Source organism: Bacillus sp. EB106-08-02-XG196 (genome assembly GCF_013396335.1).
Taxonomy (GTDB): Bacteria; Bacillota; Bacilli; order Bacillales; family Cytobacillaceae; genus Neobacillus.
Map to the genome: position 1 here is coordinate 1 of NZ_JABWSY010000022.1, position 57671 is coordinate 57671.

Sequence of the window (57671 nt, forward strand, 5' to 3'; positions counted from 1 at the left end):
TTTGACACCCCGTATCATACCAAGAGGGCTCTTTGTTGTTCAAGTCCCCGAAAATCCTTCTAACAGGAATGCTCCTTGTAAAAACAATCTCATTTGAAATCCCTTACATTTTGTTGTTACTGAAATTTTAGAAGATTTGATTATATTTATCTAGAATAATAACTATTTGATTTTACCTTGATTTTTAGTAGGTTTTTATTGGATTTTAAATCTATATTTCTAGCTCCCCTAAAGCTAAGAGTGAATCTAAAATCAGCAGTAACTGATAGCTTTGTGATGAGTCTCGTAAATCTTTATTGATTAGATTTTCTATCTTGTTAATCCGATACATAAGTCCGCTCATTGATAAAGATAAATCATCCATCGTTTGTTGAAGTTTTCCACCATTTGATAAAAAAACATAAAGTGTTTTCAATAATTCTTTTTGTTTGCTCTCCCCTAATTTATAAAGAGGTCCTAATTCTTGTTTGGCAATTTTCTTAATCCCGCTAACATTTTTCGAATTAATCAAGATACCCACAATCCCCAAATCTTTAAAATGAATGATTTTTTTCTCCGTGGACATTCTCAGGCTGATTAGTGATTCATCTAAATGTTCCAAAACATGTTCAATTTCTTCAGATTTGTCACTAATTCCAATTTTATATTTGTAGGAAGGATGCGTCGTTTCAATATGTTTTAAGACTTTTTGCATATTAGGTAATAGATTTGACAACTCAGGTATCAGCATAATAATTTTACCGTCATATTGACCGATAAGTGCTTTATATCCTTGAATATCCAAATATTTTGCCATTGATTCTAAGATTTGGTCATAGTGATCGTTTCTATCTTTTACTGCCTTGCCATTCTCTATATAATCTATTGCTGCAATATAAAATGGAGATTCAAGATCAACCCCCATGTATCGACCGCGATTAATAATTTCTTCCCTGGAAGTATATTGTCCCTTTAGAATTTGTTCCAAAAAATAACCCTTCATTTTTTCAAGTGCTTCAAAGCTAGTCTTTTCATTTAAAAGGTATAAAGAAGCTGCGTTTGCTACCCTCTCAATAAACATAATATTATTTTCAGCACTTTTCTCTGTATCATTTAAATAAAGAAATGTACAATATCCAATTACCTTTTTTTGCACAATGATTGGAGTTACTAGTCGTTCCTGATTTTCAGTTTTTAGTCTAGTGGTCTCTTTAAAAAGGGGCAGTATGTTGTTTTTCCTATTTTTCCGAATTAAGCTCTCTTTCAATTCTTTACTCAGACTGCTATATTCTTCCTCGTTCATTCCCGAGTAAACAATTTTTTGAAAGCTTAAATCTTCGATTGATATTGGAATTTGTAATAACCCAAAAGTGGAATCGGCAATATCCTGCAAATTGCTGCCATTAGAAATACTTTCCGTTAGTTTTTTATGAAATTTGGATACCTTATCGATATAATTACGCTGCTCTAACAATTGTTCGTAAGTATACTCTAATTCTTCAATTATATTTATCTCATGATAGAGTTTTACCTCTTCCTGAATCTCCAATCCCCAATCCTCTTGGAGTTTCATTTCGAAACAGCATTCAGGGTCTCCTTTAGCGATACAACTAATTTCTTTGACAATGACACTCTTTTTACAAATCGTAGACATATAGCCACTTGCATATCCTGTTAGGGTGTGACATACAGGTGCATCTGATTTTCCATGATGTTTAAGATGCTCATATGCTTCAAATGAATGGATCCACTTCCCTTTTGCTCTGATTGTTTTTATATTTTCAGGATCAACCAATTCAATAAATCTTTCAGACTGGACATCTCCAATATGCCCTGTACTTAAATGGAGAAGGGAGGCTTGTTTAATAAGATATTCTATTGAGGTACTCGTTACCATTGCTTCTTCAGCGTCACTGACACCCAAGCTCCAGCCATAACGAAGCAAAAAACCCTTGGCTCTCTTTGACCCTAAGTTCTCTATTATTCCCTTACGTAATAGTCCAAAGGCACCAGCAGTGGTAAGAATTTTTTTATTTCCATCTTCTATGTAGTTAGGTTCCAATAGTTTGCCTGAGTTACCCTTCATAAACCCACCTTTTTCCCATTTAAGATTAAGTATTAAAAAGATTCTTTTCATATATTAGTTCTTAATTTAAAATAAAGACTCCTTACATTTTACATACAAGGAGTCTTAATCTTTTTTAGCGTGTTTCTATTTCTTGAAAGAAGCAGTTACAACGCCTATATTTTCAAATTCAGCTGTGAATGTATCTTCATCTTCAATCGGAATAGCTTTTGAAAGTGCTCCTGAAAGAATTACTTCACCAGCATTAAGAGAAATGCCGTAGCTGCCAAGTGTATTGGCTAACCAAGCAACGGCTTCGGCAGGATGTCCCATTACCGCTGAACCAAATGCTGAGTCTAAAAACTCACCGTTTCTTGTTACTGTCATACTAACCGATGCTAAATCTAAATCATCAAGTTTAGCAGTTGTACTTCCAATAATTGCACCGGCAGATGAACCATTGTCTGCAACTGTATCCTCAAATTTGATTTGCCAATCCTTTATTCGACTGTCAATAATTTCAAGCGCAGGGACGACATAATCCGTTGCTTCAATCACATCGGTCATAGTCACTCCCGGACCTATTAAATCCTTTTTCAGAACAAACGCAATCTCAAATTCAATCCTCGGCTGAATAAATTTATTAAGACGAATCGTGTCACCATCTCCATATATCATGTCATTTAGGAGATGTCCATAATCTGGTTCGTTAACATTAAGCATTTCCTGCATTGCTTTGCTTGTTAGCCCAATCTTTTTTCCAACAATAACAGCACCGTTTTCTACCTTTTGCCGAATTTGGTAAAGCTGGATGTTATAAGCATCGTCAACAGAAATTTCTTCTGTTGACGATGTGAATGGAGCAATCGGTTTTTTCTCATTTTCTGCTTCCAATAAAGCAGTTGCTGCTTTTTGAATATCCATTACAGCTTTCCCCTTTTCAATTAAAGTGTTAATTATACCGGTACTGCTTTTTCTTCAACTAAAGCTCGGTACTTTCCACTGTAAAATACAAGCGGTTCAGCATCTTCTAAATGAATATCTGTGACTCTTCCAATGAATAGTGTGTGATCGCCTTCAAGATGTTCGGCTGATACCTCACAGGCAATTTGTGCAACTGCCCCTTTTAATACAGGCTTTCCATCAAGTCGGTCAAACTCCACTTCGCGGTGTTCCTTCAACTGTCCTGCAAAAATCATCGAAAGTTCTTGTTGGTCAGCAGCTAAAATATTGACTGAAAAGGATTTGCTTTGTTTAATTTTTTCAAGAATTCGAGCTTTTTCTCCAATAGAGATTACAACCAGTTTCGGATCAAGTGACACGGACATGAAAGCATTCGCTGTCATCCCATGCACATCTCCTTCCACATCTGTAGCAATAACGGTTACTCCTGTTGCAAATTTCCCCATAGCAGTTCGAAATTGACGATCATCCATATCATAAGTACCTCTTTTCTGTTTAGTAATTATCGAGACGGCTGTCTAGACACTTGCCATTCTATTACGCTTCAATGGTTGGATTATTTTCAGGTAAGGTGTCTGTTTGGTCTCCCCAGAAGGTAAAGCCTACATCCATTTCATCTAAAGTCCATACAATCGGTTCCCAATCAGGTTCAAAGATTAAATAACCATTCGTGAACAATTCAACGCGTACTCCACTGCCTGGGTCGACAACGTATAAATACATCGCTTGGGAAATACCGTGCTTACCAGGACCTTTAAACTTAAGTCCATGCTCTGTTAAGATATCAGCGGCTCGAAGAAGGTCTTGGGCATTATCAAGCCAGTAGGACAAGTGATGAATCTGATGTGTTGATGGTGAGAATGGGTCATGGCTGACTGCAATATCATGAACCAGAGGTGTTACGCTTAACCAAGCACCTAGTAATGAATCATCTGGAGCTTGAACACATTCTCTCATTTTGAAGCCAAGCTTTTCCATTAAGTAATCTGAAATAACATTTGCCTTTAATGATGAAAGAATATTAACATGGTCAATTCTTCGCGGTGAACATCCTTTTGCCCAAGATTTATAAGTCTGATTCTTTAACACTGAACGTTTGGATGGCTCAGCTAATGTTTTTTCCATGTCATAGTAAATTTCAAACCGGTGCTCACTTGGCAATTTAAAGCGAATTGCCCTGCCTTGACCTGCTTCCACTCCAGACTCCACCCAGTTTACTTCTGTACCTGCTTCTTGAAGTAGATTAGCAAATTGCTCTACATCCTCCGGACGTTTTGTTCTCCATGCGATATGATCAACATATGACTTTTCACCCGCAGTTATGGACAACGTGTGATGTTCAAAATCTCCCCATGCGCGTAAATAATGGGTGCCATTCACTTCTTCTGTTTCTTCTAATCCGATTAATTCCTTAAAGAACCAAAGTGACTTTTCAAGATCCGCTGAAACTAAAGCGACGTGTCCTAACTTTGCGATTTCTGGTAAACTCATGTTTACTCCTCCTATAATTTTCTTGTAATTTTCAGAATATAGAAAGCCTTTTCATTTTAGATTAAACAAAATAGGTATTTGGTTCTTGACCGCAAAGAATTCTTCCGTATGTTTCAATTAAGCTTGATGGTGTAATGAAACCATGTAGGTGCATGGCGAAAAAGTCACGATAAACTAACTGTAACGGATTATTATGGTAGGTAAACATGGAACCGACTCCAGCAACTAGAAGATCAATCGCTTCCTTACATAATTGATTTACATAGCCGAAATCCGCCTTAACTTTTACAATTTCAGCAGAATCCATTACCTCTCCGCGTTCAGCATAGCTATCAATTTTATCCACAGCACGGTATAAAAACATTTCAGCAGTATCAATTTTCAATTGCGCTTGGGCAACTTGGTGATGTGTGATTGGTGCTTCATTTTGTTTATGATAAAAGGTGTTTCCAATTCCAGCTTTCGGAAGTCTTTCCATATATAGATCCATCGCTGCCTGTGCAAGCCCTAAAGCCGGCCCTACAATCGATAAGGTAAGAGATGGAACAAAAGAAGATTTGTATAAAGCAACATCCTTAAGCGGATCAATTAAGTAATGACCTTTGCTCGCTAGTCGATCCAATGATACCCTGTGTTCAGGTACAAATACATTTTGAATTCTACAGCTATTGCTGCCGGAACCCTTTAGTCCCATAACATGCCAGTCGTCAAGAACCTCAAGTTCTTCATGCGGAATAACCATAATGGCCATTTCCATTCCGCCTTTTTCATCCACCAATGGGAATCCAAAGTAGCACCAGTCAGCATGAGGGCTGCCAGAAACAAATGGCCATTGGGCTTCTTCAATGTAATAGCCGCCATCTACTTTTTTGATATCACACTTAATCGGTTTGAAATTTCCTGCAAGGACTACATCTTTGCCAGTATTATAGATTTCATTCAGTGCTTTTTCTCCAAATGTGTAAGAGATCATATAATCACGAATATTACTTAGACATACGAACCAACCTGCTGAACCATTCCCGCGGGATATTTCGGTAACGACCTCTGTGAAAGCTCTCATATTTGTTTGATAACCACCAAACATATGTGGTCTAAGTACTTTCAAAAGACCCTGATTTTTCAATTCGTCAATAATAACATCAGGAATTCTGCTATTCTTATCAATGTCATCACTATACTCTCTCAGTTTAGGAATAAGAGCCCTCGCTCTTTCTACCAATTCATTTTTGGTTTCCAACACACTTTGTTCCATCTTATTACCTCCCGCAAAATAGTGGCAAATCCGTGTCTTGCACTAATTCTAGTTAAACATATGCTGATTTGAATCTATATCCTGGTATTTCAAGCCTACTGCTTCGGCAACCCGAAGCAAATGTTTTTCCATCAGCTTTTTTGCTAATTTAGAGTCTTTTTCTTTTAAACTATAATAGATTAACCAGTGTTCAGCTTGTGATTGCTTTCTTCTATCCTTTGAAAACAAAACTACTGGATTTCCAACATAATTAAGGTAATCCCAAAGCTGCTTAGCAAGACTAAGTGCATACGTTAACTTGGAGGCTTCATAAATAGTTCGGTGAAACTCAATATTGAGGGCAGAAAACTCATCCTCGGATAAATCTGGATTGTCCATCATCGTCAATGTCTCTTTCATATATGTAAGTTCATCTTCGTTGAGCTTAAATGCAGCACGTTCTGTCATTAAGGCATCCAGATTTGCACAAACCAATAACCGTTCTAAAACGTCACTTTGCTCTGGTCTTTTAACATATACCCCTACTTGAGGAATAATAGATAGAAATCCCTCTTGTTCAAGCCTCGCTAATGCCTTATGAACAGGAGTTCTGCTTATGTTCAGATGTGCAGTAATGTCATTAACATTAATTGCGGATTCAGGTTCCCATGTACCATCAATAATTTGCATTTTAATATATCGATATGCCTGATCTATTTTCATTTTTCTATACACCCTTTATCCTCTTTTTGTTTATGTTCCCTTAATAATAAGGTAAGGGATTCAACGGTATATTTAAATAGATAAATACTATCAATATATTAATTCTTATATTTCACCGTTGAAAAAATCTGATGTAAGTTTAATAAATCTCTCTTTTTGCTCCACCTGAGCCCAATGTCCACAACGTTTGAAGATATGAAGCTGTGCATTTGGCAAATAATCCATAACATAAAGACTGCTTTGAAGCGGTACAAAACGATCTTGATGTCCATGTATAAGTAAAATTTCATGCTTCATTTCTTTGAGTGCTGAAGGTGGAACCAGCATATCTGACAAATGGGTCTTTGAGAAATTTTCTTCATAAGATTTGCGAACATCCTGTCTTAAGAACAGCTCTAACCGCTCTGATACGATTTTCTCAAGTTTATCCTCAAGAATACTTTTATCATATAAGAACCAGCTCAATAAGTTTTTAAAGGCAACTGGATCCGGATCTTTGTGGAAGTTTGCCAATTTTGCCAACTCAGGAGTAGGTTCTGTTATCCCTCCGCCTGCTCCCATTAAAACGACACGGTCAAACCGTTCTGGAGCATACATTAAAAGGTGAAGAGCGATAACACCTCCAAGGGAGTTTCCAACTAAATGGGCTTTATCAACCTCTATAGCATCCATTAGCTCAATCACCTGCTTAACCCTGATGTTCATCCACTCTGCCCCATTTTTTGGGTAATTCTCAGGATGATCGGTATTTCCAAAGCCAAAGATATCAGGTGCCACTACATGGAATACCCCCTGAAAATGAGGTAATATTTCCTTCCAATTTGACTGAGCACTTACCCCTGGGCCGCTGCCGTGAAGAAAAATAATGGTCTCAGATGACTGCTTATCTCCACCCTCATTAATAAAAGTTTGATAGTTTCCGGTTTGAATTTTTCTAGTATTAACATCCGACATCCTTCATAACCTCACTTTCTAAAAAACTTTAAAGCAGTAATGTTTCTCTTTACTAAAATTTTAGTTTTATGTTTTTAACCTATAAATAGTAAAAATATCAAGTTAAAAACGCTTTCATTAACTAACTATAATTTTAGCTTCACAACTTTACTCTGTCAATAAATTCTGAAAATTTTTAAATAATAATTTATTTTATTAATTTATCTTTTAACAATAAGGGGTCTTTTAACTGGTAATCCATTTTCGATTAGTTGAACCATTAATTTCATATATCTGTGAATATAATGGAAAACCAAGGCCCATTAAGGTTGGTTCTCCACTCTGCCATACAAATGGTATTTCATCAACATTTTGAGATTTAATGTATTGCTAATCATAAAAATAAAAGCCAGTAACGCAGATGATTGTTACTGGCTCCATTCCTTTTCTTCCAATGGACAATTTTTCTTTTTTATTGTAGTTGGTAAACTACTTTTTCAAGCTCCCCTGAAAACCCAAAATCCCCTTCATTTTCATAGACCGGACTCACAGGATAATGAGAATCTCTACCGATGTCCAATCCTTCAAAACTTATTTTAAATTTATGAGTTTGATCGATTGTTACATTTCCTGCCTCATTCCCATTAATAAAGAGACTGCCAATACCTTTATGAGGATTGGTTGGGTTAAATTCGTACTTGATCGTGGATTGGCCAACAGGGGCTTCTGTTTCAATCCGATAAACCTTGGTCCCAACGTTATACTCATAAACTAGTTTATTAGCTTTAATATAAAGTGTATAACCGCTCTCATAGTTTCCCAATGCCAGCAAGACGCCATCATCCGATTGCCCCCGATTAATCGGAATCGTAATCGAATATGGTCGGTTTATGATAAATGGTGATGCACCTTCTGGCAGCAGGGACATGCCAGGATAGAAGGTAAAGGTGGTTCTGGCCCGATTGGAATCACTAGGAATTACTAAAAACCCATCTCCCATAATGTCGGTCATTGGCAGAACATCATATTTCTTTGCTTCTTTGTCCCATAACTTCTGAAGTCCTTTTAACTTTTCTGGATATTTTGCAGCTAGGTTGTTTGATTCCGTAGGATCTTCTGCTAAATGGTAGAGCTGCCAAACGTCATTATCATATGGCTGTCCCTTTGTATGAAGAGCAATCGCTTTCCACCCGTCATGGTAAATGGCCCGCTGTCCGTTGTTCTCGTAATATTGTGTATCTTTTCCTGCAGCTTGACTATTGCTTAATGTATCCGAAAAACTCTCACCGTGAAGCGGAATTTGCTTTACTCCCTTTATTTCTTTTGGAATCTCGATTTCCGCTAAATCGTAAACAGTAGGTGTGATATCACTAACATGTATATACTGATCGCGGATAGCCCCTTTCTCTTTGATTGCTTGCGGGTAATAGACAATCATTGGGGTTTTCGTTCCTGCTTCATACATTGTTGATTTATATAATTTAAATGGAGTGTTACTAACCTGTGCCCAGCCAGCCGGGAATTCGACTTTTGTTTTGTCAGTACCAAAATTATCAATATTTTGGACGATATCATTTAAAGTTTCCGGCAAATCGTTGTATGCTAGTGTATGATTGATTGAACCAGTGGCTTTCCCCATGGCACTTGCCCCATTGTCTGATAAAAAAACTATCATCGTATTATCCAATTCACCGACAGAGTCTAAATTTTCAATAAAACGTCCAATTTGCTCATCAGTATGTGTTAAAAAACCTGCATACGTTTCTTGCAGACGAGCAAAAGCTCTTTTCTCATCATCTGTAAGCTGGTCCCAAGGTTTTACTCCTGGGTTAAGCGGAGATAAGACTGAATTATTTGGTATAATGCCTAGTTCTTTTTGCTTATTGAACCTTTCTTCACGGATTTTATCCCAGCCTTTGTCGTAGACTCCTTTGTACTGATCGATGTATTCCTGAGGAACCTGAACCGGCTGGTGTTGAGCGCCGAAGGCTAAATACAGGAAGAAAGGCTTTTCTGGACTAATAGAAGCTTGATCAGTGACATACTGATTAGCTTTATCTACAATGTCCTCGGAAAAATGATAGTTTTCCTTTTCTGGCACATCAATAAAACTATTATCTTGGACAAGCTCTGGCTTATATTGATCACTGGAATCTTCCAAGATTCCATAAAAACGGTCAAAGCCCTTACCGAGCGGCCAATTTTCATAGGGGCCGGCAGGAGTTGCCTGATGGGATGGAGATAAATGCCATTTCCCCAATGCATAGCTATTATACCCTTCTTCCTTTAGTACCTCGGCGATTGTGCCAGCTTCGGGATTAATCCGTCCTCGTTTATTCGGATATTCTGGTCCCATATCAAAATTGGCTACCGTTGCCATTCCAATGTCATGAGGGTTCCGCCCTGTCAGCAATGCAGCACGTGTTGGAGAACAAACCGGTGAAACATGAGAATTGTTGTAGCGAAGCCCGTTCTCCGCTAACATATCTAAGTTTGGTGTTTGGATTTCTGATCCATAGCTTCCGAGGTCTGAATACCCTGAATCATCTAAAACAATATAAACGATATTCGGTTTTGCTAAATCCTTTCCGTCAATCTGCTTACTTATATCATTTTGCACATTTGACTTCGTTTTAATGGATTCTGCTTTCACTTCTTGTTCCGTAAAATTTTTATATGAGCAGCCTGACAATAAAACCAGTGCTGACGCAAATACGGTTAACTTTTGAAAAGGTGATTTATTCAATACTTTTAATCTAGAATTCAAAGTGTTTCCTCCTCTAATCAATAAGTATTCTCCAGAATCTTTGAGGTATTTCCCATATAAACCTACCCTTCCATTTCCATTTCCATTTCCTTGTCTTTGATCTCCTTCATAATAGGAGACACCCCTATCAATTTTGTAGTGAACGAAACCATTCACCTAGCCAAAAGAATGAGGTGTCTTCAGTTTAATAAGGATTTTTATGAATTTAAGGTAACCTCTAAATCCCTTTTCGGTTTTCTTACCGCTATCGCCCATATCAGAGCCAAGATAATTAATCCGATTGCACTTACTGCTAATGGAAATCTGCCAATATCCTGATTAAAAATGTTCTGTACCATTAGGAATCCAAATGGCCCTAAAATTCCGCCTAAACCTTGGCCTACCACAACTAACCCTACTGCTGGAGGGGCACCAGGAGGAGTAAGTTCTGAAACTTTAGTGAATACCCCTGGAAGTCCAATTCCCATTGCAAACCCACCAATAATACTGCCAACAAAAATCATTGTTAAGGTTGGTGAGAAATAACAGATTGCCATCCCAATTCCTGTAACTAAAACGCCTGCAGGCAGATAGAAGGTTGGCAGTGCATGTTTTATTTTTCCGAATATAAACCCAGCTACCAGTGTACCAAAAGTGAATACGGAGATCGCCATACCTGCCTCTGTTGCATTACCTAGTTGGTCCCCCTGTATAACAACTGAAATATTCGTTACATAACCAAAAATCAAACCAGAATAAAATACCTGTCCTAAACATACCCAATAAATTGCATTCGGAAGCTTGACCTTAACCTTTGAGCCAGTAGCTTCTGATATCTGTTTCTTCTCAGGTTCAGGAAGATACAACATGGTAATAGCTAAAATCCAAATTGGGAAAAGGTATGTTAGGAAACCATATTGCCAGCCAAAGGAATCAGCTAAAATCCCGCCGCCTAACTGGAAGAATATTGCCCCAATACAAGCAACCGTGGAAGTTCCAAATCCAATTAAGAAATCTCTTTCTCTACCGTCAAAGAAATCTGTAATTACATCTATAGATAACGGCATTGTTATCCCTACACCTAACCCTAAAAGTCCTCTCATCGCAATAATCAGCGGCAGGTTATCTATAAAGGTTGGGAGTGTGCCACCAATAATAAATAAGGTCAAACCGATAAATAACAATGTTTTCTTTTTAAACACTTTTGTAAGTTTTCCATAAAAAAGTGCAGGAACGATTTGTATAAGACCCGGAAAAGTAGCTACCAACATAACAATGGTTGGATCATATTCAGGAAATGCCTTAATGATGTCAGCCATAATGGATCCTGCTACACCAGCAGCTACATCTTGGAACGCTAGAATGACGACTAAAAACTTAAGCATATTTTTACTGATATTCTTTGCCATTTATTATCCTCCCTATATTTGTTTTCATTTTTTTGAAAATGGTAAACACTGCCTCCCTTGTGGCCTGCAAGGTACAACAGCTATAATTTCAGTTATAGCTACACTAAAATTTTAATTCTATATTTTTCTACGTTTTACCGGTGAAAAACGTAGAAAAAGCGCTTTCTTTTACTAACTGTAATTCTACATTCGGCGTATACACTTGTCAATATATTCATAATGTTTTTTATTTTCTGAATAATCACCATTAGAATATCTACTAAAAAATGAAAAAAACGCTGAAAATTCAGCGTTTTTTATCTAATTTGCTTATACCAAATATATAAAGAATAGCCTCATTAAATGCACCTGAAGCTATTTATCTGAAATACACTTCAATGGCTTAACGTTACAATTAGAATTCCGAAACAAGCCGCAGTTAATAAAAACACAATAGCAAAGCCAATTAATAGTCCCTGCCCCAATCTTTTTTTCCCCTTTAAGAAGCTAATAACAATAAGGACAATGATTGCGATGATTCCAAAAAAAATCGAAAATATCCCCATTAATCCGAGCAATAAGAAAAAAGTAAGAGCGTAAATCCCAATTGAAATCCCAATCCCAATCCAAAGGTCTTTTAAGGAGCCATCATTCATCTGATTTTGAACCATCAACAATCACACTCCTGTTTTTTCACTTTACAAATTTTCTTGTCTCAAGTTCTTCCTGAATCTTCTTCAATTCTAACTCTTTGTCGTCTCGGTAAAATAAGTTATAGGTATCAAACGGAATAATACGACCATCGGGATGAGCAATATGGACACACGATTTTTTAACTGAGCGGACATCAAAGTTATAGGCATCTAAAAACTGCATAATAATGACACGAAAGACGTTGTCATAACCAATATCACCTGGCATCGAAACCTTTGGAAGACAACACAATAAATCTTTTAATGACAACGCAGAGGAATCTGGTGAATGATTTAATGAAAACAATTTATAAATCATATTCTTAATATTTTCATCTTGTTCAAAGACAATCGTATTACGTTCCCCTTCGAGTAATATATTCGGATCAATCAAACCAGTCAGCGGAGTGGATTCACCATTCATTTTAAAGGCATATCCCATGGCAAGACAATCTGGATGGCATGGTACTGGAATGATATCTTTCGAACCAAAAACATTCGATTGGTCAATAATCATTTGCCTTACCTCACTTAAAGTCAAGCGATTGACAGATGGATCATATTCTTCTAACCTCCCCGCTGCTTGAATGGGCTGGAAAGTTACTCCGCGGACACATTTTTGCTGCAAACCATATTGGATGATTTTTCCTACTTCATGATCATTTAAGCCTTTTTTCAGCGTGACCACAAGTGTGGTCGAAATATTATATTCGTTTAAGTTTTCAATTGCCTTTTGTCTAATATCCCTTAAGTCTACGCCTCTTAACTCCTCGAGTGCTTCTTTTTCAAAACTATCAAATTGAAGATAGATTTCAAATCCAGGTGTATAGGCTGCCAGTCTTTTCACAAATTCTTTATCATTGGCAATTCGTAAACCATTTGTATTCACCATAATATGTCGAATCGGTCTAGATTTCACCATATCAAGAATGTCAAAAAACTGCGGATGAATCGTTGGTTCCCCGCCGCTGATTTGAACAATATCTGCTTGATGCTCATTTTTAATAATGTTCTCTAACATAAATTCAATTTTCTCCAAGCTTCGGAAACTACCCTTTTGAGGAGAAGATTCTGCATAACAAATCGGGCACTTCAAATTACATCTTTCGGTTATTTCCAAAAGTGTTAAACAGCTATGCTGCTCATGGTCAGGACAAAGCCCGCAATCATAGGGACAGCCATACTTAATTGGCGTGTTCCAGCGATACGGCATTTCTGAAGGTTTAATAAATTCCCGGCACCACTTGTAATAGGCAACATCGGTGGATATTAACACCTTTTCAGGTCCGTGTTCCATACATCTTTTCAAAAGATAAACTTTTTCATTTTCAATAATGACCTTTGCCTCCACTTTTCGTAAACACGCCGAACATATGCTATTCGTTAGTTCGTAAAACAAATAAGGACGATTAGGCATGAAATCCTCTCCTTTTCTCACTTTGTTTTTTTGAAATGAGCCAGATGTAATACGCTATTCCTAGTAAGCTTGCAATTTGTATATTGTTTAAACCCCAAAAAGGATGTGGAGTAGGTTTAATAAAATCTATCATTAACCGAAATCCCAGATAACCAAGCATAAACAATTGGAATAGTAAGCCCTCCCAACCCGTGCTATTCCTTTTAAGCTTATAAAGGACAAGAAGTAGAATTCCCAAGAATACTATTTCATACAATTGTGTAGGATGGCGATTTATTCCATCGCCAAAATCAACTCCTGTAATCCATGTTGTCTCCACGCCATATGTATGGTCATCCAAGCCAGTAAAAAAGCAGCCCATTCTCCCGATCATCATCCCAACCGTGAGGGGCAATACAAAATCATCACCGGTTGAGCGTTTCCAGCCAATCAACTTTTTAGCCGTTTCAACGCCAATTAATCCTCCTAATAATCCACCTACAATCGTTTTACCCTCCATCAAATAGATGATACGATTCCAATTTTCTATTGTCTTAAAGGGATCTTCAAACCAATAAAGCAATTTCGAACCAATTGCTGCACCAAGTACTGCACCTACTACCACCCATAGGGCTGTATCCACCGGAATCTTATCCTTATTCCGCGTGTATAAATACACACGAAAGCCAATGAAGTATGCAAGCGCTTCAAACAATAGATGGGGATGAATTCCAAATATATAGAAAGGGAAATCCAAGTTTTCCTCTCCTTTCTAACAATAATTATCTATATCACCATAATATCAGAATATTAAAAATAAATACTTATTATTCCCAACAAATGTAACCGCATTCACTAAAAATATTGATATATCAATGAAATATTTTGATTCTTTTCTATTTAAAGTATTAGAAAATATGTTATATTCTAATAAATGAAAATGGGGAGTGAGAAAATGAAATCACTAATACAGCGTGCCTATAATTTTAATGCAGGACCATCCGCCCTTCCACTTGAGGTGCTTGAAAAAGCCAAGCAGGAACTTATTGATTTTCGTGGCACTGGTATGTCAGTCATGGAACTTAGCCACCGAAGCGCAGCCTATGAAGAAGTACACAATAATGCCATTGCCCTTCTAAAAGAATTATTATCTATTCCGGAAGAATATGAGGTACTTTTTCTACAAGGTGGAGGAAGTCTTCAGTTTTCAATGGTACCCATGAACTTCTTGAAGCCAGGGGAAAAAGCAGGCTATGTTATGACAGGTTCTTGGTCTGAAAAGGCCTTTTCTGAAGCAAAGTTATTTGGGGATCCTTATCATGTTGCCAGCACGAAGGAAAATCAATATCGACAAATCCCTCAATTAGAGGAATTACAATACAATCCAACAGATGCCTATATTCATCTCACGTCAAACAATACGATATATGGAACACAATGGAGGGACTTTCCAGATACAGGTGAAGTACCATTAATTGCGGATATGTCTAGTGATATCTTATCCAAGCCCTTTGATGTCAGCAAGTTTGGCTTAATTTATGCCGGTGCTCAAAAAAATCTCGGTCCTTCTGGTGTTACAGTGGCAATTATTCGTAAGGATATGATTGAAAAAGCTAATCCTAACATCCCGACAATGTTAAAGTATAGTACCCATTCAAAAAACAACTCTTTATATAACACACCTCCGACATTCGGAATCTATATGCTTGGTGAAGTTTTGAGCTGGATAAAAGAATTAGGCGGAATCAATGCCCTTACTGATCGTAACGAGGGAAAAGCGAAACTCATATATGATGCAATCGACCAAAGCAATGGTTTTTATGTTGGCCACGCTGAACCTGAAAGCCGTTCACTTATGAATATTACATTCCGAGTAAAAGATGAAGAATTGGAGAAAAAATTCTTATCAGAAGCTAAGCGCGAAGGATTCATCGGTGTAAACGGACATCGTTCTGTAGGAGGCTGCCGCGCTTCTACTTACAACTCTGTCCCGTATGAAACATGTAAAGCTTTTAGTGAGTTCATGATTCAGTTCCAAAATACAAATCGATAAACAATATAAAAAGGGAAATATAGTTTTTATATATTTCCCTTTTTTATTTTTCTATATAAGCGATACCCTTTTCTGACACTGTTGACAATAAAAAAAGGAATAGGCAGATGATATTTATAAATAAACGGCAGATAAATTTTGTAATACGCTTTTTTCAAGTCATCCCATTTACGACATTTACCCTGCTTATAAAAATCTGAAACATCCACAATATACCCTCTTCCGTTACTCATAACAACATTTTTTCCATGGACATCAAAGGGATTTAAACCTACTGAACGAGCATATGCTATCCCCTCATCTACGTCCCGGATAACTGATTCTGGTATAGGGTTGCCTTTTACAACTGCATCGAACAAATTCATTCCATCTATCCTTTTTAAAATTAAATAATTGTCACCATAGTCAACTAATGCAGAAAAGGATTCGTGCTGACCTAATTTTTTATATACCTCTACTTCCTTTTTTAATTCCTCAGGTTTTCTTCCATACACCTTAACCACCCATTTAGGATTTGATTGATGCAAAAAAACGCCTGCATAATTTCCGCTGCCTATTGTTTTCCACGTATTCGAGAAATTCTTCACAATAATTGGATCAAACGGACCTTCCGTCGATAGTTGGATATTGGGCAGTAATTCATTTCCAATTAATTTTATATATTTCTCTATATTCATTGCACACCTCAGAAAAAAACGGATTAATTATTTCTTTATCTTAGTATATAACTCGATATACACTTAGAATAGATAAAATATTCTTTATTTTAAAGAAAAATTTCTTAATCACGAGGTGGTAACACGCATTTTCCAAAATTAGAAACTTAGAGATTAAAATTAGTCCTCTATTACTCATAAAAAAACAAAGCCAGGAAAATAAATCCTGGCTTTCATTATTCCTCAAAATAGTCTTTAAATGCTTTGGGATTACTGGTTTCCTTCCCCTGATAATATGGGTTGTTTTCAGTAGAATCCTGCGGGTCAAGATTGGTTTTAATAATTAAATGTGGTTCTGAGGGCTGCTCAGCAATCATCCTGTCGTTTAATTGGTCGAAATCAGGCAGTTTGTTATTTCCGGGTTGTCTAGGCTCCATATCATTGACACCTCCTAAAAATAGCTTGCTGATTTTTCTTTTTAATCATACATTAATTCATTTATAGATTTATAATACTATTATTAAAAAGAAAAAACTAGGAAGTAGAAACTTCCTAGTATGTTTATTCTTCTTCGACTCCAAGTAAGAAATCTGGGTTTAATTCCTCAAATTCCTCATCGTCAACATCCATTCCCCAATCATCGTCATCATCATGGCAGCCCTTTGGATTAATGGCGACACATACTTTTGTTTCACCAATTACTTCCACTAGGAATTCCTTTTCAACATGGACAATGATTCGATTGCCATTTGGGGAGATGACTGCTTCACAACAATTAGGCTGTTGCAAAACACGAGCACAAATCTCATTGTCATCCAAGCAATCATGGTCACGGTATTTTAACCTAATGACATCTGTATATTTAACACATTCAGTAACAACTTCTGTTCTGGTATTGTCATTGTATGAGTACCATACATTGATGTCATAAGAGCCGTGTATCTCTACAGTTTTGCCGACTTTTTTCGCGTTGTATTTATGGTTGATAATCCAACAGCCAAGTATGCTGGTTGGACTATGTGCCGGGCTAATCGTATGATTGGAATTGGTGAATTTACGCCCTTTCGCTACTACGGCCTTAACAATTATCTCTCTGTATTCTCCCATTTCGCGCGAAACCTCCTCATTCATTTTCATTTCATCCTATGCAATTTTTTAGACTAGTGTGCGATATATTTCTGAGAATACTGGTTAAAAGTTTAGTCATAGTTCATTTTATGCGGGAGTTTTAGGTAGGTTACAATTAGGCATGTATTTAAGTCAGGGGGATTTCCTTCTGTGAGAAAATGTAAAAAAAACCAGGCATTAACTAAGCCTGGTTTGATTTTATTTAATGATTATGGTCATGGTCGTCGTGATTCCCGCAAGACCCGCCATTGCTTAGGCTTGCACCTGTTTCACCTTTTAATACATCTCCACCGGTTGATTCAATAATGACATCTGTTACCTTATTTGAGATGGTTGTGGAAATTAACTGAAGTAATTCATTTACTTCAATTTGAGATTGCTTAAACTCTTGAACCACCGGAATATCGTCTAGTTCCTGTTCGATGGAAGCAATTTTGTCTTCCACCTTTTTAAGTGCTTCTGGCTTACCGTAATGCTGTAGATTAACTGCTTGCTTTTGCAAACCCTTAATATCAGAAATTAGCGTACTAACTTTTGCGTTTACGTGAATCTGTGCTTCTGCACGTTTAAAGAAATCAACTTCCTCTGTTTCCGCAATCATACGTGCTAATTCTTGTGCGCGGGCGATGATATCGTCTTTTGTGTATTTAGCCACTTTATTTCACCTCTACTGGTTCTAATTCTTCCAACATTTCTCCGTTTAATGACCATGTTTTTGCATCTGTAATTCTCACTTTAACAATTTTACCAATTGCTGATTTAGGTGCAGCAAAATTAACAAGCTTGCTTTTAGAAGTATATCCTGCAAGTACTTCAGGATTATTCTTGCTTTCCCCTTCGACAAGAACTTCGACGATTTGGCCTTTATATTTCTTCATTGCCTCAGCAGACATTTCATTAACTAAAGCATTTAAACGCTGTAAACGTTCCTTCTTTACCTCCATTGGGACATTATCCTGCATTTTTGCAGCAGGGGTACCCTCACGAGGTGAATATATGAACGTATACGCTAGTTCGTAGCCCACTTCACGATATAAAGACATTGTTTCTTCAAATTGTTCATCCGTTTCATTTGGATAACCAACAATAATATCAGTGGTTAAGGAAACATTGGGAATCGCTGCTTTAATCTTGCGTACCAGTTCTAGGTATTGTTCTCTCGTATATTTACGAGCCATAATTTTTAATACATCAGTGGACCCGGACTGAACAGGAAGGTGGATATGATCCATTAAATTGCCGCCTTTTGCAAGAACTTCAATCAAATGGTCATCAAAATCACGTGGATGACTTGTCATAAAACGAATACGCGGAATATCTATCTTCCGTAATTCATCCATAAGTTCACCTAAACCATAGTTCACACCCTCTAAATCTTTCCCATACGCATTGACATTTTGGCCCAAGAGCGTAACCTCCTGGTAGCCTTGTGCAGCTAAATGGCGTACTTCTTGGATAATCTCATCAGGACGACGGCTTCGCTCTTTACCACGTGTAAATGGAACAATACAATAGGTACAAAATTTGTCACAGCCGTACATAATGTTAACCCACGCCTTAATATTTCCGCGTCTTACTTTTGGAAGGTTTTCGATAACATCACCTTCTTTTGACCAAACCTCTACTACCATTTCTTTGGACATGTATGCTTCATGTAAGATATTTGGCAGACGATGAATATTGTGTGTACCGAAAATCATATCAACTTGGTTATATGTTTTTAGAATCTTATTAACTACGGATTCTTCCTGTGACATACATCCACATACACCCAATAGTAAATCTGGCTTTTCTAACTTTAAATGCTTTAAATGCCCTAGTTCACCAAACACTTTGTTTTCTGCATTTTCACGAATTGCGCAGGTATTTAAAAGAATAACATTGGCATCCTCTGTTGAATCTGTAGGTTCATACCCAAGAGCCAAAAAGATCCCTGCCATTACTTCCGTATCATGTTCATTCATTTGGCAGCCATAGGTACGGATATAAAACTTACGACCTTCTCCCATACCGCGAAATTCTTCTGGAATAGAGAAATCGTTATGATACTTCACTTCTTCTTTACCACGCTTTTTAGCGTCTTTTAAAGAAGGTGCAGTAATTACTTGCTCAAAGTACTTACTGTAATCCTTGGCGGATTTTTTGTCCGAAGAATTAGCAGCTTCGATTTGTTGAGCATCTATACGTTGTTTTTCATTCATGAATAATAAATCTCCTTTCAATCGGATTAAAATTTGTCTATGAAAAGGTAATTTTTTCCCTGTACTAGTGTATTAGGATCCTGCCTAACATACCTCTGCACATTATTATAGTATAAAGGTTAATAGGCTTGAAAACAATAGAAAATCCCGTAGTAATCTACTACGGGACTTTCTAATAACTTTACATAAATTCATTAACTAATTTATCAAAGTATTCTTGATCAAGGTTAAGATCTGCTTTTGCTAATGGAGTTTCGGAGTAATTATTAATCAATTCCTGGTAGGATTTACGTTCTGTGTTTTGATAAATCAAACCAGTAACTAAACCATTATGCTTCATCAATGTCTGCATAGCGTTTTCACGGTTTGAAGGATCATATCCTTCAATATCACTTAACTTCGTTAGATTTTCTTTAAACCAATCATAAGTGTTGACCTTATTATAGGTTACACAAGGACTGTAAACGTTAATTAAAGAGAACCCTTTATGCTTAATGCCTGCTTCAATTAATGCAGTTAGGTCTTTAAGATCTGTAGAGAAACTTTGTGCAACAAATGTTGCCCCTGCAGTTAAAGCCATCTCCATTGGTGAAATCGGTTGTTCAATCGAACCTAGCGGCGATGATTTCGTTTTAAAGCCGGTAGCAGAACGTGGAGACGTTTGTCCTTTTGTTAAACCATAGATTTGGTTATCCATAACAATGTAAGTGATATCTACATTACGACGGATCGCATGAATCGTGTGTCCCATACCGATAGCAAAACCGTCACCGTCACCGCCAGAAGCGATAACCGTTAAATCACGGTTTGCCATTTTTACACCTTGAGCGATTGGTAATGAACGGCCATGAATACCATGGAAGCCATATGAATTAATATAACCAGAGATACGACCAGAACATCCGATTCCAGAAATAACAGCTAAGTTTTCAGGCTCTAGCCCTACATTTGCTGCTGCACGTTGCATTGCCGCTTGTACAGAGAAGTCGCCACAGCCAGGGCACCAGTTCGGTTTTACATTATTTCTAAATTCTTTAAAAGTGGCCATGTTTAGAACAACTCCTTACATTTTGTATATACTTCGTGAGGCAGGAATGGATTTCCATCATATTTTAAATGTTTAATAATCTTTTCAGCATGCCCAACATTCATTTTCATAATGTTAGCCAATTGACCAGTAGCATTGTTTTCAACAACCACTACTTTCTTTGCAGAACGAACAAGCGGTAATACTTCGTCCGTTGGGAATGGGTGAATCAAACGAATATGAGCGTGATTTACTTTCATTCCTTCATTTTCTAAACGAACCATAGCTTCCTCAATTACACCTCTAGTTGAATTAAAACCAACTAGTAAAACGTCAGCATCTTCATGCTTAGTGTTTTTATACACTGGTGTATTGAAACGAATATTTTCAATTTTACGGAATCGCTTGTCCATTTGAGCGTTCCTATTTACTGCCGATTCAGAAGGTTTTCCTGTTTCATCATGTTCAACACCAGTTACATGGTGAATACCATTTTTCATACCAGGAATAACACGTGGTGAAACACCATCACTCGTCACTTCATAACGTTTGAAATAAGCTTTATTTTCATTCTCAGGAATTTCATCCGTTACAAGCTTTCCGCGTCTGATTTCCACTTTATCCATACTTAAAGGTTCAACTGTCTGTTTACCTAAAGATAATTGAAGGTCAGTAAGAACAATTACAGGACATTGATATTCTTCAGCAAGGTTAAATGCCTCAGTTGTATCATAGAAAGCCTCTTCTACAGTACTTGGCGCCATAACGATTTTAGGGATTTCTCCATGTGTTCCATAGATCATAGCCATTAAATCTGACTGTTCTTGCTTTGTTGGTAATCCTGTTGATGGACCGCCACGCTGAGTATCAACCACAACAAGTGGAGTCTCAGTTATACCTGAAAGACCAATTGCTTCCATTTTCAATGATAGTCCTGGACCAGCAGATGCCGTAATTGTACGAACACCAGCATAGTTAGCACCAATTGCCATTGTACAAGCAGCAATTTCATCTTCCGTTTGAATAACTGTACCACCAAGAGCAGGAAGCTTTTTAATTAAATATTCCATTATTTCAGAAGCTGGTGTTATTGGGTATGCAGCCATAAAACGACATCCCGCCGCAACTGCTCCCAATGCAATAGCGTCATTTCCAATCATGAACATGCGCTTCTTGCCGTCAGCTTTTTCAAGTTCCATTATTTCAACGCCATCTACAAGCTGTTTTTTCATATAATCATATCCAGCTTTAATGGCATCCATGTTTTTCGCAACTACTTGAGCACCTTTTTTACCAAAAATCTCTTGGACTACTTCTTCAAAAACATGAATATCAAGATTCAAGACAGCTGATGTAGCACCAATGGCTACCATATTTTTCATTAGGGATGTTCCTAATTCAGTAGCAATTTCTGTAAATGGAACCGCATACAATGCTGCTTGTGTATCTTCTGGTTTCTTCGGCGTGAATTTTGCATCCGCAAGTATTACACCTTTGCTGTGTAACTCTTTGTAATTTAAATCGATCGTTTCTTGGTCAAATCCGACAAGAACATCAAGATCATCAGAGATTGAACGAACTTCTGTCGTACTTACTCTAATTTTGTTGTTTGTATGACCGCCTTTAATACGAGATGAAAAGTGACGATAACCATACAAGTAATAGCCGAGGCGATTCAATGCAATAGCAAATATTTCCCCAGTACTTTCAATACCTTCCCCTTGTTGTCCGCCAACTTTCCACGAAAGTTGATTGATCATGACTTACACCCCTTTGGATATGTAAAAAGTATATTTTATAAATCTCTAATAGTGTAGCACAATTCCGAGTAATTCACTATATTTTAGCCTTTAAAGCTTTAAAGGCTAACTCAATTGAAACTAGGAGATGTACTAAACGCTTACAATTCTAGACCTCTAAACCAAAAATTGCAACCCTTTCAGACGAAATATTGTCTAAAATATGAATATTTTTTTATATTTTAAAAATTGACATTTATTAATTCCGCATATCCCCATATAAAATTGATGTAAAACGTTGTTGCTATGCGATTTATTAATAAATCTAATAAAATATATTATTTCAACACTTAAACTCAGAAAGCGTTTTCATTTATACTAGAATAACATTTTTCTTATATTTTGTATATAAAAATACCTGCTTATAATTTAAGCAGGTAAAAGATTGTTTTATTCTTCTTTATCACTTCATTGATTCTATCTCTTTCATCTTGGTTCAACAATCAGCTTTATAGCCGTGCGTTCTTCACCATCAATCTGAATATCAGTGAACGCAGGGATGCAAATCAAATCAACTCCGCTAGGTGCTACAAATCCTCTTGCAATCGCTACTGCCTTAACAGCTTGATTCAATGCACCTGCACCAATCGCCTGTATTTCTGCTGCACCTCTTTCACGCAGAACTCCAGCAAGTGCACCAGCTACAGAATTAGGATTAGATTTTGCTGAAACTTTTAATATTTCCATTCCTAGCTCCCCCTTGTATAATCCCGATCCTGGCATGAGCAGTTTCATGAGCAAATCAGGTATATAAGATTCCACTGCTACTATATTCATTCTGCAAAAGACATATTCCGGCTTGGACAAAAAAAGTGCATATTTATCGGTGAAATTTGAAAAGCGGAAGCGCCTTGTACAGGGGCGACAGGCATAAGACGAGCCGGCGAGAAGGTTGGTCTTTACCTTCTTGACGGATTGTCAGAAATGTGGAGGCGACTGTCCTGGGACGAAGGAATAAGACGAACCCTGCAAGAAGGCGCTTTTTGCCTTCTTCAGGGGGTGGCTTATTCCTCGAGTCCCAAGGAGCCGAAACTAGACAAGCTTATGACCCCGAGCCCCTAGGCTGCTTGCGCTAGACAAAGAAATAACCTTCCAAAAGTGGAAGGTTAAGAATACCAAGGATTATCTTCATTTATTAAAATTCTTTCCATTTTTTTGCTCTTGCCAGTTTTTCTGTCAAGTTCCATGTAGACTCCACTAAGCTGGGTTCTACCCGCTTTAGGGACTTCAAATCTTACTGGCAGGCTTGTAAGGAATTTGGTAATGACCGCTTCCCTTTCCATACCAAGAATTCCATCATATGGACCTGTCATCCCTACATCCGTTAAATAGCCTGTGCCGCCTGGCAGGATACGGCTATCAGCGGTTTGAACATGTGTATGTGTGCCTACAACAGCTGAAACTCTTCCATCTAAGTACCAGCCCATTGCCTGCTTTTCGCTTGTTGCTTCTGCATGGAAATCCACAAAGATAAATGGTGTTCTCTCTTGTGCTATTTCCACTAATTCATCCGCCTTTTTAAAAGGACAATCTAGTGGCGGCATAAAAGTGCGCCCTTGTAAATTGATAACTGCTACTTCTACGTCATTTACCTTAAAAAATACTAATCCTTTACCAGGGGTACCTTCAGGGAAATTTGCCGGCCGTACCATATTCTTTGCCGATTCGATGAATTCAAAAATCTCCTTGTTATCCCACGAGTGGTTTCCGAGCGTTACAGCCTGTGCACCGGAACCCAAAAACTCCCGATAAATCTTTTCTGTAATCCCTCTGCCTCCTGCAGCATTTTCACCATTAATTATCGTAAAATTAGGTCTATATTTTTCTTTAATTTTTGGCACATACTCTTTCACCATATCTCGGCCCGGTGAGCCTACAACATCTCCAATAAATAATAAGTTCATTTGTAATCCTTTCGTGATGCATTTATTTACTATAAATTGTATCACACTTTTATTTTATTTAACCGTTAGACACCTAGCAAAAAAATAAAGCAGTGCATAAGCACCGCTTTATTTTGCGTATTCCACAGCCCGTGTTTCACGGATGACTGTCACTTTTATATGTCCTGGATAATCTAGTTCTTCTTCGATTCGTTTCCGAATATCTCGAGCCAAACGATGTGCAGCTAAATCATCAACTGCATCAGGTCTAACAATAATCCGCACCTCACGTCCAGCTTGAATGGCGAAGGATTTCTCAACACCATCATAGGACTCAGAAATCTCTTCCAGCTTTTCTAAGCGACGGATATAGTTTTCTAGAGTTTCACTACGTGCTCCAGGTCTTGCAGCTGATAATGCATCTGCAGCAGCCACTAGAACGGATATGGTTGATGTTGGTTCCGTATCACCATGGTGGGAGGCGATACTGTTGATAACCACTGGGTGTTCCTTGTATTTAGTTGCAAGTTCAACCCCAATTTCAACATGGCTTCCTTCCACTTCATGGTCAATTGCTTTTCCGATATCATGCAATAGCCCTGCACGACGTGCCAGCGTTTCATCCTCACCAAGTTCAGCTGCAAGTAAGCCAGACAGCTGAGCAACCTCCATTGAGTGCTTTAGGACATTTTGTCCATAACTTGTACGGAACTTTAAGCGTCCAAGGATTTTAATAAGATCCGGATGTAATCCATGAACACCGACTTCAAAGGTCGTTTGTTCACCCACTTCACGAATATACTCATCCACTTCACGACGTGATTTTTCTACCATTTCCTCAATACGCGCAGGATGGATACGTCCATCTTGAACTAACTTTTCAAGCGCCAATCGAGCCGTTTCACGGCGGATTGGGTCGAATCCTGATAGAATTACTGCCTCTGGCGTATCATCGATAATCAAATCAATTCCCGTAAGTGTTTCTAGAGTACGGATATTTCTTCCTTCACGGCCAATAATACGACCCTTCATTTCATCATTTGGAAGGTTGACTACAGATACAGTCGTTTCCGCTACATGGTCAGCAGCGCAACGCTGGATTGCTAGCGATAGAATTTCTTTCGCTTTCTTATCTGCTTCCTCTTTCGCGCGGTTTTCACTTTCCTTAATCATTATCGCAGTGTCATAGGTTAATTCCTGCTCCATTTTATCGATAATGATGTTCTTCGCTTCCTCACGAGTTAAACTCGAAATACGTTCAAGTTCAGTTTGTTGTTTTCGTACCAACTCGTCCACTTTGCTTTCCATCTGTTCAATATGCTGTTGTCTTTGGTTTAGAGAATCATCCTTCTTTTCTAATTGAATTTCTCGTTTATTTAACGATTCATCCTTTCGATCTAAATTCTCTTCTCTTTGCAGTAAACGGTTTTCTTGTTTTTGCAGTTCATTTCTTCGTTCACGAACCTCACGTTCGGCTTCTGTACGAAGCTTGTGAATTTCATCCTTTGCCTCAAGCAAAGCTTCTTTCTTCAATGAATCAGCGTCACGCTTTGCATCTTCAAGAATCTGCTCTGCAGCATTCTTTGCACCTGCTATTTTTGCCTCAGCAATGGATTTACGAACAAAATAGCCAACAACGGCACCGACGATAATGCCAAGCAAAATGGAGATGATAGTAATAGTGTCCATCGTTACACCTCCTCTTGCTATGAACTTTTTTGTTACACTTTTTTAAGTGTCGGCATGTATATTGGTTAGGTTCAACATACAGCAAGCACCAGGCTTTTCATTGTAATATTAACAAAAATGTAAAATATACATGTTAATTGTAAATGTGTGTATATTCATTGTCAAGGGTAACTCCTGGCAGCTTTTTGAAATATTTAGACTTTGTTCATAGTTTAACAATATTTAGATTAATATTACGCGAATAAATATACACAAAGATTAATAAATATGCATTTTGTTAAAAAGAGCAAAACCTAATCAGGCTTTGCTCTTTTGGTTAATCTATTAATTCAAACTGCTCATCATCATCATCGGCTTCAGTGACAATCTTTTCACCATCTAATCCGTAGTGCGCACGGATTTTTTGCTGAATTTCAAGACGAATGCTTGGATTTTCTCGTAAGAAAGTCTTTGCATTTTCGCGGCCTTGACCGATTCTTTCCTCATTGTATGAGTACCAAGAACCGCTCTTTTGAACGATATCTAGTTCAGAGCCAATATCTATGATTTCGCCCTCTTTAGAAATTCCTTCACCATACATAATATCCACTTCAGCTGTACGGAATGGAGGGGCAACTTTATTCTTTACAACCTTAATTTTTGTTTTGTTTCCAACTATATCAGTACCTTGCTTTAACGCTTCTCCACGACGCACTTCAACACGAATCGTAGAGTAGAATTTCAACGCACGACCACCAGGAGTCGTCTCAGGATTTCCAAACATGACACCAATCTTTTCACGGACCTGGTTGATAAAGATTGCAATTGTCTTCGATTTGTTAATGACACCAGAAAGTTTCCGGAGTGCTTGAGACATCAAGCGTGCTTGAAGACCCATATGAGAATCTCCCATTTCTCCTTCAATTTCTGCTTTTGGAACTAATGCAGCAACAGAATCGACTACTAGAATATCAATTGCACCGCTTCGTACAAGTGCCTCTGCGATTTCTAGCGCTTGCTCCCCAGTATCTGGCTGGGATAACAATAACTCATCGATGTTTACTCCTAGTTTTTGAGCATATGCTGGATCCAGAGCATGCTCAGCGTCAATAAACGCTGCTTGTCCGCCAGCGGCTTGTACTTCTGCAATGGCATGTAAGGCTACAGTTGTTTTACCTGAGCTTTCTGGACCGTAAATTTCGATAATTCTTCCTCTAGGGTATCCACCAACTCCAAGTGCTGAATCCAGGGCTAATGAGCCACTAGGGCTTGTTAAAATTCTTGTATCTGTTTTTTCTCCCATTTTCATAATGGAGCCTTTACCGAATTGCTTTTCAATCTGTTTTAGCGCCATTTCTAAGGCCGCTTTACGATCAGTCACTACTAGTTCCTCCCTTATATATAAACCAAAAAGTTAATAGCCAAAATCTATAATTTAAATCCTATTAATAATATAACCTCTTTTTAGACTTTTGTACAGCAAAAAAACGAACATTCATTCGACTTTTTTCAATCTAAAAGTCATGTAAAAATAGGTAATTCCCCCAGCCAATTAAACCATTTTCAATAGTTTTTTAACTCAATTTACATTTTTAATCTATTTTCAGATTTTCACCCAGTTATGTGAGAATAAATTTTGCTTATCCAAGAGTATTTTCCCTTATGTGAGAGTAATTTTGCTTATCAGAAATAGGTTTTTAAGATAAAAAAATCACAGATAGCCTAGTTAGCTTTCTGTGATTCTTGCAAATGCTTTATTAAGTAATAGCAGCCATATTTTACCGAACGGCTTCGGTTTGCTTCCCTTGTACCGCCAAGCTCGAGTTTTTCAACCATTATTTGTTTCCCTTTTATCGAAATACCAATGTAGACGGTTCCGACAGGTTTACCCTCAAGTTCATCAGGCCCAGCAACACCAGTGAAACTTATGCCAATATCAGCAGATACTAAGGCCGCAGCATTTTCAGCCAGCTCTTTAGCACATTCTGGACTTACTACACCAAATTTTTCAATTGTTTCTTTTTTAACTCCTAAGACTTTCTCCTTAACTTCATTCGTGTAACAAACAACTCCGCCCTTAAGGACTGAACTAACACCTGGAAAACTTGTTAGTTCCTGTTGAAACAATCCTCCTGTTAAGCTCTCAGCAGCTGTGATGGTTAATTTTTTATCCTTTAAAACTTTCATTAGTTCAGCAACTAAAGAAGTATTGTCATACCCATATAAGTACTTTCCTACACGAGCGTTAATTTTCCCCTCAGCTTCATCAAGCATTAACTCTGCAGTTTGCAAGTCTTGGTGCTTCGCAGTAAGCCGTAAGGTACATTCCCCTTCTGCGGCAAGCGGGGCAATCGTTGGATTGGTTTGCTGTTCTATTAAATCAATGATTTCAGTTTCTAACGCAGCCTCTCCGATTCCAAAGAACCTTAATACTCTAGAAACTATTTTCTCATCCGTTTTTACTTGTTTTGATAGAGCGGCTGTACCAAATTGTAAAAACATTGGCTCCATTTCTTTCGGGGGCCCAGGAAAAAGCATATAAATACAATCACCTATCTCTGCCATCATACCAGGTGCCATCCCATGATGGTTTGGCAGTATGGTTGAACCTTCCAAAACCAGTGCCTGCTTCTTATTATTTTCTGTCATTACCCTATTAGACTTTTTAAAATAGAGTTCAATAGATTCTAATGCCTCTGGATCCATTATGAGTTCTTTCCCTAAATGTCGAGCAATGGTTTCCTTTGTCAAATCATCTTTAGTCGGTCCAAGCCCGCCAGTAAAAATGATTAAATTTGAGCGTTTTTCTGCGATCTCAATCGCAGATCTTAATCGGTCGGGATTATCACCAACCACTGTATGAAAAAAAACATTAATGCCAAGTCCTGCAAGTTGTTGCGATAAAAATCGTGCATTACTATTAACGATTTGACCCAGCAGTAATTCAGAACCAACAGCAATAATTTCTGCATTCATCACCCATTACCCCAAGTTCTATTTAGAATTTTTGAAAACATGCATATTCTTTGAAAAATAATCCCATCCAGACCAGACAGTAAAAATCAATGCAACCCATAATGCTACGTCATCAAATGGAAATCCAATCATTTCAAAAATAATATTATGTAATAAAAGTGCTGAAATTGCGATGATTTGAGCCCAGGTTTTGATTTTTCCGAGGTTATTGGCAGCTACCACTTCTCCACCCTCAACTAACAAAAGACGAAGACCGGTGACAGCAAATTCCCTGCTTATGATGGCAATCACAATCCAAGAAGCTGCATATCCAAGATCAACAAGGACCACTAGCGCAGCAGAGACAAGTAATTTATCGGCAAGCGGATCGAGGAATTTCCCCATATTTGTAACAAGATTATATTTTCGAGCGTAATAGCCGTCTACCCAATCTGTAGAAGAAGCAAAAATAAAAATTAATGCTCCAACAAAATGAGTTACCGGAAGGTCAGCTCCCAGTAGATGCATATTTCCCCACTCAAAGGGGGCAAGCATAATGATCAAGAAAATTGGAATTAAAAGTATTCTTGATATCGTTATTTGATTTGGTACATTCATTGTTTTGCCTCCAAATAATATTAGAACGAAAAATAGTCATCACTAGATGACTATTCGTTCTTCGGAACAAATTGAATCGTAATGTTCTGACGAACCACATCAGCAGGTGCGATTGCATACTCAAGCTTCTGGTCATTTACGTAAATTTCTGTATCGAGCGTTCGACCAACAACAATTACTGCTTTGGTTTCGCCAGTTAGATCTACTTCCGTACTTTGTGTACCCGTGGTTGATAATAACCCCTGGAACTTGGATTGACCACTGCTATTATTAACACTTACCCATGTTTCCCCTGTTGAAACCAGTTTCACAACAAATTTATCAGCATTTTTCAAATCATAGGTAGAGTTTTTTCCGCTGTTTTGAACGGGTGTTAATTCCTGTTTCGGTGCTTCTACAACAGGTGTTTCCTCCACTGTCTCTTTTTCATCAGTTTTTTCTTCTTCCTTTGTCTTGTCTTTTTCAGCGTCCTCCGCCTTTTCAAGATTGTCAGAGCGGACAAACTTTACAGGTTCATTTTCATTGTTAATCAAATCATTCGCCTTGTCTCCGACGTTATTTACAACGAAATAATACAATACCCCCGCAGCACCAATAATAAAGACTCCAATTAGGACTTTTGGGATAATATCAAAAATTTTTGAGGATCCTTCTGATACCGTCCTGCGTGTTTTAACTCTAGACAATTGTTCAGGTAAATCATCATGATGAGTTGCTGGTATTTCATTCTTATACGTTTCAAAAATTTCTTCCGGATTAAGCTGAAGAGCCTCAGCATATTGCTTTACAAAAGCACGAACATAAAAATTTCCTGGCATGCTAGAATAATTTCCTTCTTCAATACCTATTAAATACCGCTTTTGAATTTTTGTGAGAGACTGTAAATCCTCTAAGCTTAATCCTTTGGCTAATCGCGCTTCTTTTAGTCGATTACCTAATTCAGTCACCTATTAACACCTTCCAATTATTTAAAATCCAAAATCCCCAAAATCAGAGCCAGAGAATAAGTTATTTTGGTCGACAATATCATATGTAATTTCTTCGTCTGCCTCGTTCCGTAATTCGATAATATAATCAAAATCATCGAGCGTATACTCAGAATTTTGCACAAAGATATCAGGATGTTCGACCACTTTAACCGCAGGTAACCGCATGATTTCGCGTACAAGCTGCCAATGCCGTTCACTTGCACGTTTTGTTGAAACAATCCCATCAAGAATGAACAAATTATTTTCGTTGTATTCATCTTGAATGAGCTGATTACGTATGGTTTGTTTTAAAAGAGTCGAAGATACAAATAACCACCGTTTATTCGCGCATACACTCGCAGCAACCACAGACTCTGTTTTACCTACCCTAGGCATCCCGCGAATACCAATCAGTTTGTGTCCATCCTGCTTAAACAATTCTGCCATAAAATCAACTAGTACCCCTAGTTCACTGCGAACAAATCGGAATGTTTTTTTATCATCTGCGTCACGTTGTATGTACCGTCCATGTCTGACTGCCAGCCGATCACGAAGCTTTGGTTCTCTAATCTTAATTACTTTTATTGTGTCCATTGTATTTAAAATTGACTCTAACCGTTTAATTTGATTATCATCTTTTGCTAAGATTAATAAGCCGCGCCGCCCTTCATCTACTCCATTAATCGTTACAATATTGATTGACAGCATTCCTAGTAAAGATGAAATGTCGCCCAGCAAACCAGGACGGTTTTTTTGAATCTCATATTCCAAATACCACTCTTTCTTCTCCATAAAAAACCTCCTAAACTAAAACGACAAATTTTTCAATTCCTTATCTATCCATAATAATATATGATTTTGAATGAAGATGAAAGCAAAAACAAGCTCAATGCTTATTTAATATATTTTGTTTCTTAAATGCAAAAAAAGAGAGGTTAAAACCTCTCTCCTAGCGACTTCCATTATTTTGTACTAATTTCACCATAATGTTGGCGATTGCTTGCTGCTCTTCCTTATCTGCAACAGACCATAAATCAGACAGGATTCTTTCTTGCTCATTTTTCGGTTCTACCTGCTCTGATAAATAATCACCAATTTGTAATGCAAGAGCACTTATAGCACCTTCGCTCATTCCTTCATTTTGTGCTTGATGAAGTCGGTCAGCAAGAAAGTCTTCCCATTGTTTCCAGTTATCTAAAACAGACATAATAAACCCTCCTTTATAGTTGTACATTGTTATTTTGCTATGAAAGGGGGGAATTTATTCACGGAATAAATGTATAATTTATGTATACCATCCGCCATTAATCGATAGAACTTGTCCTGTGATATACGAAGATTCATTTGAAAGTAAGAATTTCACACCATTTGCTATTTCCTCTGGAACACCCAGCCTGCCCATTGGGATATCGTATTGAAGTAATTGAATATCCTCCTCTGAGAATCTACCCATCATCGCAGTTTCAACGGCACCAGGTGCAATGGCATTTACACGCACCCCGCTCAATGCAACCTCTTTGCTTAATGCTTTAACAAATGAAATTTGTGCCCCTTTTGCTGTCGAATAGGCTACTTCACATGCAGCACCCGTTTGACCCCAAATAGAGGATATAAAGATTATATTTCCTGACCGTTTTTTAATGAGTTTTGGCAGCAGGTCTTTTGTAATCATTATTGGATTCATGACATGAACCCTCATTAAGGATTCTGCCTCTTCATGTTTTAAGTCGACGAGGAGACCATAATGGCTATTGCCGCTGCAATGAATAATGGCATCTAAAGAGAAAATTTGGGAACAAATCTTTTTATAGCCCTCTGCCTCTTCTAAATCAGCCTGAATGGGTAAGTATTCACCGTCAAAGGATTCAAGTTGTTCTAATAATTCCTTGATAGCTGTTTCATTTTTATTAAAGTGTAAATACAAATTATAACCTAGAGAAGCTAATTTAAGCGCCACTGCTTGTCCTATTCCGCCGCTTGCTCCCGTAATTAGTGCATATTTTCCCACGAAATTCACTCTTTCTATATTAACTAATCTTCATTTTAATCGAAAAGAAAAGCGCCGGCTAGCGACGCTTACCTCTTATTTTTTAGGGATTACTTGGCAAACGGAGAAACGCTCTTCTGAAATAACTTCGGAAGCTAATCTTTTCACATCATCTAAGGTGATCTTCTCTAAAGTAGGAACGACATCAAATAAGTTCATGTCATTAAAAGCATATCTTGTGAATTGATTTGCTATATACTCTGGAGAATTTACAGCACGCAAAAATGATCCAATCTTCTTCTTTTTTGCTCTTTCCAATTGCTCTTCTGAAAATGAGCTAGAATTTTTCGCATGAAAAAGCATATTTTTAAGCTGTTCAGTAAGTTTATCAGGATTTTCTGTATCTCCGCCAATCATCGCAAAGCCAAATCCCTGTTCCTGTGTATAATCATAGGAAAAAGTTTCATCAATCAAACCTTCATTATAAAGTTGGTTATAATTTTCTGAGCTTTTACCAAACAACAAATCCAAGAGTACATTCATAGTTAATTCATTCTTTAACAATTCAGATCCCGTTTGGTCCACATGAAGTGCTTTCATCCCAATTAAGCATTTAGAGGTTTGCACATTCATTTCAAGCACCTGTTTTTGTTCAGCTGTCTGAAGTGGCTCATCTTCAAATTTACGCTGAATCTCGGGCATCTCTTTGTAATCCTTTTTCATTTGGTTTTCTCTAACTTGCTCCATAAATTTATTCGGATCGACTGGTCCAACAATAAACAATAACATGTTACTCGGATGATAGAAGGTATTGTAGCATTCATAAAGCAAATCCTTTGTAATATGTGAAATTGATTCTATTGTTCCGGCAATATCAATCTTTACAGGATGGTTTTGATACAAATTTTGAATCAATCCGAAATACAGGCGCCAATCAGGATTATCATCATACATAGTGATTTCTTGACCAATAATCCCTTTTTCCTTTTCAACTGTTTTTTCCGAAAAGTATGGTTCCTGTACAAAATCAACTAGCGTTTCCAGGTTTTTTTCTACATCTGAAGTGCTGGAGAACAAGTAAGCAGTACGGGTAAAAGAGGTAAAGGCATTAGCTGAAGCCCCCTGCTTGCTAAATTGTTGAAATACATCTCCGTCTTCCTTTTCAAAAAGCTTATGCTCAAGAAAATGAGCAATACCATCTGGAACTTTAATATATTCCTCTTGGCCTAACGGTACAAAATGATTATCTATTGATCCATACTTTGTGGTAAAAGTAGCAAAGGTCTTATTAAAGCCTTTTTTAGGTAATATATAGACATTTAAGCCATTGGATAACTTTTCATGGTAAAGTTCTTCTTGGAGCTGGTCAAAATTTATTTTCTCCATTATTTTACCGCCTCACTTCCAGTTAAGAAATAGATGGTATCAAGTTCAATTTTAGCAGCTACAGCGACAATTTCTTCCTTTGTCGTTTTCTCCATATCGGTAATCCACTGCTCAAGTTTTATATCCTTGCCTGCAACAACATTATGGTAAAGGATCTCTGTTAATCCTCTTGAGGTATCAATGGTTTCAAGTATCTGATTTCGAATGACAGCTTTTGTTTGAACTAATTCTTGATCTGAAAAGTCGCCTTTTTTCATTGCTTCCAATTGATCACGAATAATTCCCACTGCCTGGTCAAAGTTCTTAAGGTCTATCCCTGACATTACCATCATTAATCCTTTATGGCTTTCAAGCCTGCTTGAGACATAGTAAGCTAAGCTTGCCTTTTCACGGACATTGATGAACAACTTTGAGTGTGAGAAACCTCCAAAGATTCCATTAAACAATTGAAGAGCAAAGTAATCGGAATCCCCATAGACAACATTCGTACGATAACCAATATTTAATTTCCCTTGTTTTACATCCTGCTCTTCTTTAATTTCATTTACCTTTTCCTTTTTCTGTACCCCTTTTAACTCTAGTTTCTTAGGAGTGCGTTCTTCAAAATTCAGCAAATCATTGGCAAAGGTTTTCACCTCTTCTTCCTTAACATCTCCAATCACATAAAGATCCATTTCATCTTCTGAAAAAGCCTTTTTATAATAGTCATATAAATTTTCAGGAGTTATTGCTTCTACATCCTCTGCTTCACCATTTACTTGAAGAGCGTATGGCTCCCCTTTACACATTTCTTGCAGCAGACGAACATTCGAATAGCGCATTTTATCATCATATACCGATTGAATTCGCTGCTTTAAAGACCTCTTTTCTTTGTTCACTGTATCTTGGTCAAATGCAGCACCTGAAACATTCGGTTTCGTTAATACCTCAGATAGAAGTTCGAAACCTTTTTTCAATAATGGGGTAGAATCACTTAAGAATTTCTCATTTGCAATCTCAAGCGTGAAACTGATAATATGATATTCACCTTTTTTCGCTAAATCAATAAACAGTGTAGCTCCATATAATTCGTCTAAATATGAGCGCAATGCAGTAGTTGTCGGGTAATCAGCAGAGCTGCTTTGTAAAACTTGAGGAAGCAGCGCCCTTTTCGTTACATTTTCCTTAGTTAACGGCGCTTTCATTTTCCAAACAAACGTATTCGTTTTATATTTATCGGTTTCAATGACATGGAGTTTGTATCCCTGCATAGCGGTAATTTTTTCGGCAGTTGAATCCATTTAAAGACCTCCTTTAGATTTCAAAATCCTTCTTATTATATATGTAAGCATTCATACGGTTATTTTACATCTTTTCCATTGTAATAAACCCTTATTCCTACTATAATTTGCCAGGCTTGGTTTTTACAAGCTAAAACCATTGGCTTCCAGCCAAAATAAAACAGGCTGACTAATGAGCCAGCCTGTTTAACACCATATTTATCGTTTTCCTGGATCAAATGGTTCTCCAGCTGCTTTAGGTGCTTGTGAAGATTTAGAGAAAATAACTAATGCAATTAACGTTACTACATATGGGAAAATCTTTAGAATGATTGGCGGAATAACAGCCAATTCAGGAATTACTTGAGATACGTTAGCGATCGTGCTGGCAAATCCGAAGAATAATGTTGCCCCTAAGATCCCGAGTGGCCTCCATTGACCAAAAATTAAGGAAGCAAGAGCTAAGAATCCAAGACCTGAAACGGATCCAGTAAATTCACCTGCGTAGGTTAAAATAATGATTGCTCCGCCTAATCCTGATAATGCACCAGAAATCATAACGCCGATATAACGGATTCTTACTACATTAATACCTGCTGCTTGAGCAGCCTGTGGAAACTCACCACAAGACTTTAAACGCAAGCCAAATTTCGTTTTGTTTAGAATAAACGCACTAACAAGCAGTACTAATAAAATAAACCAAGTTGTTGCATACGTTTTTGTAAATAATAAATCCCCAATAATCGGAATTTGAGATAATATTGGCACATCAAATGGTGTGAAACCGCTGGTAATACGAATATTACCACTGCCCGTAATATTTCTAGCCAAGAATACTGTTAAAGCCATTGCAATCATGTTAATCGCTGTACCACTGATTACTTGGTCAGCGCTTAGATTAATGCTGGCAAAGGCATGTAATAGCGAAAATAAAATACCAACTATCGCTGCTACTAACAATCCAATCCATAGTATCGTTGATCCTTGCATTTTATCCTGCAAAAAGTTAACCGTAAGTGCACTCGCAAATGCTCCTGAAATCATTAAACCTTCTAAACCAATATTTACGATACCGCTTCTTTCACTAAAAAGACCGCCTAATGCTGTTATAAGAAGTGGAATGGTAAAAACAATTGCATAAGGGAATATTTGTTCAATTATGGTCCACATTTTAGGATTCTCCCTTCTTGCCAACAGGTCCATTTACATCATTTGCATTTGAAGTAGTCTTGCGGAATTTATTTAATACACGATGAATCAGTACGCTGGTAGCAGCAAAATAAATAATAATAGCAATAATTGTATTTGCAAGTTCTGGGGGAATCTCGATCATCGCATTCATAAAGCCAGTTCCTGAATAAAGAATACCAAAAAGGATTGCTGCAAAGAATACGCCGACTGGAGAGTTTGCCCCAAGTAATGCAACCGCAATGCCATCATAGCCCTGCGATGGTAAAATACCAATTTGTATACTGGAAGCATTACCAGTGTATAATGCTACTCCACCAAGACCTGCAAGAGCACCTGAGATTATCATAGATAAGATAATATTTCGATTTACTTTCATACCTGCATATTCTGCTGCGTGGCGATTAAACCCTACAGCTTTTAATTCAAATCCTAGTGTTGTTTTATTAATGATAAACGCAACGATGAGTACAGCAATAACTCCAAAGAATAATCCTAAATTTATATACGAACCCTGAAACATTTCTGTCAACCAAGGTGTTCTCAAAGTAGATTCTTCTGCAAGTTTTCGAGATTCAGTTTCCAGGAATTCTCCTTTAAAATAACCAGGAACAACATAATAAACTGTCCAATATGCAATCCAGTTCATCATGATAGTGGATACTACTTCATGCACATTAAATTTCGCTTTAAAAAGGCCAGGAATAAATGCCCATAATCCTCCAGCTAAAATTCCGGCAAGTACCATTACAATAATTAGAATCGGTCTTGATAGATCAAACGTTAAACCCACAGCAGTAGCAGCCATACCGCCAATCAACATTTGACCTGAGGCACCAATGTTAAATAGACCTGTACGGAAGGCAAAAGCGACAGCAAGTCCAGTAAAAATGAGCGGTGTTGCAGTTGCAAGAGTATCACCAATACGTGAAATATTCTTTAATGCACCTTGGAATAAATACGTGTAACCTTCAATCGGGCTTGCCCCTATGAAGAGCATTAGTAAGCCCCCAGCTATTAGTCCTAAAATAATTGATATTAATGAAACTATGGTGTTTCTCATACACTTCTCTCCTTACTCACACCTGCCATCATCAGTCCTACCTCATTCTCATTCGTTTCGGAAGCAATTACTGTTCCGATTAACTCTCCGTTGTTAACAATGGCAATACGGTCTGAAAGTTGCAGTACTTCATCAAGCTCTAAAGAAACAAGAAGAACAGCCTTTCCTTTATCGCGATGCTCAATTAATCTTTTGTGGATATATTCAATTGATCCTACATCCAATCCACGTGTAGGTTGTACAGCAATGAGCAAATCAGGATCTAATTCCATTTCACGGCCAATGATTGCCTTTTGCTGATTACCTCCAGATAGAGTCCTTGCAATGGATGCTCCGCCTTCACCGGAACGAACATCAAAGTTTTCTAAAATACTTTTAGCATATTTCTTAATTGCAGCGCCATTTAGTAATCCAGCCTTCGCAAACGGAGGTTTATTGTAGACCTCTAAAACCATGTTGTTTTCTAGTGTATAATCGAGAACAAGTCCCCGCCTATGTCTGTCTTCAGGGATATGGCCAATTCCACTTTCGATTCTTTGGCGAATGGGAATATTTGTTATTTCTTTTCCTTTTAATAAAATTTTTCCTGATTCAACTTTCCTAAGTCCCGTTATCGCTTCTACGAGTTCAGATTGACCATTCCCCTCAACTCCAGCGATACCGACTATTTCTCCTCGTTTGACTTCAACAGAGAAGTTTTTCAGTCCCATTACCTTTCTGTTATTTTTCACAGAAATAGAATCTATTTGAAGTACAACCTCACCAGGTGTACTAGCTTTCTTATCCACTTTAAAGTTAACTTGACGGCCAACCATCATTTCTGCCATCTGTGCCTCGCTTGTTTCCTTTACGTTAACTGTTCCGATTCCTTTTCCACGTCTTATAACAGTACAACGGTCTGCAACCGCTTTAATTTCTTTCAACTTATGTGTAATGATGATAATCGATTTACCTTCATTAATGAGATTACGCATAATCTTCATTAATTCTTCTATTTCATGAGGGGTTAAAACAGCAGTTGGTTCGTCAAAAATAAGAACCTCAGCTTCACGATAAAGCATTTTCATTATTTCTACTCTTTGCTGCATACCTACAGAAATATCTTCAATCTTTGCATGCGGGTCAACATTCAAACCGTAATGTTTTGATAACTCTGCAATTCTTTTTGCTGCCTTATCAATATCTAGGACCATACCTTTTAATGGCTCACTGCCTAGTATAATATTTTCTGTAACTGTAAAATTTTCTACTAATTTAAAATGCTGATGGACCATTCCGATACCAAGTTGATTGGCAACATTAGGACTCGTAATTTTTACTTCCTTCTCCCGTATCTTTACGATCCCTTTTTCAGGTTGATACATGCCAAACAATACACCCATAAGTGTTGATTTACCAGCACCGTTTTCACCTAATAGGGCATGTATTTCCCCTTTTTTTAATGTTAGGGTAATATTATCATTTGCCACAATACCAGGAAATTCTTTCCTAATATCCAGCATTTCAACCACATAACTCATAGTAGCACTCACCTTTTTATTTAGACTCGGGTTACGTTGAAAATAGGGAGTCCCCTATCACTGCATCAAAACTCAAGGAAATTGTATTCAAAAGGAATATACTAAACCACTATTTCCTTACTCTAGCAATTTGCTTAGTTGGCAGAACATTTATGCATAAAGGCATAAAAGAGACGGGTAAAACCGTCTCTTTTATGATCTTTTTTACTTTAGTAAGCTTCCTTGCTCAGCGGCAACTTTAATATCACCAGACTTAATTTTTTCAAATACTTCATTTACCTTAGTAATTGTATCGTCGCTTAAGTTAGGATTTTCAGCCGGAAGACCAATACCGTCATTTTTTGCATCGAACGTTAATGTTTCGCCGCCAGGGAAATCACCATCTAACTCGCGCTTGATTAAGTCAAATGTAACGTTATCTAATTTCTTCATTGCTGAAGTCAAGATAATTGATTTTTCACCTTCATAAATACCATCTGCATATTGGTCAGAGTCAACACCAACGATCCAGATTTTCTCTCCAGCTTTTCCACGTGTTTTTGCTTCATTGATAGCACCAACACCAACACCGCCAGCAGCAGTGAAGATTACATTTACACCACGGTCATACATTTGTGCAGCAATTTGTCCACCTGCAGCTACGTTATCAAATGAACCTTGGTAAAGTACGTTTTCAGCTTTAATACTAAGTTTTGTACCTAGGTTTTCGTTAGCGTATTTAACACCTTGTTGGAAGCCCCAGTTAAACTTTTGAACAGCTGGAATTTCCATACCGCCGATGAATCCAGCTTCGCCTTCTTTTAATTCAAGAGCAGCAGCAACACCTGCTAAGAAACCTGATTCATGTTCAGCGAAGAAGACCGCTACCGTGTTATCGTTAACAACTGGTTTGAAGTCACCAGAATGTGGATTACCGTCAAGAATGACAAATTTTGCATCTTTATATTTATCCTGTGCTTTGAATACGGCAGTTTCAAACTTGAATCCAGGTAATACAATAAACTTATAACCTGCATCATATAAATTGCCCATTTCCTTTAGGTATTCTGCTTCAGTAGTACCTGCTGGCTTAAGGTATTTTTCTTGGATTCCAAGTTCTTCTTTAGCTTGTAGAATACCTTCCCAAGTACCTTGGTTAAAGGATTTGTCATCAATTGTACCAGCATCAGTAACCATACCAATTTTAATAGCCTCTTTACCATTATCCTTACCTGTATCTTTGTCATCACCGCCGCCGCATGCTGCTAACATTGTGCCTGCAGCTAATATCATTGACATAGCCAAACCAAATTTACGTTTTTTCAAGGCAATTTACCCCCTATATTTTTGTTTGATTTAGTAGAAATGTACTAAATTGCAGACATGTTTATGCTTCCATAATTCAAGAAATTTAAAACCTTTTTCTCAATACCTGAAAACTAAATTTATCCGCTTTAAAGTAGTTTACCGAAAAGAGTACAGGTTCATCCATTTCATCAAAATGCATTTGCTTTAAAACAAGCAAAGCCGTTTCTGGTTCACATTCTAAAATGGGAGAAATTTTCTCATGATAACCAATAGGTTCGATTTGAGCAACCGCGTATGTAATTTTTCGGTTTGCCTCCTCTTCCAAAATGGAAAAAATAGATTCCTCTCCATGTGAAAAAGTTTCTGGTAAGATTTTTTCAGGTACCTTGTCGATACAATAAACAACTGGTTCCCCGTTTGCAGTTCTAACCCGCTCCATGATCACAATTTCCTCATTTGCAGAACATGAAAATCGACGAATGTCCTCTTCAGTAGCTCCAACAGTTGATGAACTTAAAAAGATTGTACCTGGCTTCATACCCGCCTGAAATATCATGTCCGTAACACTATTAAGTTGTTCAATCCCTGAGGTAAACAGCGGCTTAGAATTAACAAACGTTCCAACACCGTGGCGCCGAATGATAACGTTTTCTTCTTCAAGTATGCGTAATGCCTCTCGAAGTGTGGCTCTGCTTACTCCAAGATGTTTGGCAAGATCGAATTCAGATGGCAGCTTTTCTTTTTCTTTGTAAACTCCTTGTTCGATATCTTGTTTTAACCGATCGATAACTTGCAGGTATAAATGTCGGTTATCTAGCTTAATTGACATGCGGGGTACCTCCAGCTTCTTCCTAAGACATCAGACATCTGATGTATAATCATTCCTACTAATCGAAAATAATATACCACTTTTTTAGGCATATGGAAATAGTAATTCAATAAATTGTCGAAAAAAGCAATATTGTCGAATAGTATTTTGAAAAATAGGCCTTTTTACTCTTAAATCTGCTATAATTTATTATTGTCTAAACCAATTAGGAATATTTTAGTAAAAAAAAAAAGCCGTTAGGCTCTTTTTTTTATTTGGCTCTGTTAAACTGGGCTGTTGATTTGTGCTCCAGGCGCTTCGCTTTCCGCAGGCGGTTCGGGAAGCCTCCTCGGCGCTAAAGCGCCTGCGGGGTCTCCCCTGTCCCGTCCTCCTGCATGAGTCTCGCGCCTTCCGCACAAATCAACAGCGTGCCAAAATCAATAATAAGCTTTAACTTAGCCTTAATTTACTTCTTCGTTTGGTTTGGACTGTAATACTGCTCTTGGTTTACTGCCTTCATATGATCCGACAATTCCTCGTGCTTCCATTTCATCAATTAACCGCGCTGCTCTTGTATATCCTATTCGAAAACGACGCTGTAACATGGAAACAGATGCCGTTTGCATATCTATTACTAAATCCACAGCGTCTGAATACAGGTCATCATCAACCTCACCAACTGCTTCTGGTGTATCGTCTGGAATCATCTCATCTTGATATTGTGCTTTTTGCTGCCCAATAACAAAATTAACCGTTTCCTCCACTTCATTATCTGATAGAAAGGCACCTTGTACACGCACTGGTTTTGAAGCACCAACTGGTAAAAATAACATATCTCCTCTTCCCAGCAGTTTTTCTGCGCCGCCCATATCCAGGATCGTTCTTGAATCCGTAGCACTCGATACAGCAAAGGCAATTCTTGAAGGGATATTTGCTTTAATCACTCCGGTAATGACATCAACGGATGGGCGCTGGGTTGCTATAATGAGGTGAATTCCCGCAGCCCGTGCCATTTGTGCAAGTCTAGTAATGGAATCCTCAACATCAGAGGAGGCTACCATCATTAGATCAGCAAGCTCGTCCACAATTACAACAATATATGGTAAAAGTGGCTGCTTATCATTTTCCTCCATGTTATGCCTTTTGATATGGTCATTATATCCTTCAATATTCCGTGTACCAGTATGAGAGAACAGTTCATAACGTCTCTCCATTTCACTAACTACTTTTTTCAAAGCTTGTGATGCTTTTTTAGCATCCGTTACGACTGGTGCCAATAAATGAGGTACTCCATTATAGACATTTAACTCCACCATCTTAGGGTCAATCATCATTAATTTGACTTCATGAGGCTTAGCTCTCATCAAAATACTTGTGATTATACCGTTAATACAAACACTTTTCCCGCTTCCAGTTGAACCGGCCACGAGCAGATGGGGCATTTTATTTAATTCAGCAAGTACTGCCTCCCCAGTAATATCCCTGCCAAGACCAATTAATAGTTTCGCCTCTGGTTTATTATTTTGAGTTGCTTCTAGTACTTCTCTTAGAGAAACAACTGCAACCTCTGAATTAGGTACCTCAATTCCAATTGCTGACTTTCCAGGAATAGGTGCTTCAATCCGTATATCTTTAGCAGCTAGTGCTAATGCTAGATCATCACTTAAGCTAACTATTTTACTAACTTTAACCCCGACATCAGGATGTACTTCATACTTTGTAACAGCTGGACCAAGATGTACCTGTGTTACTCGAGCCTTAACCCCGAAGCTTTGAAAAGTTCTTTCCAGTTTAGCTGCATTCGCATGAATTAATTCGTATTCTCCGCTTTGATCTGTTTTTTTCGGAAGCTTTAGAAGTCTTAGCGGCGGTAATTCATATGCAACATTCTCCACTTCCGTAAAGGTAATCGGCGGTGTGCTATCGTCTTCTATTTTCTGGTCATTTCCTTTATTCTTTGAATCCTCTTTCCTTCGTTTAGCTCTTTGCGTCTCTTCATCAGGATAAGCACGATCTGCAAAGCTTGAAATGAGGGGTTCAGGTATGACGATTTCATCCTGATCATTTTGTAATGGGGGAATGATTTCTGGCTGAACTGAAGCGATTGCTCTGTTTTCACGTTCCCGTTCCAGCTGTACGCGTCTTTCTTCCCGCCGCTCCTGTTTTTTCTGTTTCCATTCTTCTAAGTCTAATTGAAAGGCACTCCATTGTCCCTTTGAAAATTCAATCATCGTGGTTCCTACTTTTGCAATAAACTCTCCGAATGATTTACCAGTAAGTAAAATAAACCCTATTAGTATAAAGATAAAGGCAATAATCTTTGTGCCAGTTTCAGCAAAGAGATAATGAAACATAGCAAAAAGAACGGCGCCAATCATCCCTCCACCAAGGTCAATTGTGCTTGTTTCCCCTCTAACTTCCATCATAAATATTTCCCATGTGTTACTAATAACACTAGGATTCTTAAAGTTCCCATCATTTGTTAGTAAATGAAAAAGCGTTACATGGCTTAAAAGGAGAATAGATGAAACAATAAGATAAGTTCCAATTAATTTTATATTAAAAATAAAAGGGATTGTTCGTTTCCACATAAGATATACGCTTAAAATAACCAGACCAATCAAGCTTAGCATGTACCATTCACCCATCCAAAATCGGAAAAATAGTACTGCTGCTTCCCCAACAGCCCCCAATTTAGCTATCGATATAATTGCAAGCGCTAATAAGGCAAGCGCGGAAAGTTCGTATTGTACGGTTTGTTTTAAATGATTATCTCGTTTTTTTGATCGTCTCTTTTTCTTCGCCATCTTATCACCTGTCTATATAAGTGTAGTACTATCATCATTATCAACCTTTTACATTATTAATCGCAATGCAATTAGAAAATTACCCACAAAAGGAAGAAAGCAGCCTTCAATGGCTGCTTAAGCTTGATATCCTTATTATACCATAATATCCTATTAGTTTGATGACAATCCTTCAATGCTGGCACAAGAAATTTTAGCACCTGGACATAAGCGCTCGTCTAAATAATGCTGCGGATCACTGCTTAATATGCGAATGACCTGAACATTTTGGGCATCAGATTGTTCTACTATCAGTGACACCCCTTGATAGGTTACCGTTTGTTGTCTGCTAAAGGCATCTGTGTCATTTGGAAAAATTAATTCCTGCGGCATCGTCGTATATAGAATCATTGAATCAGCCCCTCACTTGCCACTTTAGATTGATCTATTAATTCATTTAACTTCTTCATCGCCTGCCCTAGTCCGCCAACCTCGTCAATCAAGCCATACTCTACAGCATCTGGACCAACGACATTTGTCCCGATATCACGAGTAAGATTTCCTTTAGCAAACATTAAATCCTTAAATTTCTCTTCAGTAATATTTGAGTGTTTCGTTACAAAATTGACAACCCTATCCTGCATTTTATCTAAATATTCGAAGGTTGCTGGTACTCCAATGACAAGACCAGTTAAACGAATTGGATGAATGGTCATCGTTGCTGTTTCAGCAATAAAGGAGTAATCACAAGAGACCGCTATCGGTACTCCTATTGAATGTCCTCCACCTAAGACAATCGAAACAGTTGGTTTTGAGAGTGTTGCCATCATTTCAGAAATGGCCAGTCCAGCCTCCACGTCTCCACCCACTGTATTTAATATTATCAATACTCCTTCTATTTTAGGATTTTGTTCAATCGCTACTAATTGAGGAATCAAGTGTTCATATTTTGTCGTTTTATTTTGTGGAGGCAGTGCTAAATGACCCTCAATTTGTCCGATAATTGTCAAACAATGGATTCTTGAGTCGGATGAAAGCTGAGGTACATTCGTTTGCCCTAGCTGCTGAATTTTTTCCATTAAAGAAGAAGGCTTATCCTCTTTTTGAGGTTCTTGCCCTTCTTGATTTCCCGATTCACTTTTTTCTATGTCCTTATTCATCATAAGTCTCCCTTCACGCATGATAACGTTAGTATTGACCTATGAAACAATTTCATTCTAAGATTGATGGAATAATATCCTATAGACATTGAAAAGCGGAAGCGCCTTGTACAGGGGCGACAGGCATAAGACGAACCGGCGAGAAGGTTGGTCTTTACCTTCTTGACGGATTGGCTTATGACCCCGAGCCCCTAGGCGCTGAAGCTAGACAAAAAGAAGCATTGGTTTATCCAATGCCTCTTTTACCTTCTTAAACTTCCATAATGATCGGAAGTATCATTGGTCTTCTTTTTGTTTTTTCAAACAAATACCTGTTTAACCCATCCCTTATATCTTGTTTAAGGCTTGACCATTCAAAAGAATCTTTAGAAATGTTCTTCTGCACAATATCTCGAACTAATTTTGTGGATTCATCCATTAACTTTTCGGATTCACGGACATAGACAAAACCACGTGAAATAATTTCTGGACCTGCAGCAATCCGCTTATCCTGCCTAGTTAATGTAACCACTACAATTAAAATACCATCTTGAGAAAGTAGTCTTCGATCTCGTAAAACGATATTTCCAACGTCGCCCACACCAATACCATCAATTAATACATTCCCCGAAGGAACTTTACCACTGATAGAAAACTTCCCATCCTTAAATTCTACCACATCACCACGGTCTGGGATAATGATGTTCTCATCCGGTACTTCACAATCAAGTGCTAGTTTCCGATGTGCCTTTAGCATTCTATATTCCCCATGCACTGGAATAAAGTACTTGGGCTTCATTAAGTTTATCATAAATTTTAATTCTTCTTGGCTGCCGTGGCTAGAAACATGAATCGTTCTTTTTCCTGAGATCACATTTGCTCCTGCTCTAAAAAGCATATCCACTGTTCTGGATATCAATAATTCACTTCCCCTAAGTGTTGAAGCAGCTATTAGAACCGTATCGCCAGGCTGAATATTTACATATTTTGCAGATTGCTTTGCCATTTTTTGAAGGGCTTCTATTGGCTCCCCTTGACTTCCCGTCATTAATACAACGATTTCCCTGTCTTCATAGTTATTTATTTCACTAACAGGGATAATTAGATCTTCGCTCACCTCTAAATAGCCTAAATCTAGTGCAATATGATAAATTCTTTCAAGACTTTTACCAACTACTGCTACTTTACGGCCATGATCCCTTGCCGCGTCAAAAATATGCTGAATTCTGTTAATGTCTGAAGCGAAGCATGCAGCTATCATTCTACCGCGTGTATTATAGAATGCAGTGGATAACTCTCGCTCAACGATTGCTTCAGAGGTAGTGTATCCGGGCTTCTCTGCTTCCGTACTGTCTGAAAGTAAACATAGTACGCCTTTTTCTCCTAGAGCGGCCATTTTTCCTATTTCAGGTTTATAAAGCTTTATTGCTGCTTGATCAAATTTGAAATCACCCGTATATACGATGCTGCCTTCTGAAGTATGGACGCATACACCAACTGAGTCTGGAATACTGTGATTTGTTCGAAAGAAGCTAACTTCGACAGAATCCATCTGAACAATCGTATCCGATGTTACTTCAATAAAATTAGTCTTCCCGCTATATTCCTGCTCCTTTAATTTAGCAGCTGCAAGAGCTAAGGTAAGTTTTGTTCCATAAACAGGTACGTCCATTTGACGTAGAAGATAGGAAAGGGCACCTATATGATCTTCATGACCATGTGTGAGGAATACCGCCTTCACTCTTTCCTTGTTTTCTGTTAAATAACTGATGTCTGGAATCACGATATCAATGCCTAGCATTTCATCCTCGGGGAACATTAACCCAGCATCAATGATATAGATGTCCTTGTCCACTTCGACAAGATACATATTTTTCCCGATTTCTCCAATACCACCAAGCGTAATAATCTTAATGGAACTATTTTTTCTATTTATCAATTTCCGTTTCCTCCTATGATGATTGTCTAGCTCTCTTTCACTAAAAAGTCTTCGACATTTCAAAATTGCCCGATCGAAATCAGTTATGATTATTATACTTGATATTTGAAAACCTTTACAACCAAATTTAGTTGTTTTACCCTTTGAAGGAAAATAAGTGAATTTTTATTGATTCCATGTAAAAAGCCAACCGAGTTTTTTCGATTGGCATTTTGTAAAAATTATAATAGTAATTTAGTTAATGTTGACCTTTCTTGTTCAGTTAATGGAACAAGCGGTAATCTTACCGAGCCTACATCTAGTCCTTTAACTTGAAGTGCCGTTTTAACAGGTGCAGGACTTGGAGCCGCAAAAAGTCCCTGCATGAGTGGAAGGAGCTGTTGGTGCAGCTTTGCTGCTTTCACATTTTCTCCTTCTAAAAAGGCCTTTACCATCTCTTGCATTTCGTTCCCAATTACATGAGAGGCTACAGAGACAACCCCTACCCCTCCAATAGAAAGAACTGGAATGGCTATACCATCATCACCACTGTATAGATCAAAATCACTTTCAGTATTTGCAATAATATGAGTCATTGCATTTAGATCCCCACTTGCTTCTTTAACAGCAACAATATTCGAAACCTTTGAAAGCCTTATAATGGTATCAGGATGAATATTTACTGATGCTCTTCCTGGGATATTATAAACCATTACAGGAAGAGAAGTAGCTTCAGCAACAGTCTTAAAGTGTTGATATAAACCTTCTTGATTCGGTTTATTATAATAGGGCGCCACTACCATAATACCATCAACCCCAAGCTGTTCGGCCTTTCTTGTCAGTTCAACTGAAGCATAGGTATTATTGCTGCCTGTTCCTGCAATTACCGGTATTCTTTTTTTAACTACCTTTACTACATGTGCAAATAAAGCTAACTTTTCTTCCTTTGATAGTGTAGGCGATTCACCAGTTGTACCTGCCACTACAAGGGAATCCGTACCATTTTCTATTAGATAATTTACTAATTGAGTGGTCTTCTGAAAATCAATATGCCCTTTTTTATCAAAAGGTGTAACCATGGCTGTTGAAACCCGCCCAAAATGAACCATTATACTACTCCTCTCAATTACGAAATCCAGTTTCGACAATGGCATTTATCCTTTCAAACTGCCATTTATCGTTTCCTTTACTATATTAGATATCCGTAAGTTTTGTTTCAAGTGTTTCTTCTTCCAGATGAAAGGCATCATGCAAGGCATTCACGGATTTTACCAAGTCGTCCTGTTTTACTAGGACCCAAATGGTCGTATGGCTATCAGCAGATTGAAGAATCCGAATTCCATTCTCAGAAAGAGCAGTAACAATTTTAGAAGTAACACCCGGTACTCCCGCAATCCCGGCTCCAACGACAGAGACCTTTGCACAATGGCGCTCTACCAATGGGTCATGACCTATTTCTTTTAAGACTTTTATTGCTTTTTCAGTCATTTCATCCGTAACCGTGTAAACAACACCATTTGGTGAAATATTGATGAAATCCACACTAATTTTTTCATTTGCCATTGCTTTAAATACTTCTGCTTGTAAATAGTATTGGTCTTTTTTTGCAAAAACTTTAATTTGGGTTACATTGGAAACATGCGCAATCCCCGTGACGGTTCTTTCTTTAATATCACTTCCTCGAGACTCTTTCGAAATAGCCGTTACCAATGTGCCTAAATTATCTGAGTACGTGGAGCGAATTCGAATGGGAACCTTTGACTGCATAGCTATTTCAACTGCTCTTGGATGTATCACCTTTGCGCCCTGATAGGCCATGTTACATAGTTCAGTATAGGTAACCACAGATAGACGCCTAGCATTCTCAGCTATTCTTGGGTCAGCGGTCATGATGCCTTCTACGTCGGTAAAAATATCAATCCATTCGGCGTTTAGAGCAGCCCCTAAAGCAGCTGCTGAAGTATCACTGCCACCTCGTCCAATTGTTGTGATGTCACCGTTCTTTGCAGCACCTTGAAATCCAGCCACTACAACCACATCATTTTGTTCTAACTCTCTTATTAATCGATCGCATTTCATTTCTACAATCTTTGCTTGTGAATGATCGTTATTCGTTCGAAACCCTGCCTGCGCCCCTGTCAAAGCAATTGCATTTATGCCATTGTCTCTCAGCATATTGGCAAAGACAATACTAGAAATGATTTCACCACAGGATAAAAGCAGGTCATGTTCACGTTTCGAAACCTTACTTTGATTACCCCCAACTAATGAGAGCAGTGTATCTGTTGCATACGGATCACCCATTCTCCCCATCGCAGATACTACTACCACAACCTTATATCCATCCGTTATTGCTTTTTCGATATGTTTCTTTGCATGGTCTCTGCCTGCTTCATCCCTGACAGATGTCCCGCCAAATTTTTGAACTATCATTTTCATAGACATAAAAACCTGCCTTTATCATAAAACCATTATTTTTTTTCTTTAATTAATCCAAGCTTTATTAAGCTTTCTGCAATTTGAACTGAATTCCAGGCAGCACCCTTTAATAAATTATCAGAAACAACCCACATATGGAAGCCACGACTCTCATTTAAATCGTTACGAATTCGTCCTACAAACACATCATTACTTCCTACACAATTTGCAGGCATTGGATATACTTGATTCTCTGGGTCATCTTGTAAAACAACACCTGGTGCAGATTTTAATAATTCCTTAATTTCATTTGCACTGACGTTGTCTGCTTCAATTTCAAAATAAACAGATTCAGAGTGACCCACCGCGACAGGTAATCTAACACAAGTTGCGGCAACAGGCAGCTCTGGCAAATGCATAATCTTTTTTGTTTCATTAATCATTTTCATTTCTTCAAAAGTATAGCCGTTATCTTGAAACTTATCTATCTGTGGGATCGCATTAAAGGCAATCTGATAATGGTTCTTGTCACCCTTAACAGGTAAAATCTTAGGTTCTATTGTCTCACCATTAATAATAGCTTTTGTTTGATTCTGTAACTCCTCAATTGCAACGGCTCCTGCACCTGAAACTGCTTGATAGGTGGAAACAATCACTTTCTTTAGACCAAATTTTTGTCTAATTGGTTCTAAAGCTACGACCATTTGGATGGTTGAACAATTCGGATTTGCGATAATACCATTATGATTGTGCAAGTCATGTTCGTTAACTTCAGGCACAACTAGTGGAATTTCTTGATCCATTCTAAATGCACTTGTGTTATCAACTACGATTGCTCCGTGTTTTACAGCTTCTGGAGCAAGTTCTTTTGAAATACTGCCGCCAGCCGAGAATAAAGCAATATCGACTCCCGCAAAGCTTTCAGGCTTTGCTTCCTGAATCGTATGCTCTACACCGTCAATCGTAACTTTTTTACCTGCTGAACGAGCAGAAGATAGAAGCGTTAATTGTCCAATAGGGAATTTTTCTTTCACTAATGTTTGGATCATTTGTTGACCCACTGCTCCTGTTGCACCTACAACAGCCACATGATAACCTTTTGTTTGCTTCATATTCTAGTACCCCTCTCAATCTTTCATCTATAATTATTGGTCATTTCTGTTTCGATGGTTTAGAAATCAGAAAAGATTAATATAAATTCTCATCAGTGAGATGATTGGTCCCACTGATGATTGAATTATTAATATATTAACATATTCCTTAAAAGAAATAACCATATTTGACGAAAGGAGTGAGAATTAGTCTGTATCCCTATATCTTTCCACCAAGACAGGTTGAATTTGCCTGCCTTCAATTGCTGCTTCAACCGTCTCCATTAACATAGGCATTCTTGCTACCATCGAATTAGGCTTCTTTACCGGATCATCTTGACCATATGGGATAAAATATATATTTTTTGTTGCCATTAATCTCATTAAATTAACTCCATTTAATCCTAATGCATCATTTGTAGATATTCCGAGTACGACTGGTTTTAAATTCCTCAGTGTTGCTTTTGCAGCCATTAACACTGGACTATCATTCATTGCATTTGCAAATTTACTCATTGAAACACCAGTTAATGGGGCTATAACCATACAGTCTAAAGGAATTTTTGGCCCTAATGGCTCTGCTTTCACAATTGAATCTATCGCTCTGTTACCAGTTAGGTCCTCAATTCTTTGAATCCAGTCCTCCCCTTTACCAAAACGGGTTTCTGTATTTTTGACTGTAAAACTAACGACTGGTAATACCTCAGCACCTGCTTGAACCAGTTTCTCTATTTCTGGAAATACAGCATCATACGTACAATGAGATCCTGTTAAACCAAAGCCTATTTTTTTCCCTTTTAAACTCATTTTATTATCCCCTTTCGCTTGCCTAAATCATCTTGAAGCAATTGGGCCAGAACATTCGCTAGTATTTGACCAGCTGTTTTTGGCGCGACAATACCAGGTAATCCTGGTGCAAGAAGTGCTTTTATACCTCTTTTTTCTGCATATCTAAAATCTGTTCCACCTGGTTTTGACGCTAAATCAATAATCAAAGTATGAGCAGGCATTTTGGAAATAACGGATGCAGTTACAATTAATAACGGGATTGTATTGATTAAGATATCTGTATCCTTCACCTGCTGGTCTATTTCGTTTAAATGAAATGGTGTTAAACCCATTTCCGTAATTCTTGCTAGATGTTCAGTTTTCCTGGCTCCAACCTTTATTTTTGCTCCAAGCGCATGGAACGTTCTTGCCACACTCATCCCAACTCTTCCTAGGCCTAGTACCGTAATATTTGAGCCATGAATTGTGAAATCAGTATGCTGGATGGCCATCATGATTGTTCCTTCTACAGTCGGAATAGAATTGTAAATAGCCACATCGTCCCTTTCAAAAAGCTGTACAAGTGGACGATTCGCTTCCTTCGTAATACCGTTTAAGAAAGTATTACTAATTCCGGAGTAAATGGTACAATGTTCTGGTGTGTTCAATAGCATTTCGGCTGTCAATATTACCTTTTCATTCGAAAAGATTGTTTCAACATGCCCCTCTAAATTTGTACCGGGTACCGGTAAGATTAAGGCATCCATATTTGAAAAATCGACTTCATCCAACTTTTCCTTAACAGCGCCTGTGAACGCGTGGTCAAGCTGCTCGAAGCCAATTAAAGATAATCTGGCATCTAACTCGGTTAACTTCCGGATAATTTCCAGCTGTCTTGCATCTCCACCGATCACGGCTATCTGCATCCCTGTCAGCATGAAATCATTCACCTTCTTTTCAAAAAATCCAAGCAGAAGTCTTTTTCTTCTTATCACTTCAACATCTTATGTAAGAGTGAATGAATCTGTGAGTTTCCCTTTACATAAAATAAAAAAGCCCAAGCAAAATTTTATTTGCTTGGGCTTTTTGACCTTTTGTTATTCTTCAACATTTTCTTCTTCGTGTACATCAATAATAATCATATCAGTTCCAATCTTCTTTATATGCTGCCATGGTACCCTTATTTCCCCGCCTTGTTTTCTAAATCCAAACCACTTTACGGACGGAATCAGCAAAGCTTGTATTTGCCCGGTGCTCTCATTGATTTCCAGGTCTGTTTGACCAAGAACTCCCAAACGCTCTGCCTTTTTCACATCCACTATTTCTTTTCCACTTAATTCACTTAACCTCATTATAATGAACTCCTCTCTCTTCACTCTTTACTATAAGTTTATCGATGGAAGTCCTAAATTAGACTAAGAAAAGTGGAAACCCCTAAGCTGCTTGCACTAAACATTAAAAGAAAAAACAGTTCTAGAGTGAACTGTTTTTCCTTTTATATTAGAGTATTGGGTAATTCCCCATTGGGACTAATTAATGAAACAGAGTATTTGTCTGTAAAAACAGATGTCGCCATCCCATCTACACTTTGTTTCGTAACTTGGTCAATTTGCTCAATAATTTCATCAAGAGATCGGTGACGCTTTAAGAGAAGTTCATTTTTACCGTTTCGGCTCATCCTGCTATTTGTACTCTCTAAGCCTAACATTAAACTTCCTTTTAACTGTTCTTTACTATTATTTAATTCTTTTTCTGTAATTCCATCTTGTTTTAATTTTTCAAGTGTTTCCTGAATCGTTTCGTATAACACATCAAGCTGCTTAGCCCCTGTCCCACCGTATACAGTCACAACTCCATTATCTTGATAAGCGGAATGATAAGAGAATACTGAATAGGCTAAGCCTCGCTGCTCACGAACTTCTTGGAACAATCTGCTGCTCATAGAGCCGCCTAATATATTATTTAAAATGATTAAGCTGTATACATCTTCATGTCCAATCTTTAATCCTTCAAAACCAAGACAAAGATGTGCTTGTTCTGTTTCTTTCTTTCGTGATAATCGGTTGGATTGGAAGACTGGAATATTCTCAAGTGTTGAACTATTTCCACCCTCATAGGAGCCAAAGTACTTTTCAACCTCTAGTATAAATTTATCTGAAACATTCCCTGCAATGGAGATTACAACATTTTCTGGTGTATATCGATTATGGATATAATCCTTCAGGGTTTCACTTGTAAAGGTATTTAGGGTTTCTTCTGTCCCCAATATCGGATATCCAAGTGGATGATTTCCATAAATGGCCCGGCTGAGTAAATCATGGACAATATCATCTGGAGTATCATCATACATTTTTATTTCCTCAAGAACGACATTTCTTTCTTTATTTAATTCTTCCTCGACAAAGGTTGAATTAAAGAACATATCCGCTAAAACATCTAATGCGAATTGTGCATGTGTATCCAGTACTTTAGCATAGTAGCAAGTGTATTCTTTTGATGTAAAAGCATTCACCTGACCGCCAATACTATCAAATGATTCAGCTATTTCCTTCGCAGATCGAGTTTTCGTTCCTTTAAAAAACATATGCTCTAAAAAGTGCGAAATACCATTCGTTTGGGGATCTTCATTTCTTGAACCAGTGCCAATCCAGACTCCAATTGCCACAGATCTCACTGTTGGAATATTTTCTAAAACAATTCTTACTCCATTTTTGCAAGAATATTTGTTAATCATCAAAATCCTCCTGTCTATAGAAAAGCGAAAAATTAGCTATTTTCCTTTATTATCTGGATACTCTGTTAAATTTATTTTATAATTCTTTCTTCACTCATTAAGTCACTCACCGTACCTATTTTTAAACCTTTTTCTTCAATAAGTGTTATTAGGGTGTCTAATGATTTTGCAGTAGATTCTGTTGGATGCATGAGTACCATTGATCCATTACTAATTTTAGAGGTCACTCGATTGATTAGTTGGTCTGGCGATGGCTTTTGCCAATCTATGGTATCTACTGTCCACATAACTGTTTTCATTTTGAGTTCGGCTGCGATTGTAACGGTTTCATCCCGGTAACTGCCGCTGGGCGGTGCAAACCAAATGCTTTTTTTACCCGTTGATGCTTCAATTACTTCATTTGTTTTGACCAATTGCTCCCTAGTCTGTGCTGCTGATATTCTTTTCATATCAGGATGTGTGTAGGAGTGATTCCCAACCTCATGACCAGCACTCACGATCATTTTTGCCAATTCAGGATTATTTTTCACCCATCTTCCCTCAAGGAAAAAACTTGCTTTCACTTGGTGCTTTTTAAGGGAAGCAAGCATTTCAGGCAAATATTCATTTCCCCAAGCTACATTAATTATGAAGCTGACCATTGGTTTATCAGGATGACCCCGATAAATGGGAGATGGAGTTAATTCGTTAAGATGTATGGTTGGTTCTGTTTGTTTATATACTAATTTTTTTTCATTGAACGTGCCTATTTTCTTCATATTTCTATATGAAGCTTCAACATCGACAGTTATTCCATTATAGCCTGGAATCGCTTTCCATACTCTATCAATTTTAGCATTGGAAGGCGGTATTTCATATGTAGAAGCATTTTTTACAATACTTTGATATAGAGGATCTTCTTGCTTTCCAACAGTTAGCGCGTTTCCCTTAAGTGCAGCAACATATGTATCTACAAGAGGATTGTTAACAGAAAACCAGGCAGCTAGAAATAAGAAAGCAATCATACTCAACTTCTTCATTTACCTTCCCCCTTCATATTGAATATATGAATAATGGGGACAAGGTAGAACTAAAAGCGGAGGCACCTTGTTCAGGGGTGACAGGCATAAGACGAGCCGGCATGAAGGTTGCTTTTTAACCTTCTTGACGGATTGGCTTATGACCCCGAGCCCCTAGGTGCCGGAGCTAGATAGAACTAACATGGAAAAAGTCAGGGTTCCCCCTGACCTTTCTATTTCACTTTTAACGAGTATGGCTTATTGTTGTTTCTCTGCTTCAGCCTTTTCACGTTGTTCCTTTAATATTGCTTTACGTGATAAGTTCACACGACCTTGTTTATCAATTTCTGTAACCTTCACTAAAAATTCGTCACCAATTTTAATGACATCCTCCACTTTTCCAACTCGCTCTTCAGCCAATTCGGATATATGGACAAGTCCATCTTTTCCGGCAAATATTTCTACAAACGCACCAAATTTTTCAATACGTTTGACTTTGCCAAGATACATTTCGCCAACTACAACCTCACGAACGATATCTTCAATAATCTTCTTTGCTTTTTGATTCATTTCCTGATTTGTAGAGGCAATAAATACTGTTCCATCTTGTTCGATATCAATCTTAACACCAGTTTCCTCAATAATTTTATTGATTTGCTTACCGCTCGGCCCAATAACATCACGGATTTTATCTGGGTTAATTTTCATTGTTAAGATTTTTGGTGCAAATTGAGAAAGCTCGGTTCTAGGCTCAGCAATAGTTGCCAGCATAGATTCTAATATATGCATTCTACCTTTTTTAGCCTGTTGCAATGCTTCTTCAAGGATTTCACGGGAAAGACCTTTAATCTTAATATCCATTTGAAGGGCAGTTACTCCCTTAGCCGTTCCTGCAACTTTAAAATCCATATCGCCAAGGTGGTCTTCCATACCTTGAATATCGGATAAAACAGTGTAATATTCACCTGAAGCTACAAGGCCCATTGCAATACCTGCAACTGGTGCTTTAATTGGAACACCTGCATCCATCATCGCTAATGTACTTGCACATATACTTGCTTGAGAAGTAGAACCATTTGATTCTAGAACTTCAGAAACAAGGCGAATCGTATATGGGAAGTCCTTTTCATTTGGTATTATTGGTTCTAATGCCCGCTCACCAAGAGCCCCGTGTCCTATTTCACGACGGCCTGGTCCCCGGATTGGTCCAGTTTCACCAACGCTAAATAAAGGGAAGTTGTAATGGTGCATAAAACGCTTTTCTTCTTCGATACCCAAACCATCTAGAATTTGAACATCACCCATTGCACCTAAAGTACAAATACTTAATGCCTGCGTTTGTCCACGTGTAAACAATCCTGAACCGTGAGTCCGTGGTAAAATACTGATTTGTGAAGATAATGGTCGTATTTCATCAATTTTTCTGCCATCAGGACGTACCTTTTCAACAGTAATTAAACGGCGGACTTCACCTTTAACAATCTTATCCAAAATTTGTTTTACTTGCTTCAGATCATCGTCTGTTGCCTCGTTCTCTTGGAACTTAGCCATAACTTGATTTTTAACTTCTTTAATGGCATCTTCACGTGCATGCTTTTCTTGAACCTGAATGGCAGTTACCATTTCAGCTTCGCACATTTCTCTAACTTCAGCTTCTAAATCTTTATCAAGTTCATAAAGAATAACTTCTCTTTTTTCCTTGCCAGCTTCAGCCATAATTTTTTCTTGGAATTCAATGAGACGTTTGATTTCTTCATGTCCATACATGATAGCTTCTAGCATTACTTCCTCAGAAACTTCATCTGCGCCAGCTTCAACCATGTTAATCGCATCTTTAGTACCTGCAACGGTTAAATGAATGTCACTTTTTTCAGCTTGTTCTACGGTTGGATTAATGACAAACTCTCCGCCAACTCTACCAACGATTACACCAGCAATTGGTCCCTCGAATGGAATGTCAGATGTACAAAGAGCTAAAGAAGATCCAAACATCGCTGCCATCTCTGACGAACAATCCTGATCCACACTCATGACAATACTAATAACTTGGACATCATTACGGAACCCATCAGCAAAAAGCGGACGAATTGGACGGTCAATTAAGCGACTTGCTAGAATAGCTTTTTCACTCGGACGGCCTTCCCGTTTAATAAAACCTCCAGGTATTTTCCCCACCGCATATAATCGTTCCTCATAGTTACATGTTAATGGAAAAAAGTCTAAGTTTTTTGGTTCTTTTGAAGCAGTAGCTGTACTTAAAACTGCCGTATCTCCATAACGGACCATCACGGCTCCATTTGCTTGTTTAGCTAGTTGTCCAATTTCAACGGTTAATTTGCGTCCAGCCCAATCCATGGAATACTCATGTTTCGTTTGTTCCATATCCTTACCCCTCTCTATCTAAATCACTTTAGAGGATAATGCGAAATAATATCGCTCTAATCATCTAATATAAAAAAAGCGTTTAACGCTTATGTTATCAATACAAATATACTAATAGTATGCACAATTTTTCCGCGACTTAAAATATGTATATAAGATTTTGTGTTGCTCTTATGATTTTTCTTTTTTTAACCTAACAAAAAAGCGGGAAAAATCCCGCTTCTTTTGATTATCGACGAAGTCCAAGCTTATTGATTAATACACGGTAACGTTGAACATCTTTATTACGTAGGTACGTTAAAAGATTACGACGCTTACCAACCATTTTCAACAGACCGCGACGTGAGTGGTGGTCCTTCTTATGAGTACGTAA

The 57671-nt window shown here is 37.8% G+C and carries 52 protein-coding genes (1 of these 52 running past the window's edge); 1 reads left to right on the forward strand and 51 read right to left on the reverse strand.

Translation table 11 applies throughout. The annotated features are described in order from the left end of the window. Window positions 1–211 precede the first annotated feature (211 nt). The 12 genes from MLOOGBEN_RS25910 to MLOOGBEN_RS25965 all read right to left on the reverse strand — a co-directional run bounded on the left by MLOOGBEN_RS25910 (window position 212) and on the right by MLOOGBEN_RS25965 (window position 14367). A complete protein-coding gene (locus tag MLOOGBEN_RS25910; protein ID WP_179161155.1) occupies window positions 212–2065 on the reverse strand; it encodes a V4R domain-containing protein in 1854 nt (617 codons plus the stop codon). Window positions 2066–2191: 126 nt separating this feature from the next. Then, window positions 2192–2968: a 2-keto-4-pentenoate hydratase gene (locus MLOOGBEN_RS25915; protein WP_179161156.1), complete on the reverse strand. Its 777-nt coding sequence runs from the start codon at window positions 2966–2968 to the stop codon at window positions 2192–2194. 32 nt (window positions 2969–3000) lie between these two features. Then, complete coding sequence (locus tag MLOOGBEN_RS25920) at window positions 3001–3480, reverse strand: flavin reductase family protein (RefSeq protein ID WP_179161157.1); 480 nt, start codon at window positions 3478–3480, stop codon at window positions 3001–3003. A gap of 64 nt (window positions 3481–3544) precedes the next feature. Beyond that, entirely contained in the window at window positions 3545–4498 is a 954-nt protein-coding gene (locus tag MLOOGBEN_RS25925) for a VOC family protein (RefSeq protein WP_179161158.1), read from the reverse strand. 61 nt (window positions 4499–4559) lie between these two features. Continuing rightward, window positions 4560–5753, reverse strand: a complete 1194-nt coding sequence (locus tag MLOOGBEN_RS25930) for an acyl-CoA dehydrogenase family protein (RefSeq protein ID WP_179161159.1) — start codon at window positions 5751–5753, stop codon at window positions 4560–4562. Window positions 5754–5801: 48 nt separating this feature from the next. Then, a complete protein-coding gene (locus tag MLOOGBEN_RS25935; protein ID WP_179161160.1) occupies window positions 5802–6455 on the reverse strand; it encodes a GntR family transcriptional regulator in 654 nt (217 codons plus the stop codon). A gap of 105 nt (window positions 6456–6560) precedes the next feature. Then, complete coding sequence (locus tag MLOOGBEN_RS25940) at window positions 6561–7409, reverse strand: alpha/beta fold hydrolase (RefSeq protein ID WP_179161161.1); 849 nt, start codon at window positions 7407–7409, stop codon at window positions 6561–6563. A gap of 451 nt (window positions 7410–7860) precedes the next feature. Continuing rightward, window positions 7861–10155 carry an arylsulfatase gene (locus MLOOGBEN_RS25945; RefSeq protein WP_179161162.1) on the reverse strand — a complete coding sequence of 765 codons (2295 nt, stop codon included), beginning with the start codon at window positions 10153–10155 and terminating at the stop codon, window positions 7861–7863. Between the two features lie 197 nt (window positions 10156–10352). Beyond that, complete coding sequence (locus MLOOGBEN_RS25950; protein ID WP_179161163.1) at window positions 10353–11543, reverse strand: MFS transporter; 1191 nt, start codon at window positions 11541–11543, stop codon at window positions 10353–10355. 374 nt (window positions 11544–11917) lie between these two features. Then, on the reverse strand, window positions 11918–12193 hold the full coding sequence (locus MLOOGBEN_RS25955; protein WP_179161164.1) for a hypothetical protein: 276 nt from the start codon (window positions 12191–12193) through the stop codon (window positions 11918–11920). A 22-nt stretch (window positions 12194–12215) separates the two neighbouring features. Continuing rightward, window positions 12216–13631, reverse strand: a complete 1416-nt coding sequence (locus MLOOGBEN_RS25960; RefSeq protein ID WP_179161165.1) for a radical SAM protein — start codon at window positions 13629–13631, stop codon at window positions 12216–12218. After that, window positions 13624–14367: a prolipoprotein diacylglyceryl transferase gene (locus MLOOGBEN_RS25965; RefSeq protein ID WP_179161166.1), complete on the reverse strand. Its 744-nt coding sequence runs from the start codon at window positions 14365–14367 to the stop codon at window positions 13624–13626. The genes MLOOGBEN_RS25960 and MLOOGBEN_RS25965 overlap by 8 nt, the downstream gene beginning before the upstream one ends. A 198-nt stretch (window positions 14368–14565) precedes the next feature. On the opposite strand from MLOOGBEN_RS25965, the gene serC reads away from it, so the two are divergent. Then, the gene (gene serC, locus MLOOGBEN_RS25970; RefSeq protein WP_179161167.1) at window positions 14566–15663 is read left to right on the forward strand and encodes a 3-phosphoserine/phosphohydroxythreonine transaminase; all 1098 of its coding nucleotides are present in this window, start codon (window positions 14566–14568) and stop codon (window positions 15661–15663) included. A 26-nt stretch (window positions 15664–15689) separates the two neighbouring features. Here serC and MLOOGBEN_RS25975 read toward each other — a convergent pair whose 3' ends face one another. The 39 genes from MLOOGBEN_RS25975 to rpsO form a co-directional block, all read right to left on the reverse strand. Continuing rightward, a complete protein-coding gene (locus MLOOGBEN_RS25975) occupies window positions 15690–16340 on the reverse strand; it encodes a protein kinase family protein (RefSeq protein ID WP_179161168.1) in 651 nt (216 codons plus the stop codon). 215 nt (window positions 16341–16555) lie between these two features. Next, entirely contained in the window at window positions 16556–16756 is a 201-nt protein-coding gene (locus tag MLOOGBEN_RS25980; protein ID WP_179161169.1) for a hypothetical protein, read from the reverse strand. Between the two features lie 124 nt (window positions 16757–16880). Next, the gene (locus MLOOGBEN_RS25985) at window positions 16881–17426 is read right to left on the reverse strand and encodes an outer spore coat protein CotE (RefSeq protein WP_179161170.1); all 546 of its coding nucleotides are present in this window, start codon (window positions 17424–17426) and stop codon (window positions 16881–16883) included. 223 nt (window positions 17427–17649) lie between these two features. Next, window positions 17650–18102, reverse strand: coding sequence for a YlbF/YmcA family competence regulator (locus tag MLOOGBEN_RS25990; RefSeq protein ID WP_179161171.1), 453 nt, complete (start codon window positions 18100–18102; stop codon window positions 17650–17652). 1 nt (window position 18103) lies between these two features. Continuing rightward, the gene (gene miaB / locus MLOOGBEN_RS25995) at window positions 18104–19648 is read right to left on the reverse strand and encodes a tRNA (N6-isopentenyl adenosine(37)-C2)-methylthiotransferase MiaB (protein WP_179161172.1); all 1545 of its coding nucleotides are present in this window, start codon (window positions 19646–19648) and stop codon (window positions 18104–18106) included. A gap of 181 nt (window positions 19649–19829) precedes the next feature. Continuing rightward, window positions 19830–20696 (reverse strand): 2-oxoacid:ferredoxin oxidoreductase subunit beta, encoded by an 867-nt coding sequence (locus MLOOGBEN_RS26000; protein WP_179161173.1) that lies wholly within the window; start codon window positions 20694–20696, stop codon window positions 19830–19832. Between the two features lie 2 nt (window positions 20697–20698). Next, the gene (locus MLOOGBEN_RS26005; RefSeq protein WP_179161174.1) at window positions 20699–22435 is read right to left on the reverse strand and encodes a 2-oxoacid:acceptor oxidoreductase subunit alpha; all 1737 of its coding nucleotides are present in this window, start codon (window positions 22433–22435) and stop codon (window positions 20699–20701) included. Between the two features lie 465 nt (window positions 22436–22900). After that, window positions 22901–23161 (reverse strand): stage V sporulation protein SpoVS, encoded by a 261-nt coding sequence (gene spoVS, locus MLOOGBEN_RS26010; protein WP_003181955.1) that lies wholly within the window; start codon window positions 23159–23161, stop codon window positions 22901–22903. 419 nt (window positions 23162–23580) lie between these two features. Further along, window positions 23581–24378, reverse strand: a complete 798-nt coding sequence (locus MLOOGBEN_RS26015; RefSeq protein WP_179161175.1) for a TIGR00282 family metallophosphoesterase — start codon at window positions 24376–24378, stop codon at window positions 23581–23583. A gap of 108 nt (window positions 24379–24486) precedes the next feature. After that, a complete protein-coding gene (rny, locus tag MLOOGBEN_RS26020) occupies window positions 24487–26046 on the reverse strand; it encodes a ribonuclease Y (protein WP_179161176.1) in 1560 nt (519 codons plus the stop codon). Window positions 26047–26362: 316 nt separating this feature from the next. Beyond that, the gene (recA, locus tag MLOOGBEN_RS26025) at window positions 26363–27406 is read right to left on the reverse strand and encodes a recombinase RecA (protein ID WP_179161177.1); all 1044 of its coding nucleotides are present in this window, start codon (window positions 27404–27406) and stop codon (window positions 26363–26365) included. A 341-nt stretch (window positions 27407–27747) separates the two neighbouring features. Next, window positions 27748–29001, reverse strand: a complete 1254-nt coding sequence (locus MLOOGBEN_RS26030) for a competence/damage-inducible protein A (RefSeq protein ID WP_179161178.1) — start codon at window positions 28999–29001, stop codon at window positions 27748–27750. An 18-nt stretch (window positions 29002–29019) separates the two neighbouring features. Continuing rightward, window positions 29020–29598 carry a CDP-diacylglycerol--glycerol-3-phosphate 3-phosphatidyltransferase gene (pgsA, locus tag MLOOGBEN_RS26035; protein ID WP_179161179.1) on the reverse strand — a complete coding sequence of 193 codons (579 nt, stop codon included), beginning with the start codon at window positions 29596–29598 and terminating at the stop codon, window positions 29020–29022. Between the two features lie 50 nt (window positions 29599–29648). Beyond that, window positions 29649–30545: a helix-turn-helix domain-containing protein gene (locus MLOOGBEN_RS26040; protein WP_179161180.1), complete on the reverse strand. Its 897-nt coding sequence runs from the start codon at window positions 30543–30545 to the stop codon at window positions 29649–29651. Window positions 30546–30566: 21 nt separating this feature from the next. Further along, the gene (locus MLOOGBEN_RS26045) at window positions 30567–31358 is read right to left on the reverse strand and encodes a DUF3388 domain-containing protein (protein ID WP_179161181.1); all 792 of its coding nucleotides are present in this window, start codon (window positions 31356–31358) and stop codon (window positions 30567–30569) included. Between the two features lie 157 nt (window positions 31359–31515). Beyond that, window positions 31516–31773, reverse strand: a complete 258-nt coding sequence (locus MLOOGBEN_RS26050; protein ID WP_179161182.1) for a DUF3243 domain-containing protein — start codon at window positions 31771–31773, stop codon at window positions 31516–31518. Window positions 31774–31851: 78 nt separating this feature from the next. Continuing rightward, window positions 31852–32574 carry an elongation factor P 5-aminopentanone reductase gene (gene ymfI / locus MLOOGBEN_RS26055; protein WP_179161183.1) on the reverse strand — a complete coding sequence of 241 codons (723 nt, stop codon included), beginning with the start codon at window positions 32572–32574 and terminating at the stop codon, window positions 31852–31854. A gap of 75 nt (window positions 32575–32649) precedes the next feature. Then, complete coding sequence (gene yfmH, locus MLOOGBEN_RS26060) at window positions 32650–33939, reverse strand: EF-P 5-aminopentanol modification-associated protein YfmH (protein ID WP_179161184.1); 1290 nt, start codon at window positions 33937–33939, stop codon at window positions 32650–32652. After that, window positions 33939–35219, reverse strand: coding sequence for an EF-P 5-aminopentanol modification-associated protein YfmF (gene yfmF, locus MLOOGBEN_RS26065; RefSeq protein ID WP_179161185.1), 1281 nt, complete (start codon window positions 35217–35219; stop codon window positions 33939–33941). Before yfmF ends, yfmH begins: the two co-directional genes overlap by 1 nt. A 59-nt stretch (window positions 35220–35278) precedes the next feature. After that, window positions 35279–35437, reverse strand: coding sequence for a hypothetical protein (locus MLOOGBEN_RS26070; protein WP_179161186.1), 159 nt, complete (start codon window positions 35435–35437; stop codon window positions 35279–35281). Continuing rightward, window positions 35418–36368 carry an ABC transporter permease gene (locus MLOOGBEN_RS26075; RefSeq protein ID WP_179161187.1) on the reverse strand — a complete coding sequence of 317 codons (951 nt, stop codon included), beginning with the start codon at window positions 36366–36368 and terminating at the stop codon, window positions 35418–35420. The genes MLOOGBEN_RS26070 and MLOOGBEN_RS26075 overlap by 20 nt, the downstream gene beginning before the upstream one ends. Window position 36369: 1 nt before the next feature. Then, complete coding sequence (locus MLOOGBEN_RS26080) at window positions 36370–37449, reverse strand: ABC transporter permease (protein ID WP_179161188.1); 1080 nt, start codon at window positions 37447–37449, stop codon at window positions 36370–36372. Beyond that, on the reverse strand, window positions 37446–38969 hold the full coding sequence (locus MLOOGBEN_RS26085; protein WP_179161189.1) for an ABC transporter ATP-binding protein: 1524 nt from the start codon (window positions 38967–38969) through the stop codon (window positions 37446–37448). The genes MLOOGBEN_RS26080 and MLOOGBEN_RS26085 overlap by 4 nt, the downstream gene beginning before the upstream one ends. A gap of 204 nt (window positions 38970–39173) precedes the next feature. Further along, the gene (locus MLOOGBEN_RS26090) at window positions 39174–40247 is read right to left on the reverse strand and encodes a BMP family ABC transporter substrate-binding protein (RefSeq protein WP_179161225.1); all 1074 of its coding nucleotides are present in this window, start codon (window positions 40245–40247) and stop codon (window positions 39174–39176) included. 112 nt (window positions 40248–40359) lie between these two features. Then, on the reverse strand, window positions 40360–41085 hold the full coding sequence (locus MLOOGBEN_RS26095) for a GntR family transcriptional regulator (RefSeq protein WP_179161190.1): 726 nt from the start codon (window positions 41083–41085) through the stop codon (window positions 40360–40362). 440 nt (window positions 41086–41525) lie between these two features. Beyond that, on the reverse strand, window positions 41526–43871 hold the full coding sequence (locus tag MLOOGBEN_RS26100) for an FtsK/SpoIIIE family DNA translocase (RefSeq protein ID WP_179161191.1): 2346 nt from the start codon (window positions 43869–43871) through the stop codon (window positions 41526–41528). Window positions 43872–44024: 153 nt separating this feature from the next. Then, the gene (locus MLOOGBEN_RS26105; protein WP_179161192.1) at window positions 44025–44261 is read right to left on the reverse strand and encodes a YlzJ-like family protein; all 237 of its coding nucleotides are present in this window, start codon (window positions 44259–44261) and stop codon (window positions 44025–44027) included. Further along, window positions 44258–45010, reverse strand: coding sequence for a ClpP family protease (locus MLOOGBEN_RS26110; RefSeq protein WP_179161193.1), 753 nt, complete (start codon window positions 45008–45010; stop codon window positions 44258–44260). The genes MLOOGBEN_RS26105 and MLOOGBEN_RS26110 overlap by 4 nt, the downstream gene beginning before the upstream one ends. Before the next feature lie 250 nt (window positions 45011–45260). After that, complete coding sequence (locus MLOOGBEN_RS26115; RefSeq protein ID WP_179161194.1) at window positions 45261–46928, reverse strand: ribonuclease J; 1668 nt, start codon at window positions 46926–46928, stop codon at window positions 45261–45263. Window positions 46929–47149: 221 nt separating this feature from the next. Continuing rightward, window positions 47150–48016, reverse strand: a complete 867-nt coding sequence (dapA, locus tag MLOOGBEN_RS26120; protein ID WP_179161195.1) for a 4-hydroxy-tetrahydrodipicolinate synthase — start codon at window positions 48014–48016, stop codon at window positions 47150–47152. Window positions 48017–48101: 85 nt separating this feature from the next. Then, window positions 48102–49346, reverse strand: a complete 1245-nt coding sequence (gene dapG / locus MLOOGBEN_RS26125; RefSeq protein ID WP_179161196.1) for an aspartate kinase — start codon at window positions 49344–49346, stop codon at window positions 48102–48104. 32 nt (window positions 49347–49378) lie between these two features. Then, window positions 49379–50437: an aspartate-semialdehyde dehydrogenase gene (gene asd, locus MLOOGBEN_RS26130; RefSeq protein WP_179161197.1), complete on the reverse strand. Its 1059-nt coding sequence runs from the start codon at window positions 50435–50437 to the stop codon at window positions 49379–49381. Window positions 50438–50623: 186 nt separating this feature from the next. After that, window positions 50624–51223, reverse strand: coding sequence for a dipicolinate synthase subunit B (gene dpaB, locus MLOOGBEN_RS26135; RefSeq protein ID WP_179161198.1), 600 nt, complete (start codon window positions 51221–51223; stop codon window positions 50624–50626). Continuing rightward, a complete protein-coding gene (dpaA, locus tag MLOOGBEN_RS26140; RefSeq protein WP_179161226.1) occupies window positions 51220–52122 on the reverse strand; it encodes a dipicolinic acid synthetase subunit A in 903 nt (300 codons plus the stop codon). The genes dpaB and dpaA overlap by 4 nt, the downstream gene beginning before the upstream one ends. 159 nt (window positions 52123–52281) lie before the next feature. Then, window positions 52282–52536 (reverse strand): YlmC/YmxH family sporulation protein, encoded by a 255-nt coding sequence (locus MLOOGBEN_RS26145; protein ID WP_179161199.1) that lies wholly within the window; start codon window positions 52534–52536, stop codon window positions 52282–52284. 143 nt (window positions 52537–52679) lie between these two features. Beyond that, window positions 52680–53918, reverse strand: a complete 1239-nt coding sequence (locus MLOOGBEN_RS26150) for a M16 family metallopeptidase (protein WP_179161200.1) — start codon at window positions 53916–53918, stop codon at window positions 52680–52682. Between the two features lie 71 nt (window positions 53919–53989). Next, on the reverse strand, window positions 53990–54937 hold the full coding sequence (locus tag MLOOGBEN_RS26155; RefSeq protein ID WP_179161201.1) for a polysaccharide deacetylase family protein: 948 nt from the start codon (window positions 54935–54937) through the stop codon (window positions 53990–53992). 237 nt (window positions 54938–55174) lie between these two features. After that, entirely contained in the window at window positions 55175–57298 is a 2124-nt protein-coding gene (gene pnp / locus MLOOGBEN_RS26160) for a polyribonucleotide nucleotidyltransferase (RefSeq protein WP_179161202.1), read from the reverse strand. A gap of 229 nt (window positions 57299–57527) precedes the next feature. Next, window positions 57528–57671, reverse strand: partial view of a 30S ribosomal protein S15 gene (gene rpsO, locus MLOOGBEN_RS26165; protein WP_179161203.1) — the 3' portion only. The gene runs 126 nt beyond the window's last position; the window shows 144 of its 270 coding nt (coding positions 127–270); its start codon lies off the right edge, out of view — the gene reads right to left on this strand; it ends in the stop codon at window positions 57528–57530.

Coding starts and splice junctions, on each gene's coding strand:
- MLOOGBEN_RS25910 (WP_179161155.1), bottom strand. CDS start 2,065: ATGAAGGGTAACTCAGGCAAACTATTGGAACCTAACTACATAGAAGAT.
- MLOOGBEN_RS25915 (WP_179161156.1), bottom strand. CDS start 2,968: ATGGATATTCAAAAAGCAGCAACTGCTTTATTGGAAGCAGAAAATGAG.
- MLOOGBEN_RS25920 (WP_179161157.1), bottom strand. CDS start 3,480: ATGGATGATCGTCAATTTCGAACTGCTATGGGGAAATTTGCAACAGGA.
- MLOOGBEN_RS25925 (WP_179161158.1), bottom strand. CDS start 4,498: ATGAGTTTACCAGAAATCGCAAAGTTAGGACACGTCGCTTTAGTTTCA.
- MLOOGBEN_RS25930 (WP_179161159.1), bottom strand. CDS start 5,753: ATGGAACAAAGTGTGTTGGAAACCAAAAATGAATTGGTAGAAAGAGCG.
- MLOOGBEN_RS25935 (WP_179161160.1), bottom strand. CDS start 6,455: ATGAAAATAGATCAGGCATATCGATATATTAAAATGCAAATTATTGAT.
- MLOOGBEN_RS25940 (WP_179161161.1), bottom strand. CDS start 7,409: ATGTCGGATGTTAATACTAGAAAAATTCAAACCGGAAACTATCAAACT.
- MLOOGBEN_RS25950 (WP_179161163.1), bottom strand. CDS start 11,543: ATGGCAAAGAATATCAGTAAAAATATGCTTAAGTTTTTAGTCGTCATT.
- MLOOGBEN_RS25955 (WP_179161164.1), bottom strand. CDS start 12,193: ATGGTTCAAAATCAGATGAATGATGGCTCCTTAAAAGACCTTTGGATT.
- MLOOGBEN_RS25960 (WP_179161165.1), bottom strand. CDS start 13,631: ATGCCTAATCGTCCTTATTTGTTTTACGAACTAACGAATAGCATATGT.
- serC (WP_179161167.1), top strand. CDS start 14,566: ATGAAATCACTAATACAGCGTGCCTATAATTTTAATGCAGGACCATCC.
- MLOOGBEN_RS25975 (WP_179161168.1), bottom strand. CDS start 16,340: ATGAATATAGAGAAATATATAAAATTAATTGGAAATGAATTACTGCCC.
- MLOOGBEN_RS25980 (WP_179161169.1), bottom strand. CDS start 16,756: ATGGAGCCTAGACAACCCGGAAATAACAAACTGCCTGATTTCGACCAA.
- MLOOGBEN_RS25985 (WP_179161170.1), bottom strand. CDS start 17,426: ATGGGAGAATACAGAGAGATAATTGTTAAGGCCGTAGTAGCGAAAGGG.
- miaB (WP_179161172.1), bottom strand. CDS start 19,648: ATGAATGAAAAACAACGTATAGATGCTCAACAAATCGAAGCTGCTAAT.
- MLOOGBEN_RS26000 (WP_179161173.1), bottom strand. CDS start 20,696: ATGGCCACTTTTAAAGAATTTAGAAATAATGTAAAACCGAACTGGTGC.
- MLOOGBEN_RS26005 (WP_179161174.1), bottom strand. CDS start 22,435: ATGATCAATCAACTTTCGTGGAAAGTTGGCGGACAACAAGGGGAAGGT.
- spoVS (WP_003181955.1), bottom strand. CDS start 23,161: ATGGAAATATTAAAAGTTTCAGCAAAATCTAATCCTAATTCTGTAGCT.
- MLOOGBEN_RS26015 (WP_179161175.1), bottom strand. CDS start 24,378: ATGAACTTATTATTTATTGGAGATGTTGTAGGCTCACCGGGCCGAGAT.
- rny (WP_179161176.1), bottom strand. CDS start 26,046: ATGGACACTATTACTATCATCTCCATTTTGCTTGGCATTATCGTCGGT.
- MLOOGBEN_RS26030 (WP_179161178.1), bottom strand. CDS start 29,001: ATGAATGCAGAAATTATTGCTGTTGGTTCTGAATTACTGCTGGGTCAA.
- pgsA (WP_179161179.1), bottom strand. CDS start 29,598: ATGAATGTACCAAATCAAATAACGATATCAAGAATACTTTTAATTCCA.
- MLOOGBEN_RS26045 (WP_179161181.1), bottom strand. CDS start 31,358: ATGGAGAAGAAAGAGTGGTATTTGGAATATGAGATTCAAAAAAACCGT.
- MLOOGBEN_RS26050 (WP_179161182.1), bottom strand. CDS start 31,773: ATGTCTGTTTTAGATAACTGGAAACAATGGGAAGACTTTCTTGCTGAC.
- yfmH (WP_179161184.1), bottom strand. CDS start 33,939: ATGGAGAAAATAAATTTTGACCAGCTCCAAGAAGAACTTTACCATGAA.
- yfmF (WP_179161185.1), bottom strand. CDS start 35,219: ATGGATTCAACTGCCGAAAAAATTACCGCTATGCAGGGATACAAACTC.
- MLOOGBEN_RS26075 (WP_179161187.1), bottom strand. CDS start 36,368: ATGTGGACCATAATTGAACAAATATTCCCTTATGCAATTGTTTTTACC.
- MLOOGBEN_RS26080 (WP_179161188.1), bottom strand. CDS start 37,449: ATGAGAAACACCATAGTTTCATTAATATCAATTATTTTAGGACTAATA.
- MLOOGBEN_RS26085 (WP_179161189.1), bottom strand. CDS start 38,969: ATGAGTTATGTGGTTGAAATGCTGGATATTAGGAAAGAATTTCCTGGT.
- MLOOGBEN_RS26090 (WP_179161225.1), bottom strand. CDS start 40,247: ATGTCAATGATATTAGCTGCAGGCACAATGTTAGCAGCATGCGGCGGC.
- MLOOGBEN_RS26095 (WP_179161190.1), bottom strand. CDS start 41,085: ATGTCAATTAAGCTAGATAACCGACATTTATACCTGCAAGTTATCGAT.
- MLOOGBEN_RS26100 (WP_179161191.1), bottom strand. CDS start 43,871: ATGGCGAAGAAAAAGAGACGATCAAAAAAACGAGATAATCATTTAAAA.
- MLOOGBEN_RS26105 (WP_179161192.1), bottom strand. CDS start 44,261: ATGATTCTATATACGACGATGCCGCAGGAATTAATTTTTCCAAATGAC.
- MLOOGBEN_RS26110 (WP_179161193.1), bottom strand. CDS start 45,010: ATGAATAAGGACATAGAAAAAAGTGAATCGGGAAATCAAGAAGGGCAA.
- dapA (WP_179161195.1), bottom strand. CDS start 48,016: ATGGTTCATTTTGGGCGGGTTTCAACAGCCATGGTTACACCTTTTGAT.
- dapG (WP_179161196.1), bottom strand. CDS start 49,346: ATGAAAATGATAGTTCAAAAATTTGGCGGGACATCTGTCAGGGATGAA.
- asd (WP_179161197.1), bottom strand. CDS start 50,437: ATGAAGCAAACAAAAGGTTATCATGTGGCTGTTGTAGGTGCAACAGGA.
- dpaB (WP_179161198.1), bottom strand. CDS start 51,223: ATGAGTTTAAAAGGGAAAAAAATAGGCTTTGGTTTAACAGGATCTCAT.
- dpaA (WP_179161226.1), bottom strand. CDS start 52,122: ATGCTGACAGGGATGCAGATAGCCGTGATCGGTGGAGATGCAAGACAG.
- MLOOGBEN_RS26145 (WP_179161199.1), bottom strand. CDS start 52,536: ATGAGGTTAAGTGAATTAAGTGGAAAAGAAATAGTGGATGTGAAAAAG.
- MLOOGBEN_RS26150 (WP_179161200.1), bottom strand. CDS start 53,918: ATGATTAACAAATATTCTTGCAAAAATGGAGTAAGAATTGTTTTAGAA.
- MLOOGBEN_RS26155 (WP_179161201.1), bottom strand. CDS start 54,937: ATGAAGAAGTTGAGTATGATTGCTTTCTTATTTCTAGCTGCCTGGTTT.
- pnp (WP_179161202.1), bottom strand. CDS start 57,298: ATGGAACAAACGAAACATGAGTATTCCATGGATTGGGCTGGACGCAAA.